Genomic DNA, 56794 nt, shown 5'->3' on the forward strand with positions numbered 1-56794 from the left:
GTGCGCTCATCGCCCCCACCGAGGTGCTCGCCGGCCAGCACCTCCGATCGATCGTCCGGATGCTCGGGCGAGACCTCGCCCCCGAGCTCATGCCGACCCTGCTTACGGGTCAGATGCCCGCCGCCGAGCGGCGCCGTGCCGCGCTGCGAGTGGCATCCGGACAAGCCCTGATCGTGGTCGGCACGCACGCGCTGCTCAGCGACAAGACGACCTTCGCCGATCTCGGCCTCGTCGTCGTCGACGAGCAGCACCGGTTCGGAGTCGAGCAGCGCGAGACGCTCCGCGCGAAGGGCTCCAGCCCGCACGCCCTCGTGCTCACCGCGACACCGATTCCCCGGACGGTGGCGATGACCGTTTTCGGCGACCTCGACGTGTCGACGATCCGCACCATGCCCGCGGGCCGCGCCGGCATCCAGACGTTCGTCGCGCCGCTCGCCGACCGGCCGGGGTGGTTCGGACGCGTGTGGGAGCGGGTCACCGAAGAGGTGGCCGCCGGGCATCAGGCGTTCGTCGTCTGTCCCGCGATCGACACCGAGGCGTCCGGGGCGGCCGCGGCCGACGACGATGCCGCGCCGCCGGTCGAGGGGGAGAGCGCACGCCCGCGCTGGGGGGTGGTGCAGGTGGTCGAGATGCTGTCCGGGCATCCGCTGTTCGCGGCGCTGCGCGTCGAGATGCTGCACGGCAAGATGAGCCCCGACGAGAAAGACACGGTGATGCGGGCCTTCGCCGCCGGCGAGATCGACGTGCTGGTCGCGACGACCGTCGTCGAGGTGGGCGTGGACGTGCCGAACGCGTCTGCCATGGTGATCCTGGATGCCGACCGGTTCGGGGTCTCACAGCTGCACCAGCTGCGCGGCCGCGTCGGCCGCGGCGAGGTCCCGGGGATCTGCCTGCTCGTCACGGAGTCGCCCGCGGGGACTCCGGCGCGGGCCCGCGTCGAGGCCGTCGCGGCCACCACCGACGGTTTCGAACTGGCCGAGGTCGACCTGCAGCTGCGCGGCGAGGGCGACGTGCTCGGCGACGCGCAGTCCGGCGCACGGTCGTCGCTGCGGCTCCTGCGGGTGATCAAGGATGCCGACATCCTCGCCGAGGCGCGCCAGGAGGCCGAGCGGATCCTCGCCGACGATCCGGCGCTCATCCGGCATCCCGCTCTCGGCGCCGCGATCGAGCGGCGGCTGGACGCCTCCGAGCGCGCCGCCCTCGCGAAGAACTAGCCGTCGCGCGGTGCGCGGGGTGCGGAGCCGCGCCGACTAGGGTGGTCACGTGAGCAACCGGATCGCCGTCGTTCCCGGATCCTTCGACCCGCCGACCCTCGGACACCTCGATGTGATCCGTCGCGCCGCCGCCCTCTACGACACCACCCACGTCGTGGTCGTGCACAACCCGGGCAAAGAGGCCATGCTGCCCATCGCGCAGCGGCTCTCGCTGCTCGAGCAGTCGATCGCCGAAGGCGAGGTGGGCGGCGAGGTCGTCGTCGCCTCGTGGAGCATGGGCCTGCTCGTCGACTACGCCAGCGACGTGGGGGCGGGCATCCTGGTCAAGGGCATCCGCTCGCAGGTGGATGTCGCCTACGAGACGCCGATGGCGATCGTGAACCGGCACCTCGCGGGCATCGAGACGGTGTTCCTGCTGCCGGACCCGGCGCACGCCCTGGTGTCGAGCTCGCTCGTGCGCCAGGTGGCGGCGCTCGGCGGCGACGTCTCGCCGTACGTGCCGCCGGCCGTCGCGCGGTTCCTGGATGCCACGACAGACCCCTCCGTCGGCACCATCCAGAACTGAGCGGCTCGCCCGAGACGACCGCCGACTCGGTGCCCGCGAAGGCGCCCGCGGCTAGACTCGTCGGGTGAGAACCACCCGCCCCGGCCCCTTCGCCCTGAACATCCGTGATCTCGTCGGACGCCCCGGTGAGATGCGCGAACTCGAATTCGACGTCGACCTGGCCGATCGCTGGGGAGAGGCGCTCGTCTCGGTGCCGGCCGACTCGCCGGTGGCGATCGACGTGCGTCTCGAGTCCGTCCACGAGGGGATCCTCGTGACCGGGACGGCCGCTGCCACCTACGAGGGCGAGTGCGGCCGGTGCCTCACACCGATCTCCGAGCGGGTCGAAGTCGAGTTCCAGGAGCTTTTCGCGTATCCTGGAGAGGAAGCGAATGACTTCGAGGTTCAAGACGACCACGTGGATCTTGAAACTCTTGTCCGGGACGCCATTGTTCTGTCGCTTCCGTTTCAGCCGGTTTGCCGGCCAGACTGCCCGGGATTGGACCCGATCACGGGCGAGCGTCTGGACGAGCGAGCCGTGCCGGAGCCGCAGGAACCCCTCGATCCACGATGGGCAGCTCTCGCGGATTTCCAGGCGGAGCCGGCTGCCGGTCCTGAGGACGAGCCGACACGATAGCGCCTCACCCCGAGCAGAGAACATCAGAACCGGACGCGTGCGTCCGGGTCGCACACGAAAGTAGAGAAGGCCATGGCAGGTAACCCCCCGAAGCGGAAGGTCTCCCGTTCGAACACCCGCTCGCGTCGCGCGCAGTGGAAGGCTGAGGTCCCCACCCTGGTGAAGACCGTCGAGAACGGCAAGACCGTCTACAGCCGTCCGCACCAGGCGAAGGTCGTCACCGACTCGCAGGGCACCGAGCTGTTCCTCGAGTACAAGGGCCGCAAGGTCGCCGACGCCTGAACGCCGTCGTGACTGACGAATCACAGCGCAGTCTTTCCGAGAAGCTCGGGGTCGACATCGACCCCGAGCTTCTCGCACTTGCGCTGACGCATCGCTCCTACGCGTATGAGCACGGCGGCCTCCCGCACAACGAGCGGCTCGAGTTCCTCGGCGACTCGGTGCTCGGCCAGGCGACCACCGTGCTGCTGTACACGCGGCATCCCGAGTACGACGAGGGGACCCTCGCCAAGCGGCGCGCCGGTGTGGTGTCGACGGTGGCGCTCGCGGAGGCGGCCCGGCGCATCGGCATCGGCGCATACCTGAAGCTCGGGCGCGGCGAAGAGCTGACCGGCGGTCGCGACAAGGATTCGATCCTCGCCGACACGACCGAGGCGCTCATCGGCGCGACATACCTGTCGGCGGGTCAGGATGCCGCGACCGGCCTGGTGCACCGCATCGTCGAGCCGATGCTCGCCGACCCGGCCCGCATCGACGCCGCCATCGATCCGAAGACGAGCCTGCAGGAGGTCGCCGCGCGCCTGCACCTGCCGGCGCCGCTGTACGCCGTGGATTCGACCGGACCCGATCACAACCGCACGTTCACCGCCACGGTGACGACGGGTGAGACCGTGGGCCACGGAACCGGGACGAGCAAGAAGCACGCCGAGATGGCGGCCGCGCTGGATGCCTGGCACGCGCTGTCCGGGCGCGGCTGAGCCCCTGAATGCCTGAGCTTCCCGAAGTCGAGGTCGTGCGCGCGGGGCTCGCGCCGGCGGTGACCGGTGCGCGGGTCGTGGCCGTCACGGTGCACGACGAGCGTGCGCTCACCCGGCATCCCGGCTCGTGCGCCGACTTCGAGGCCCGCCTGACGGGGCGCACGCTCGTCGGCGCCGCACGACGCGGCAAGTTCCTCTGGCTCCCGCTGGCGACGGAGTCGGGACCGGGGGAGTCGCTCATCGGCCACCTCGGGATGAGCGGGCAGATGCTGCTGCGCGAGTCCGGCGCGCCCGCGGAACGTCACGAGCGGATCCGTCTCGATATCGCGCATCCGCTCCACGGCGAGCTGGCCGTGGTCTTCAGCGATCAGCGGACGTTCGGGTCGCTCGCGATCGACACCGACGTGCCGACGCCCGATCACGCCCCCGGCGGATGGGGAACCGACGCGGCCGCCGTGCCGAGCCAGGTCGCGCACATCGCCCGCGATCCGCTCGATTCCGCCTTCGACGATGCCCGCTGGCGCGCTCTGATCGCGCGCAAGGACTCCGCCATCAAGCGGGTCCTGCTGGACCAGACCGTCGCGAGCGGCATCGGGAACATCTACGCGGACGAGTCACTGTGGGCGGCGCGGATCCATCCCGAGACTCCGGCGCGCGCGCTGTCGAAACGCGCGGCGACCCTCCTTCTGACCGAGGTGCGGCTGGTCCTCGAGAAGGCGCTCGTCGAGGGCGGGACGAGCTTCGACGCCCAGTACGTCAACGTGAACGGGCAGGCGGGCTACTTCGCCCATTCGCTGAATGCGTACGGGCGGACGGGGCTGCCGTGCGCGAGGTGCGGCCGCCCCATCCGCCGGGACCCCTTCATGAACCGGTCCAGCCACTTCTGCTCGTCCTGTCAGAGGATCCGGCGCCTCAGCTGAGCTCCTTCTTCCACGCGCCGTTGTAGAGCATGGGGGCGAAGCCGATGGCCTCGTTGATGTCGAGCATCGGCCGGTTCTCCTCCGCGTTCCAGGTGAGCACGCGGCGGGACTGCGGCGCGACCTCCCGCCACGAGAGGAGTCCGGCGCACTTGACGAGCATCCCGAGTCGGTGTCCGCGGTGCTCGCGCAGCACGAGGGTGTCCTCCTGCATGGTGGGGCGGCTCCGGTCGGTGCCGGCGACCAGCTCGTTGAACGCCGCCAGAGTGCCCGTCGCGACATGACGCGCGGCGGTGACCTGGGCCGCCCGCCCGGACTCGACGTATCGTGCGTCGTGGTCGCGCACTCGCGCGGCATCCCACGTCTCCTCGTCCACGTCGAGGTCCGCGGCGGGCGCGTCGGTCGACATACGCGACTTCAGCCAGGCGTAGTCGTCCACGAGCTCGTCCGGGGTGGGCAGCATCCACTGCACGATCTCGTAGTCCGCCGCCGCCTTCCGGGCTTCGCCGAGCAGATCCTCGATCCGGGCGAAGGCCGCGGGATCGAGGTTGAGAACGCTCTGGCGCTCGATCTGCTCGAGAGTGTGGCCGCGGCGCTCGAGGAAGCGTGCGGCGTGGTCGCGGGGGACCGTGCCGAACCCGGTGGGCGGTGCGAGTCGTTCGCCGTCGCCCTGAACGTGACTCGCCCAGGCCTGCATCACCGTGCGTCCTTCGGCGCGAACCCTCTGTTCCACCATCTCGTACGCGGCCGAGCCGATGCCCTGCCCCCAGACCGAGCGGACGAGTTCGATCCACCAGTAGGCGATGTGCGAGCCTTCCTCTTGAGGAAGCTCGATCCCGACGCGCCCGACGGCCCGGTCGCCCTGCCGGACGACCCACCAGGATCGCTTCGAATAGTCGGTGTGCTGGAATCCCGGCAGCAACTCGGCGGCATCGACGGTCTCATCGTCGGTGCCGTTGATCTCCTCGTAGATCGCGTTGCGTGCGCGCACCATGTCGATGAAGTCTGCAGCATCCGGCGCGTCGACGGATGCGGGGATGTGCAGTGGGGTCAGGGTGACGCCCGACGGCAGAGCCGTCGTCTCATGTGCGGTCATTGTCGCGGTCTCCTTCGATTCGTTTCTGCCAGGCTCCCTGGTCATGCCAGCTCCTTCTGCCACGCGCCGGCGTACGAGACCGGAACGAAGCCGAGCTTCTCGTTGATGTCGAGCATCGGGCGATTCTCTTCCGCGTTGAACGTCGACACGCGCGGGGACGTGGGCACCAGGTCGCGCCACCGCAGCAGATTGCCGCACTTGACGATCGTCCCGAGCCGGCGTCCGCGGTGCTCCGTCAGCACGAGGGTGCCGAACTGCGAGGTGACCGCCGTCCGGTCCGCGCCGATGGCGAGTTCGTTGTATGCGGCGACCGCGCCCGTCGGGACGTGCTCGACGACCGCGACGGAGACGAGCATCCCCTGTGCGGCAAGTCGCGCGTCGCGCCGCTCGATCCGGGCGGCGTCCCACTCCTGCTCCTCGATCTCCAGCGCGCCGGCCGGAGCGTCGGTGGGAAGGCGGGAGATCGCCCGGGCGAGCCCGGCGCGCCACTGGGGCGGGGTGGGGCTCGTCCACTCCCGGTAACGGTAGTCGGGGCCGGCGACGTCGACCGCGGCATCGAACGTCGCGCGCAGGACGCTCGGATCGGCGCGCAGATCGAAGGAGCTGTTGCGCTCGACCTGACCGAGCCGGAACCCGGCGGCCTCCATGAAGCGGGTCTGCGGGTCGGCCGCCGGAATGGCGCCCCACCCGCTCGGCGGACGGAGGACTTCGCCGCCGTCTGCCGGTCGGTGCAGCGTCCAGTTCTGCACGGTGGTGCGTCCGAGGCGCCGCGCGGTGCTCTCGAGCACGGCCAGGAGGGCGTCCTCCGCACCGCCGCCGCGGTGGGCGGGGTCCACGAGCACCTCGAGGTCGGCCGTGTGGCCGGGCTGGGAGGAATGGCGCACGAGTCCGGCACCGACCGGGTGCCCGTCCGCGTTCACGAGGAACGGGACGTTCACCCAGTCGGCGTCGCGCCAGAATCCCAGCGTCTGGGTCGCGGTCTCATCGAGAGCGTGGTGTCCGATGTCGTGCGCGACCACCGCGTTGGCGATCCGCACCCATTCGTGCAGGCCGGCGGAGTCCGCGGACTCCGCCGTGGCCGGCACGTCAACGGGGATCACGGTGAACGCGATGGGTCCGAGGTCGGTGGTCATCGGATTCCTCCTGGGGTCGGGGTCGGTTCAGCTGCGCAGGAATGCGCGGTGCAGCTCGTCGTGCGTGCGCGCCTGGGCAGCTCGCGCCTCGGCGACGCGCCGCCGGTGGGCGTCGCGGTCGAGTGCGGTGCTCGCGCGCCGGGCGCCGCTGAGCAGCAGCCACAGTGCGAGACGCAGATGCGCGCGCTCGGCGAGCGAGAGCCGCTCGTCGTGTGCGACGGCGGTGAGCCGACCGGTGTCGGGCAGGGACAAGGTGTCGTCGTGCTCCCGGACGGGAGCAGCGGACTCGATGGTATGCATCATGTGCTTTCGAGCAGAGTGCCGGCGGGCGCGCCGCGAAGACGTGGCGAAGCCGGCGGTGGAGATCGATCGGCCCGGGCGATCAGAAGACGCGGGCGGTCACTCGACGGCGTGCAGAAGTGGTGCCGGAGTGATGCGGAGGGCAGCGGTCAGGACGCGGCGATTCCGCCGCGCACGACGCCCGAACGGAGTCGGAACGCCACGATCGATGGTGTCTTGGTAATCATCGGTGGGCCTCCTCTCGACGCTCAGGTGATGCCGTGCGCATCAACGGTTCCCGAAGCTAGCGCGGGTTTTGCGCCGATGTCAAGCAGATTTTGCGCGACACGCCGAAATCGGCCGGAATTCCTGTTCCGTGTGGACCCTCGAGCGTGTCGGGATGCCGCGCGGCGTCGAGAACCGGGGGAGGGTGTCCGGTAGCGTGGGGTGGTCCAGCAAGCTGCCGCGGCGCGAGGGAGGCGGCATCCATGCATCTGAAGAGCCTGACGCTCAAGGGCTTCAAATCGTTCGCGCAGCCGACGACCTTCGCCCTCGAGCCGGGCGTCACGTGCATCGTGGGGCCGAACGGGTCGGGCAAGTCGAACGTCGTGGACGCGCTCGCCTGGGTCATGGGGGAGCAGGGCGCCAAGACGCTCCGCGGCGGCAAGATGGAAGACGTCATCTTCGCCGGGACCGCCACGCGCGGGCCGCTCGGTCGGGCCGAGGTGCAGCTGACCATCGACAACACCGACGGTGCGCTGCCCATCGAGTACGCCGAGGTGACCATCTCGCGCACCCTGTTCCGCAACGGGACGAGCGAGTACGCGATCAACGGGCAGAACTGCCGCCTGCTGGATGTGCAGGAGCTGCTCAGCGACTCCGGCCTCGGCCGTGAGATGCACGTGATCGTCGGACAGGGCCGGCTGGACACGGTGCTGCAGGCGACTCCGGAGGACCGTCGCGGCTTCATCGAGGAGGCCGCCGGTATCCTCAAGCACCGGCGTCGCAAAGAGAAGACGGTGCGCAAGCTCGAGGCGATGGAGGCCAACCTCACGCGCCTGAGCGATCTCGCCGGCGAGCTGCGGCGACAGCTGAAGCCCCTCGGGCGCCAGGCGGAGATCGCGCGGCAGGCGGCGTCGATCGCCGCCGTCGTGCGGGACGCCCGCGCGCGGCTCTATGCCGACGACGTCGTGCAGCTGCGCGCAGAGCTGGCCGCGTTCGCGCAGAACGAGCAGGAGCGCCACGCGGAACGGCTCGTCCTGCAGGACCAGGCCGACACCCTGCACCGGCGGATCGCGCAGCTCGAGGAGGATCAGCGTTCGGAGGCGGTGGATGCCGCCCGCCAGACTGCCTTCGATCTCGGGCGCGTGCAGGAGCGCCTGCGCGGTCTGTACACGCTGGCCGGACAACGGCTGTCGCTGCTCGCCGCGGACGACGAGTCCCTCGCTCCGGCCCAGACCGTCACGATCGAGCAGATCGACCAGGCCCGGGCGGGTGTCGTCGAGCTGTCCTCGGGTGTGTCCGCCGCGCAGGATGCCGCGCACGCCGCCGGGCTGCAGGTGACGCGGGCGCGCACGGAGCTGGATGCGCTGGACGCGGACATCGCGGCGCAGAGCGCCTTGGTGTCCGAGCACGACATGCGCCTGACCGCACTGCGCGGCTCCGCAGAGGCGGCTGCGTCGACGCTGGCGGCGATCCGCACGGGCGTCGCGCGGCAGCAGAGCGCCCTCGAAGCCGCGGAGCAGCGGCGCACCCAGGCGGAGGAGCAGCTCGCCGGCCTCGCCCCCGAACTCGTCCCCGAGCAGGCCTCCGCCGAGTACAGCGCCGCCTACGAGCGGGCGCAGCGCACCGCGACCGAGACCGAGAACAAGGCGGCGGCCACGCGCGAGCGCCTTCACGGAACGGAACGGGAGATCGAGGCGCTGACCGCGCAGGCGGCGGCACTCGGGCGGGCGCTCGAGATCCGCAACGCCGCCGGCGACCTCATCGCCCGCGGCGGACGCGGCATCCGCGGTGTCGTCGGCGATGCGATCCAGGTGCAGCCGGGTTACGAGACGGCGATCGCCGCCGCATTGGGCGCCCTCGCCGAGGGCGTGCTCGTGGATGCCGTCGCGGACGGGTTCGCCGCGGCCGCCGAGGTCACCGGGGCGGACCTCGGCATCGTCGACATCGTGATCGCCGAGCCGGAGGGCGCGCCGGCCGAGGTGCCGTCCGCACCGGGATTCGTGGCCGCACAGGACATCGTCACCGCCCCACCCGGCGTGCTGGGGCTCCTCGCCCGCGTCGTGATCGCCGACGACCTCGAGGCCGCGCGCCGCGTCGGCGTCGGGTCGGCGCTCACCGTCGTCACCCGGAACGGGGAAGTCGTCACCGCCTACTCGCTGCGTGCGGGAACGGGCGCGTCCCGCTCCCGGCTGGAGCTCGCCGCCGAGCGTGACGCGGCGACCGATCGCCTTGCGGAGATCACCGTGGTGGCCGATGCCCTGCGGGAGGCGCTGCAGGAGTCGACGGGAGCACTGGAGTCCGCCCGCCGCGAGACCAAGTCGTCACTCGAGCGACTCCGCGCGCACGACGCGGCGCTGGCTGCGCACGCCGAGCAGGTCAACCGCGCCACGGTGCGCGCGGAGGCGGCCGCCGCCGAGTGCGAGCGGCTCACGGCGACGCTCCGGCAGATGCAGTCCTCCGTTGCGGATGCCGAGGCCGATGCGGCCCGCGCCCAGGAGCAGCTCGACACGGCGCTGGCCTCGCCGCGCCCGATCCTGGACGCCTCGGCGCGAGACGGGGTTCTCGCGGCTCTCGAGGAGGCCCGCGAGGCGGAGATGCGGGCCAGGCTGGATGTCGAGACGCTGCGCGAACGCGTTCGTGCCGAGGAAGCGCGCGTCGTCGCCCTGGAGCGCCAGCGGGAGCGCGAACAGGCCGCCGCCGTCGCCGCTGCCCGGCGCGCGGCGCTCCGCGAGGCGCAGCGCGAGGTCGCGCAGAGCGTGGCGTCACGGCTCCCCGCGCTGCTGGATTCCGTCGACCGCTCGGTGAGCGAGGCGCGCGTCGAGCTCGCCGCGGCCGAAGCCACGCGTTCGGCGGTGTCGGCCGAACTGGACGAGGTGCGCCGGCACGACGCCGCCGTGCGCTCGCGCATCGACGCCCTCACCGAACGCGTGCATGGGCTGGAGCTGCAGATCCACGAGAAGCGGCTGCAGCTGACCAGCCTGCTCGAGCGCGTGCAGTCCGAGCTGGGGCTGTCGGCGGACATCCTTGTGGACGAGTACGGTCCGGAGAACCCGGTGCCCGCTGAGGACGACGGCGAACCCGTCCCGTACGACCGGGCCGCACAGCGGCGGCGGCTGCAGGATGCGGAGCGCAAGCTCGGCCGGCTCGGCAAGGTCAATCCGCTCGCCCTCGAGGAGTACGCGGCACTCGAGCAGCGGCATCGGTTCCTGACCGAGCAGCTCGACGACCTCACCCGGACGCGTGCCGACCTGATGACGATCATCGCGGAGCTGGACGAGCGCATGGTGTCGATCTTCGTGGCCGCCTTCGAGGACACCCGCACGGCGTTCGGCGAGGTGTTCCCGATCCTCTTCCCGGGCGGAACCGGCAGCATCTCGCTGACGAATCCGGACGATCCGCTCACGACCGGCATCGAGGTCGCGGTGCGCCCGGTCGGCAAGAAGATCGAGCGGCTCTCCCTGCTCTCCGGCGGCGAGCGTTCCCTCGCGGCCGTGGCGCTGCTCACGGCCATCTTCAAGGCGCGCCCGAGCCCGTTCTACATCCTCGACGAGGTGGAGGCCGCGCTCGACGACGCCAACCTCGGGCGGCTGCTCGGGGTGTTCGAGCAGCTGCGGGAGTCCAGCCAGCTCCTGGTCATCACGCACCAGAAGCGCACGATGGAGATCGCCGACGCGCTGTACGGGGTGTCGATGCGGCAGGACGGCGTGTCGGCGGTCGTCGGCCAGCGCGTGGCCCCGGCCCGCTCGGAGAAGACTCCCGCGCCCGCCCCGTAGGCTGGATGCATGGCTGAACGCTCCTGGTCACTCGGTCGCGCGCTGCGCGGCCTGTTCGTCAAGCCCACCATCGACGAGACGACGTGGGAGGATCTCGAAACGGCGCTGATCACCGCCGATTTCGGGCCCGACATCACCGAGCGCATCGTCGACGAGCTGCGCGCCAAGGTGGAGCGGTACGGCACGACCGACCCGGCCGACCTGCAGCGCATGCTCAAGGAGACCCTCGAGGAGCGCTTCGCCAAGTTCGACACGACGCTGAAGCTCACCGAGCGGCCGGCTGTCGTGCTCGTGGTCGGGGTGAACGGCGTCGGCAAGACGACCACGATCGGCAAGTTCGCCAAGTTCCTCCGCGGGTACCAGCGCTCCGTGGTGGTCGGGGCGGCCGACACCTTCCGCGCCGCGGCGGTCGAGCAGCTCGCGACGTGGGCGCAGCGCTCCGGCGTCGCGATCGTGCGTCCCGAGCGCGAGGGGCAGGATCCTGCGTCGGTCGCGTTCCAGACCATCGACTACGCGAAGCAGCACGGCACCGAGATCGTCGTCGTCGACACCGCCGGCCGCCTGCACACCAAGGGCGGGCTCATGGACGAGCTCACGAAGATCCGGCGTGTCATCGAGAAGCAGGCTCCGATCAGCGAGGTTCTGCTCGTCCTGGATGCCACGACCGGCCAGAACGGGGTCATGCAGGCCGAGGCGTTCCTCGAGCATGCGGGGGTCACCGGGCTCGTGATCACCAAGCTCGACGGCTCGGCCAAGGGCGGGTTCGTCCTCGCCGTGCAGGAGCGCACCGGCATCCCCGTCAAGCTCCTCGGACAGGGCGAGGGCATCGACGATCTCACCGGCTTCACGCCGCACGTGTTCGCGGCATCCCTCGTGGAATGAGTGTGCCGGTCGGTCCGTCGCGCTACCCAAACCCCGCCGAGGGTGGTTGCATAGAGGCATGGCGATCGAGCACGAGTACTTCGGACTGATCGAGACCGACAACGGCTCGATCAGCTGGAGCGACGTCGTCGAACTGGGCGACCAGAACGTCACCATCGACCTCAGCGCGCCGTTCGAGGCCGACGTCGAACCGGCGGCTCTCGACGCTGCCGCCATGCTCGTGCGGGCACTCGAGGGCATGGACATCGCGGCGCGCAACGCGATGGTGTCCGAGCTCGACAGCCGCACCAGCGAGGTGACCGAGTACATCCTGCAGCAGGAGGATCGCCTGGGCGACGAGCTCGAGGACTTCCTCGTCGACATCTCCGGCGACACCCCGATCGATGTCATCCGCTCGCTTCAGCTGGTGAGCCTCACCGTGCTGCTCGATGAATTCGACGGCGACGAGCCCTTCGCCGTGCTCGAGTACATCATCGACGCGGATGCCCCCGAAGAGGCGCTCCTGGTCAACTTCGGGTCGGACGGCACGATCCAGTCGATCGCCAGCGCCGACCGCTGACGGGTCGACCGGCAGACGCCGCACATCGTCGGGCGGACGTCCACCGGCGTCGGGGGGTCAGACCGCCTGTGCGAAGGTGAGGCCCTCGGTGGCGATGTCCTTGGCGAGGTGCGCGAGGTCGTCGGGGATGTCGCGGCCCTTGGCGAGCATCGACTGCGCCCACAGGCGTCCGGCGCGGTACGAGGAGCGAACGAGCGGCCCGGCGAGAACGCCGAGGAACCCGATGCGCTCGGCCTCCGCCTTGAACTCGACGAACTCGTCGGGCTTGACCCAGCGCGCCACGGGCAGATGCCGCGGCGAGGGCCGCAGGTACTGCGTGATCGTGATGATGTCCGTGCCCGCGTCGTGGAGGTCCTGGAGGGCCTGGACGACCTCCTCGGGCTCCTCGCCCATGCCGAGGATCAGGTTCGACTTGGTGATGAGCCCGGCATCCCGCGCCTGCGTCAGCACATCGAGCGAGCGCTCGTAGCGGAACGCCGGACGGATGCGCTTGAAGATGCGCGGCACCGTCTCCACGTTGTGCGCGAAGACCTCCGGGCGCGCGTCGAACACCTCCTGCAGCAGGGTCGGGTCACCGTTGAAGTCGGTGGCGAGCAGCTCGACGCCGGTGCCCGGGTTCTGCGCGTGGATCTGGCGGACCGTCTCGGCATTCAGCCAGGAGCCGCCGTCGGGGAGGTCGTCGCGGGCGACGCACGTGACCGTCGCGTAGCGCAGCTGCATCCGCGTGACGCTCTCCGCGACGCGCCTCGGCTCGTCGGTGTCGTAGTCCGCGGGCTTTCCGGTGTCGATCTGGCAGAAGTCGCAGCGCCGCGTGCACTGGGAGCCGCCGATGAGGAACGTGGCCTCCCGGTCTTCCCAGCACTCGTAGATGTTCGGGCAGCCCGCCTCCTGACAGACCGTGTGCAGGCCCTCGTCCTTCACGAGCGAGTGCAGGGCAGTGTACTCCGGGCCCATCTTCGCCTTGGTCTTGATCCACTCCGGCTTGCGCTCGATGGGGGTCTGCGCGTTGCGGACCTCCAGGCGCAGCAGCTTGCGTCCGTCCGGTGCTGCGGTGCTCACGCGGCCACCTCCGCGTACTCGCGCTGGAACACGTCGACGATCGTGCCGAGGACGTCGCGCGGCGCCACATCGCGCCCGACCACCTCACTCACCGTGGTGACGCCGGCATCGGTGATCCCGCAGGGGATGATGCCGCCGAAGGCGGCCAGGGAGTTGTCGCAGTTGACCGCGAACCCGTGCATCGTCACGCCCTTCTCGACGCGGACCCCGATGGCGGCGACCTTGTCTTCGGAGAGCGGGCGGCGCACCCACACGCCGCTGCGGCCTTCGACCTGGTAGCCGTCGACCCCGTGCACGCGCAGCGCCTCGATGAGCAGACGCTCGATGCGGCGCACGTGCGCGACGACGTCGATGGGCTCGTGGAGACGGACGATCGGGTAGCCGACCAGCTGGCCCGGACCGTGCCAGGTGATGCGCCCTCCCCGGTCGACGTCGATGACCGGCGTGCCGTCGGTGGGCCGGTCTTCCGGTTGGGTGCGCTTGCCGGCGGTGTACACGGCCTCGTGCTCGAGCACGATCATCGTGTCGGGGCGGGTGCCGGCGACCACGTCGGCGTGCACGCTGCGCTGCAGCGCCCAGCCGTCGAGGTACGGCACGTACTGCGGGCCGAGGCCCGCGTCCAGGATCTCGAGCACGCTGCTCCTTCGCTCGTGGCGTTTTGATGGATCGTGTCCAACAATACGACACAGACGCGCACGCGTCACGATGCACCGGGCCATAGGCTTGAGGCATGGGGAGCGAATCGCGAGCAGGCAGGCCTCGGGCATCATCGCGGGAGACCCTCGCGGAGGCGGCGTGCGAACTCTTCCTGGAGCGCGGATACGCCGCGACCTCCGTCGGTGACATCGCCGCGCGCGTCGGCGTGAGTCGCTCGAGCTTCTTCAACTACTTCGCGTCGAAGGCCGACATCCTCTGGTCAGGACTCGACGAGCGGATCGCCGCCGCGGCATCCACGCTGGACTCCGCGGCAGACGTGGCGCGCGTCCCCGCGGCACTCGCGGCCTCGTTCGCCGGTTTCGCGCCGGACAGCCTGGCACTGGCCATCGTCAACGCGGAGGCGATGGGCATCGCCGACGAACTCACCCGGGAGGCCTCGATGCGCCGGGCGAGGATCGCCGACGCGGTCGCCCGGCGCCTCGAGCGCGACGGCCTCGAGCGGATGCGCGCCCAGATCTGCGCGGCGGCGTATGCGGCCGCGGTGATGTCCGCGATCTGGGAGTGGGCGCACGGCGGCGCGGGCCGCACCCCGCTGCCGCCGACCCTGGAGCGCGCGCTGGCGATGGTGCCGGAGACCGTGTCGGATGCCCGGGTGTCGCAGCTGCGGGTCGTCGTGGCCGCCGAAGACCTCGACGGTGCCGTCGCCTTCTATCGCGACGCCCTCGGGCTCGTCGAGCAGGAGTCCTACGACGGCGACGGCGATGCGCGGGTCGTGATCCTCGGCGCGGGGAGGGCGACCCTCGAGCTCGCCAATCCCGCCCAGGTGCGCTTCATCGACCGTGTGGAGACCGACGGCGTGACCAGTCCGCACATCCGGCTCGCGTTCGAGGTGGACGACACCGCCGCCGACAGCGCCCGCCTGGTGGACGCCGGCGCGGAGCTGCTCGCGACCGCTCGGGAGACCCCGTGGCGATCGATGAACGCGCGGCTCGCCGGGCCCGCCGACGTCCAGCTGACGCTCTTCCAGGAGCTCGGCACGCGCCCCGCCGGCGAGGGTGCCGCACGCTGAGAGCGCACGCCACGACGACACGGCCGGGGGACGGCATCCGCTCCCGTAAACTTGGATGATCATGGCTACTTTCGGCACGCTCTCCGACAGGCTCACCGAGACCTTCCGCAATCTCCGCACCAAGGGCAAGCTCACGCCCGCCGACGTGGACGGCACCGTCCGCGAGATCCGGCGCGCGCTGCTCGACGCGGATGTCGCGCTGCCCGTCGTCAAGGAGTTCACCGCCAAGGTGCGCGAGCGCGCGCTCAGCGACGAGGTCAACAAGGCGCTGAACCCCGCCCAGCAGGTGGTGCAGATCGTCAACGAGGAGCTCATCGCGATCCTGGGCGGCCAGCAGCGCCGCCTGCAGTTCGCGAAGAACCCGCCGACGGTGATCATGCTCGCGGGCCTGCAGGGCTCGGGCAAGACGACCTTCGCCGGCAAGCTCGCCAAGATGCTCGAGTCGGACGGCCACACGCCGATGCTCGTCGCCGCCGACCTGCAGCGCCCCAACGCCGTGAACCAGCTCCAGGTGGTCGCCGAACGTGCCGGTGCCGCCATCTACGCCCCCGAGCCCGGCAACGGCGTCGGCGACCCCGTCAAGGTGGCGCGCGACGGCGTCGAAGCCGCGCGCCGGCAGCAGTACGACACCGTCATCATCGACACCGCCGGACGCCTCGGCGTCGACGCCGAGCTGATGAAGCAGGCCGCCGACATCCGCCGTGCCGTCGATCCCGACGAGGTCCTCTTCGTCATCGACGCGATGATCGGCCAGGACGCCGTCAACACGGCCAAGGCCTTCCAGGAGGGTGTGGACTTCACCGGCGTCGTGCTGTCCAAGCTCGACGGCGACGCACGCGGCGGCGCCGCGCTCTCGGTCGCCTCGATCACCGGCCGCCCCATCATCTTCGCCTCCACGGGTGAGAACCTCGACGACCTCGAGCCCTTCCACCCCGACCGGATGGCCTCGCGCATCCTCGACCTCGGTGACATCCTCACTCTCATCGAGCAGGCGCAGCAGGCCTTCGACGAGGCCGAGGCGCTCAAGGTCGCCGAGAAGCTCGCGACCGAGACCTTCACGCTCGAAGACTTCCTGGACCAGATGCAGCAGTTCAAGAAGATGGGGTCGATGAAGAAGATGCTGTCGATGCTGCCCGGAACGGGGCAGATGAAGCAGCAGATCGACAACTTCGACGAGCGCGAGATCGACCGCACCGAGGCGATCATCCGGTCCATGACCCCCTCCGAGCGACGCAACCCCAAGATCCTCAACGGGTCGCGCCGGCTGCGCATCGCGCGCGGCTGCGGCATGACGGTGACCGACGTCAACCAGCTCGTGCAGCGCTTCGACCAGGCCGCGAAAATGATGAAGACGGTCGCGCGCGGCGGCGTCCCGAACATTCCGGGAATGGGCCCGGTCGGCGGCAAGCCGGGCGCGTCGAGCAAGCGCGGCAAGCAGCAGAAGGCCAAGGGGTCCCGGTCGGGCAACCCGGCCAAGCGCGCCGCCGAGAACGCCGGCGCGGTCGCCGAGGCTCCGGCCGTTCAGGGGTCCGGCTTCGGGCTGGGCGGCGGCAAGCCGGGCGGTCAGCCGAGCGAGGCCGATCTCGCCGCCGTGCAGAAGCTCCTCGGCGGCCGCTGAGTCCTCTGGCGGCGGGCCGGCGACCGGACGTCAGAGGGCGAAGCCGGCCGCGTCGCAGGCCGCCTCGACGTCGCCGAGCAGCACCCTCTGACCGGTCGCGGTGGGATGCTCGTCGTCGCTCTGCACAAGGTCGCTGTGTCCTGCGAGGGGCTGACCGATGTCGATGTAGGTGCCGCCCACGCCCTGGACAGCCTGCTTGACCGCGGCCGAGCTGTACGCGATCTCGGCGGGTGCCGCGGACGGCTGGTTCCAGAGCGTGTTGATGCCCAGGATGCGCGCGTGCGGGAACTCGTGGTGCAATTCGTCCACCGTGGCCGTGGTCGCCGCGACGAGCGCCGACTCGCTCTGCGCATGATCGTTGTCGGATCCCTGGACGACCACGATGTCGGGATGCTCGTGGAGGGCGGCCGGGATGAGGCCCGCGAAGTCGGTGCCGCAATCGCCGACGGCGACGAATCCGCCCCCGTCGCAGCTGACGTTGTAGACCGTCTCGTCCCGGTCGTCGGCCAGCAGCGTCGGCCAGTCCTGGCCGGACTGCAGGCCGTGCCCGTTCATGATCGAGTCGCCCAGCGCGGCGATGACCTGGCGTCCGGGGGGAGCGACGTGGCCCCGGTTCGCGCTGGGCGAGGCGGTCCTCGGAGCCGTGGTCCGCGACTCCGCGGCCGCCATCGTCGAGCATCCTGCCAGTGCCAGCGCGAGTCCCGTGACGGTCACGGCGACGGCGGGCAGCAGACGGGGGAGGGGGCGCATCCGTTCCACCGTACGCAGGAGGCGCCACCGCCGCCGCACGGGGCGTGGCGCCCTCTGCGAATGCATACGCGATGTTCAGCGGACGGTGAGACGGATGCAGAGAGAACCGATCAGATGGGCACGCCGGCGGCGTCGCACGCCTTCTTGACCTCCTCCATCAGCACCTGCTGGCCCGCGGCGTTCGGATGTTCACTGTCGCTCTGGAGCAGCTCAGGGTGTCCCTGCAGCGGCTGGCCGATGTCGATGTAGGTGCCGCCGACCGCCTTCACCGCGTTCTCGACGGCGGCCGAGCTGTAGGCGATCTCGGCCGGCGCGGGCGTCGGCTGGTTCCACAGCGTGTTGATGCCCACGATCTGCGCGTGCGGCAGGACGCGGTGCAGCTCGGCGACCATCGCGTTGGTCGCCGACGTCAGCGCGGCCTCGGTCTGCTTCTGGTCGTTGTCGGAACCCTGCACCAGCACGATGTCGGGATGCTGCGTCACACCGTCGGGGATCAGCCCGGCGAAGCTCGTGCCGCACGATCCCACCGCCACGAATCCGCCGCCGTCGCATCCGAGGTTGTACACCGTGTCATCCCGGTCGGCCGCGAGCAGACTCGGCCAGTCCTGGCTGTTCTCCAGGCCGTAGCCGTTCATGATCGAGTCGCCGATGCCGACCACGACGGGTTTGCCGGGGGCGTCGAAGTCCGTCGACGAGGGCGACGCGGCGGGGGTACCGCCCGCCGAGGATGAAGCCGGGGACGCCTGGCTCGGCGCCGATGCGGTGGGCGAGCTCGCGCCCGGCGATCCCGTCGTGCACCCGGCCAGCGCGGCGATCGCGGCGGCGATGACGAGGGGGACGAGCGTGCGCCGAACCAGCATGAGGTCACGTTAGGAGGCCCGCAGGGTCCGCGGCACGTCGCCCCGGCTGACCGGGCGCATCCACAAGGGATGCTCAGCGACCGTCGAGCCGGGCCAGGTGCTCGTGCAGCGTCGGTCCGTCGCGGAACTCGCCGATCAGGTGCCGCACGACCTGGCGGAGGTCGCCCGCGTACTCGTCGGCCACGCGCAACTGACGCTCCGAGCTCGATCCCTCGGTGAGGATGGTGTGCAGGCCGCTGAGCTCGCGGGAGCAGCCGAGGTCGTTCGCGACCGGTTCGAGCCGCTCGACGGTCTCGGCGATGTGCGCCCGGACCGCGCGCTGCGAGCCGGCGGAGTCGCCGATGACCTCGGCATCGAGGCCGTACCGGGCCGCCCGCCACTTGTTCTCCCGCACGAACCACGGCTGCAGCGTGGGAAGGGAGCGACCGGCATCCAGCTCCCGCGAGAAGTGCTCCACGAGCACCTGCACGAGAGCAGCGACGGCGGCCAGTTCCGGGAGGGTCGACATCCCGTCGCAGGCGCGCACCTCGATCGTTCCCCACCGCGGGGCGGGGCGGATGTCCCAGCGCACCTCCGTGGCGTCGGCGATCACGCCGGTGGCGGTCATGTCGTCGAGGTAGCCCTCGAACGCGGGCCAGTCCGTGAGCGGCCACGGCAGCCCGGCTGTCGGCAGCTGCTGGAAGACGAGCGCCCGATTGGAGGCGTATCCGGTGCGCTCGCCCGCCCAGAACGGACTCGACGCGGACAGCGCCTGCAGGTGCGGCAGGTACACGCTCAGCGCCCCGACGATCGGCATCACCTTCGAGACGTCCTCGACGCCGACGTGGATGTGGATGCCCCAGATCATCATGTTGCGGCCCCACCACTGGGTGCGATCGATCAGGGTGTGGTACCGCGTCTTGTCGGTGACCTCCTGGTCGTACCACTGCGCGAACGGGTGACTGCCGGCGCACAGCAGCTCGATGCCGCGCGGATCGGTCACGCGGCGCACGGCGGCGATCGCGTCGGCGATGTCGTGCACGGCGTCGGCCACCGACGCCCCGACCCCGCTCGTGACCTCGACGGTGTTGGTGAGCAGCTCGCCGGTCACCGTGTAGCGGGCGGGAGCGGCATCCGCCATCGCCGCGAGCACCTCGGGGGCGCGCGGGACCAGGTCGCCGGTGGCGCCGTCGGCCAGCATCAGCTCCCACTCCAGGCCCACGGTGGAGCGGGCGGAGGTCGCGAAAGGTTCCGTCATGAGGGTCTCCTCGATTCCGGACTGCGCGGGCTTGCGTTGTCGGCTCATCATGGCATGGTGTGCGTCCCTCGTCGGTGAGCGCGTCAGGGGGCGACACATCCGCGCCGCGGATGCCGACTCCGCGCGCGCCGCGTGACGTGTCGGTTCGCGGCATCCCGCATGATCTGGCAGAATTGATGGTCGGACCGGTGCCCGACCCTCTATCCGGCATCGTCCGCCCCTTCGAGCTTCCGCCGGGTGTGCACCCCACGCTCCAGGCGATGTTCCTCCTTTTCACACACATTCAGGAGAATCGTGGCTGTCAAGATCCGTCTCAAGCGTCTCGGCAAGATCCGTGCACCGTACTACCGCATCGTCGTGGCCGACTCGCGCACCAAGCGCGACGGCCGTGTCATCGAGGAGATCGGCAAGTACCACCCGACCGAGAACCCGTCGTTCATCGAGGTCGACTCGGACCGCGCCCAGTACTGGCTCTCCGTCGGCGCGCAGCCGACCGAGCAGGTGCTCGCCATCCTCAAGCTGACCGGCGACTGGGGCAAGTTCAAGGGCGACGCCAACGCCGTCTCGACCGTTCAGGTCGCCGAGGGCAAGGCCGAGTTCCAGGCCGACGCCGCCAAGAAGTCGGTCGTCAAGCCCAAGGCCGAGAAGAAGGCCGAGGAGCCCGCCGCCGAGGCTCCCGAGGCCGCCGAGGCCGACGCTTCGGCAGACGCCGAGTAATCGCCGTGCTGGCTGCCGCGCTCGAGCACGTCGTCAAGGGGATCGTCGATCACCCGGACGACGTCCGCATCGACTCGTCCACGTCGTCCCGCGGGGACGTGCTGGAAGTGCACGTCCACCCCGACGACCGCGGACGCGTCATCGGGCGCGGCGGCCGCACAGCGAAGGCCCTGCGCACCCTCATCGGTGCGCTGGCCGAAGGCCGCCGGGTCCGCGTCGACGTCGCGGACGACTGATGGCCGAAGTCAAAGTCCCTCGCCGTGATGCACAGCCGCCGAGGGCGCAGCTTCGCGTGGGGCGCCTGGTCAAGGCGCACGGCCTCAAGGGCGCGCTGAAGCTCGAGCTCTACACCGACGACCCGGACGGGCGCTTCGTCCCGGGCGCCTCGTTCACGCTTCAGGTGCCGGAGTCGTCCCCGTGGCACAGCCAGACGATCACGGTTCGCGAGTTCCGGTGGATGAACTCCCACCCGGTCGTGTTCTTCGAGGGCGTCGACGACCGCACCGCTGCCGAGTCGCTCGTCAAGGCGATCCTGTGGGTGGATGAGGACGCCGCGGCATCCGAACCCGAAGACGACGCGTGGTACGACCACCAGCTCACCGGCCTCGACGTCGTGCGCGACGGTGCCGTCGTCGGCACGGTCACCCGCGTCGACCACCTGCCCGCGCAGGACCTGCTGATCGTGCGCAGCGGCGACCGCGACGTGCTGGTGCCGTTCGTCAAAGCGATCGTGCCCGAGGTCGACATCGCGGCCGGCCGCATCATCGTGACGCCGCCTGCCGGGCTCTTCGAAGACCTTCCGGCCGACGACTCCGAAGCTCCCGAAGAGGTCTCCGCCGAGGGCGACGATCCCTCCGAGGACTGACGTGCGCATCGACGTCCTGACGATCTTCCCGTCCTTCTTCGACGTCCTCGAGGTGTCGCTGCTCGGAAAGGCGCGCTCCGCGGGACTCCTCGACGTCCGCGTCCACGATCTGCGCGAGTGGACGCACGATCGTCACCGCACCGTCGACGACACCCCGTACGGCGGCGGTGCCGGCATGGTCATGAAGCCCGAGCCGTGGGGAGAGGCGCTGGATGCCGTCACCCAAGATTCCGAGCGCCCCGTGATCGTGTTCCCGTCGCCCGCAGGGGAGGTGTTCTCCCAGCGCACCGCCCGCGACCTCGTCGAGACGGACCACCTCGTGTTCGGCTGCGGCCGCTACGAGGGGATCGACGAGCGCGTGTTCGCCTACGCGGCCACCCTCGGGGAAGTCCGCCTCATGAGCCTCGGCGACTACGTCCTCAACGGGGGAGAAGTGGCGGCCATGGCGATGATCGAAGCGGTCGGCCGCCTCGTGCCGGGCGTGGTCGGCAATCCCGAGAGCCTCGTCGAGGAATCCCACGAAGACGGCCTGCTGGAGTACCCCTCGTACACGAAGCCGTCGTCGTGGCGCGGGTACGACGTCCCTCCGATCCTGCTCAGCGGAAACCACGGGGCAATCGCCGCGTGGCGTCGCGAGCAGCAGGTGCAGCGCACGATCGAACGGCGCCCCGACCTGCTGCCCGGGAACGACTGAGCGCACCCGGGGTGCGTCAGTCGACGCCCAGGAACGACCGGTCCGTCAGGACGATGGGGCCGTCGGCGGTGACGGCCACGGTGTGCTCGGAGTGCGCTCCGCGCGAGCCGTCGACGCTGCGCAGGGTCCAGCCGTCGGGGTCGGTCACGAGACGGTCGGTCGTCGCGAGCAGCCAGGGCTCGAGCGCCACGACCAGTCCCGCCCGCAGGGGGTACCCGCGGCCCGCCTTGCCGTCGTTGGGGACGTGCGGATCGCCGTGCATGATGCGTCCGACGCCGTGGCCGCCGAAGTCGGTGTTGATCGAGTAGCCCGCGCCGTGCGAGACGTCCGCGATCGCCGCCGAGATGTCGCCGATGCGGTTGCCGACCGTCGCGGCGGCGATGGCGGCATCCAGAGCGCGCTCGGTGGTCTCGATCAGCCTCAGGTCTTCGTCGCGCGGGGTGCCGACCACGAAGGACACCGCCGAGTCGGCGACCCAGCCGTCGACGGAGACGGCGAAGTCCAGCGACACGAGGTCGCCGTCGCGCAGGTCGTAGTCGAAGGGCAGGCCGTGCAGCACGGCGTCGTTGACGGACGTGCAGATCACCTTGCCGAAGGGGCTCGCCCCGAACGACGGGTGGTAGTCGATGTAGCAGGACTCGGCACCGGCTCGCCGGATGAGGTCGTGGGCGCGCTGATCGATGGCGAGGAGGTTCGTGCCCACCCTCGTCTCGTCCCGCAGGGTCGCGAGTGTCTCCGCCACGAAACGCCCGGCGGGGCGCATGGCTTCGATCTCGGCAGGGGTGCGCAGCTCGATCATCGGTTTCCTCTCGGCGAGTCGTCTCATTCTCTCGCTGTTCCTATCCTCGCCGATCCGGGTGCGCGCGTCTGTGAGGATGCCGCGGGCTCCCGGCGGTCCGGTCCGCCGGACCCGGACCGCGCGTACCATCAGAGGCATGTGGCTGCGACGTGCGTTCTACGGCTGGCTGTTCCCGGCCGCGTTCATCCTGCCGCTCTGGCTGTTCATCGGATGGGGCGTGTTCAGCGCCGGCGGGTGGGCCTTTCTCTGGGTCGTGCTGATCGCCATCCCCTCGGTGTTCATCGGGCAGCTGATCCTCACCCTCATGGTGCGCGCCCGACCTTCGGCGCGCTCGGCCCGCGCGGTCTCGTGGTGGGACGTGCTCGGCTTCACGGTCTGGCACTGCCTGACGATCTCCCTCGCGTTCTTCGCGGCATCGTGGTGGCTGCCCGTGATGATCCTGACGGTCTGCGTGGGCCTCGGGATGTTCTGGCTCGAGATCTGGCAGCTGATGCGCGAAGCGGTGCGGATCATGCCCGGTTCCAGCGCCGGAGGCGCGGCTTCGACCGGCCGGCGCGGCGACGTGTTCGTCATCACCGAGACGGACTCCTCCCAGCGTTGAGCCCGTTTTGGCCGGCACCGGCATCCGTGGCAGAATAGGAGTTCGTGCCCTGATGTGCTCTGCCTCAGGGGAGCTGCCATCGACCTCGGTCTGAAACATGGCAACGGGGCGCTCCTTTCTTGACATCCCTTGACGTGGTCGACCTGTTGCGGCCGCAGGAAGAGAAGATCATGCAGATCCTCGACGCCGTCGACGCAGCATCGCTGCGTTCCGACATCCCCGCTTTCGGCCCCGGCGACACCGTCAAGGTGCACGTCAACATCACCGAAGGCAACCGCTCCCGCATCCAGGTCTTCCAGGGCGTCGTCATCGGCCGCTCCGGCGACGGTGTGCGCGAGACCTTCACCGTCCGCAAGGTCAGCTTCCAGGTGGGCGTCGAGCGCACCTTCCCGGTGCACAGCCCGGTGATCGACCACATCGAGGTCGTCACCCGCGGTGATGTGCGTCGCGCGAAGCTGTACTACCTGCGCAACCTGCGCGGCAAGAAGGCGAAGATCAAGGAGAAGCGCGACAACTGACGCGCTCTCACTTCGACGCCCCGTGGCACTCTGCCCGGGGCGTCGTTGTGTCTGCACACATCCGAAGTGTGCGACGCTGGACTGTGCGCGCGGGGACGCACATGCGGGAGGAGACCGATGACCACGGAGCACGCCGAGACGCAGGCGTCTGCGGACGGAGAGAAGCGCAAGGGGCGCGGCGGGTTGCTGTTCCTCCGCGACGTCGCGGTGATCATCGTCATCGCGATCGTCGCCTCGTTCCTCCTCAAGACGTTCATCGTCCGCTCCTTCTACATCCCCTCGGCTTCGATGGAGGACACCCTCCAGATCGACGACCGGATCCTGGTCGACGAGATCACCCCGCGGTTCACCGGGTATCACCGAGGCGACGTCATCGTCTTCAGCGATCCCGGCGGGTGGCTTCCCGCGCAGCCGGCCGAGGCCGAGAAGCCCTGGCTGGCACGGACCGTCGACACGGTGCTGACGTTCGTCGGCCTGTCCACGGCCGACAGCGACGACCATCTCGTCAAGCGCATCATCGGGCTTCCCGGCGATCATGTGAAGTGTTGCAACGCTCTCGGCCAGATCACCGTGAACGGGACCCCGCTCGACGAGTCCGCCTATGTCAAGCTGCAGCCCGGCGAGACGACCCCGCAGCCGGTTCCTTTCGACGTCGTCGTGCCGAAGGACTCGCTCTGGGTGCTCGGCGACAACCGCGACGAGTCGAGGGACTCGCGTTACAACCAGAACGATCCCGGCAAGGGCTACGTGCCCATGACCGACGTCGTCGGCCGGGCGTTCCTGATCACGTGGCCCTTCAACCGGTTCGGCCTGATCAGCTCGCACCCGACCGTGTTCGCCGGTGTGCCCGAACCGAGCGGGTCGACGCCGACCACGACAACGACGCCGAGTCCATGACCGTCGTCGAGCCACGGCTCACACTCGAGCGGCGGCTGCTGCGCGAGCGGCCGATCCTCGTCGCGTGCGACGAGGTGGGGCGGGGAGCACTGGCCGGACCCGTCGCGGTCGGGGCGGTGGCGGTGGATGCGGCACGTGCCCGGAAGCGGGTTCCGGCCGGACTGCGGGATTCGAAGCTCGTCCCCGAGGCCCGACGGCCCGAGGTGGCGGCGCGAGCTGCCGACTGGGTGTGCGCCTCCGGCGTCGGGTGGGCGACATCCGAGGAGATCGATCGGATCGGCATCATCCGCGCCCTCGGCCTCGCCGCTCATCGGGCGATCGCCCAGCTGTCGGCAGCGGGATGCGACCTGAGCGACGCCCTGGTGCTGCTGGACGGCAACCACGACTACATCACTCCCGTTCAAGCGACGCCGTGGCCCGTCCGCCCGATCATCAAGGGCGATCGGGATTGCGCGAGCGCGAGTGCCGCATCGGTCATCGCCAAGGTGGCGCGAGATGATCTCATGCGCGGCCTCGACGGCGAGTTCCCGGTCTACGGCTGGTCGCGCAACAAGGGATATGCGAGCCTCGACCATCGTGCCGCGATCCGCGAGCACGGGCTCAGCCGTCACCACCGCTCATCGTGGGCCATCGCGGACGCGCCGACACTGTTCTGACGGCCGCACCGTAGGATGGAAGGACCATGGATGACGACTCCTTCGACGACTACGACCGAGACCTGGAGCTGGCGCTGTTCCGCGAGTACCGGGACGTTGTGTCTCAGTTCGGGTACGTGATCGAGACCGAGCGTCGCTTCTATCTCGCCAACGAGGTCAACGTGGTGCGCCGGGACACCGAGCACGACTTCTACTTCGAGATCACGATGAACGATGTCTGGGTGTGGGACATCTATCGTGCCGACCGCTTCGTGAAGTCCGTGCGCGTGCTCACGTTCAAGGACGTCAACGTCGAAGAGCTCTCCCGCCACGACCTGCACCTTCCGGAAGAGCTCTCGCTCGACAACTGATCTCCGCGGCGTCTCTTGCCGGTCGCGGATTCACGCGGATGCGGGCTGTCCACAGGGCGGTGTCGGCGCCTCTCCGGGACGGATGCTCCACAGGTGGGTCCTCCCGCGCAGCGATCGGGTGGCGTGCGCTGAGAACCTGCCTGCATGGCAGCGAAAGACGACCTGGGCAGAGCGGGCGAGGCCCGCGCAGCAGACCATCTCACCGGGAACGGCTATCGCGTCGTCGATCGCAACTGGCGGTGCTCGGAGGGCGAGCTGGATCTCGTGGTCGTGCGCGACCGCGAACTCGTCGCGGTCGAGGTCAAGACCCGGCGCGGCGACGGCTTCGGCGATCCGCTCGAGGCCGTCGACGAGCGCAAGCGGCATCGCCTCTGGAGACTCGCGCAGCGATGGCGGCGGGAACATCCTGACGCGGCCGCGGACCGGCGACTGCGTGTGGACGTGATCGGCATCACGGGTCCCGACCCGCACTGCGGGCGCCTGGTGCACGTCGAGGACATCCGGTGAGCGTGGCCCGCACGTGGGCGGTTGCCCTCGTCGGCCTCGAAGGAACCCTCGTCGAGGTCGAAGCCGACCTCAGCAAACAGCTTCCGGACTTCCGGATCATCGGACTGGCGGACAAGGCCCTGGGGGAAGCGGTCCAGCGCGTGCACAACGCCTGCGAGAACACCGGCGTGCCGCTGTCGAAGCGTCGGCTGACCGTCAACCTGTCGCCCGCGAGCCTGCCCAAACAGGGATCCGGGTTCGACCTCGCCGTCGCCGTCGCCGCCCTCGCCGCCGAGGGCGGCATGAACACCGATTCCGTGGCCGAGACCGTCCACATCGGCGAGCTCGGACTCGACGGCCGGCTGCGCCCGGTCACCGGGGTGCTGCCGGCCGTCGTCGCTGCGCATCGGGCCGGGCGCGCCCGTGTCGTGGTGCCGCACGCCAATCGGGCGGAGGCGCAACTGGTCACCGGGATGGAGGTACACGGCGCGGTCAGTCTGGCGGAAGTCCTTCGTCTCCACGGCGCCGAGGTCGAGGTTCCGGACATCGATCCGGTGGCGACGGCCGCAGCCGACGAGTTCATCCCGTCCCACCTGGATCTGTCCGACGTGATCGGCCAGCGTGAGGCGGTCGACGCGCTCGTCGCCGCGGCCGCAGGCGGCCACCACCTGCTGATGAGCGGGCCGCCGGGCGCGGGCAAGACCATGATCGCCGAGCGGCTGCCCGGCATCCTCCCGGACCTCGACGACGACGCCGCGTTGCGCGTCGCGTCCGTCCGCTCGCTCTCGGGGTCGGTGGTCACCACCCTCACCCGGACGCCGCCTTTCGAGGCACCGCACCACAGCGCCAGCGTCGCGGCCCTGGTCGGCGGCGGGTCCCGCCACGCCCGCCCCGGCGCGATCGCGCGGGCGAGCGACGGCGTGCTGTTCCTCGACGAGGCGACCGAGTTCGCGACCAGCACGCTCGATGCGCTCCGGCAACCGCTCGAGAGCGGCCGCATCGCGATCCATCGCGCGGGATTCACCGCCGCGTACCCCGCACGGTTCCAGCTCGTCCTCGCCTCCAATCCCTGCCCGTGCGGCAACTACGGCGTGCGGGGAGCGACCTGCGTGTGCCCGCCGATCGCCATCCGGCGCTACCTCGGCCGGCTGAGCGGGCCGCTGCTGGATCGCATCGACATGGAGCTCTCGGTCCGGCGCGTGTCCGTGACGAGGTCCACGTCGGATGCGCCGTCCGTCACGACGGCGTCGGCGCGGGACCAGGTCGGGGAGGCGCGTGCGCGTGCACTCCATCGGCTCCGCGACACGCCCTGGCGGCTGAACTCCGAGGCAGGCGGGGAGTGGCTGCGTGAAGGGCCGGTTGCGCCGTCCGCGCTCGTGAGTCGCCCGCTCACGAGCGCCCTGCACCGAGGCACCCTGACGATGCGCGGCTATGACCGCATCCTCCGCGTGGCGTGGTCGCTGGCCGACCTCGCCGGCCGCGATCGGCTCTCCGGGGACGATGTCGGGCGTGCGCTGTATCTCAAACGAGGATTCGCGCAATGACCGCCCCGTTCGCCGATGAGCGCAGCCTGATGTCCGCGATCGCGGCGCTCGGGCGGGATGTCGGAGCTCCCCACCGCGCCCGCGACGATCTCGCTCGCGTCGTCTGGGCCGGACTGGTCGAGCCGGGCGATGGGATCGCCGGGATGCTGATCGACACGCTCGGTGCGCAGGAGGCGCTTCGGGTCGCTCAGTGCGCGCGCCCGGGCGCTGCGCCACCGCCGGCGATCGACCTGTCGCCACGAGACTGGGCGGACGCCCTGGCGCGCTGGCGGCCGCGGCTGGCGTCGGCGTCGGATCCGGGGAACGCGCTGCGCGTCGCGGCGGCGCGGAGCATCCGGCTGGTCATGCCCGGCGACGCCGACTGGCCGGCGCCCCTCGACGACCTCGGCCACCACCGTCCCGTGTGCCTGTGGGTGCGGGGCGACTCGCGGCGACTCGGAGGCGACGGGAATCCGGCCGTCGCGATCGTCGGCGCTCGCGCGGCGACCGGGTACGGAGAGCACGTCGCGGGGGAGCTCGCCGCGGACCTGGCCGGGCGCGGTCTGACCGTCGTATCCGGCGGAGCCTACGGAATCGACGGGACGGCCCACCGGGCCGCGCTCGCGGTCGGAGGAACGACGATCGCCGTCATGGCGGGCGGGGTCGACCGGGCCTACCCGGCCGGGCACACGGCTCTGTTCGATGAGATCGCCGCCACGGGAGTGGTGATCAGCGAGGTCCCCTGCGGCGGATCACCGACAAAGTGGCGGTTCCTGAGTCGCAATCGCCTGATCGCCGCGCTGACCGGGGCGACGGTCGTCGTCGAGGCAGGGGTCCGCAGCGGGTCCCTGAACACCGCGAACCACGCGGCGACCCTCGGACGCCCGATCGGCGCGGTGCCCGGGCCGATCACCAGCCCCTCGTCGGCCGGCTGCCACCGCCTGCTGCGCGAGTACGATGCGCGATGCATCACCGATGCGCGGGACATCGTGGAGCTGTTGGACCCCGGAACGCTTTTCGACATGGGCGACGGGGCGAGTGCGGATTCCGCCGGTGTCCGGCCGCGCACGGACGACTTGATGCGCGTTCGCGACGCACTCAGTACGCGATCGCGGCGCGATGTCGACGACGTCGCCCGACGGTCGGGCATGTCGCTCGCGGAGGTGGAGACGAGACTGGGCCTGCTGCTCATCGCGGGGGAGGTCGACCGCGGTCCGGACGGGTGGCTGCTGGGGGCGACGGGCACGGGGTGACCGGCGTGGCGGCGCGCCGGGGGAGGGCGTCCGCGGCCTGCGGCATCCTGGAAGCATGCGGATCGGAGAGGCCTCGGACGGATACGCGGCGTACCTCTCCGCGGTGCGGCGACTGTCGCCGGCGACGGTGCGGGCCTACCGCAGCGATCTCGCGGATCTGGAGGCATGCGCCGGCGACGTCGAACTGGGCGATGTCACCCTCGAGACGCTTCGCGACTGGCTGTGGCAGGACCTGCAGCGCGGCATATCGCGTGCAACCGCCGCGCGGCGGACGGCGGCGGTCCGCGGGTTCTTCGGATGGGCGGCCGACACCGGGCTGACCACGAGCGATCCGAGCCTGCGATTGGTCGCGCCCAAACGAGGGCGCACTCTCCCGACCGTCGCCAGTGCCGATGCCGTCGCCGGCATGCTCGAGGACCTCGCGGGGCGCGCCGCCGACGGCGATCCGCTTCTGCTGCGCGACCTCGCGATCCTCGAGCTGCTCTATGCGGCGGCATTGCGCGTCTCGGAGCTGTGCGGCCTGGACGTCGAGGACATCGATCGCGAGCGACGAACGCTCCGCGTGACCGGAAAGGGCGCGAAAGAACGGGTCGTGCCGTTCGGCGGCGCCGCCGCGCGCGCTCTGGATGCCTACCTCGTCCGCGCGCGGCCTGCCCTGGACAACGGCACGACATCGGGCAGGGCCGTCTTCCTCGGTCCTCGCGGCGGCCGGCTCGGACCCCGGACGGTCTACGCGGTCGTGAGCCGGGAGCTGTCCGCGGTGGTCTCGGCGGAGACTGTCGGGCCGCACGCACTGCGCCACTCGGCGGCGACGCACCTCCTCGAAGGCGGCGCCGACCTGCGCGCCGTGCAGGAGATGCTCGGGCACGCGAGTCTCGGCACGACCCAGATCTACACGCATGTCTCGGGCGACCGCCTGCTCGCCGCGTATCGCCTGGCGCACCCGCGCGCGTGACGAGCGCGGCCCTCACGCGCAGCAGGGGAGCAGGATCGCGTGGGGGATGCCGCCCAGAAGCAGCATCGGATTGATGTACTCCCCGTTTCGACGCGCGCCGAGGTGCACCGTGTCGGGGTCCGCATGTCCGCCGACCGCCACCGTGCCCACCCGCTCGCCGCCCCGGACGACATCGCCTGCGGCGGCGTCCGAGGCGACGGGCTCGAGTGTCGAGACGATTCCGTCGCCGTGATCGATCGTGAGCACCGGTCGCCCGGCGACGCGCCCGGAGAAGGCGACGATCCCGGCGGCGGGCGCTGCGACGCCGGAGCCGATCGGGGCGGCGATGTCGATGCCGCGGTGGCCCGGACCGTACCGTGTCGCCGGCGCGGCGTAGGCGACGATGACGCGGTGCGAGGCCGTCGGCCACACCCACACGGCGCGCTCGGACGCGTCGGACGCAGCCGTTGCCGCGCCACCGGTGGCGGGCTCCGCGGCAGCGGCGGGGGACAGGAGCAGGAGGAGCACTGCAGCCCCGAGACGAAGCGGTCGCCGGCGCGGCTTCAGGAGGTCCATCTCTCGAGCATCTGCGCCCGGATCGCGCGCTGCTCGGCGTGTCCGCAGGGCTGGGGAAAGACGGCCGCGGACGCCTCCGATCGCGCACCTGTGGACAGACCGTCAACTGGTACACTGAAAAGGCATCTCGCGTGTCGGGATGACTCCGCGTGCCCGTGGCCTGCCGCTCCTGAGCGGCGCTGCAGGCGGCATCCACTCCCACCGGTCCCGCTTTCCGAAGCGGGCGGGAGCATGTCGGGCACCAGGCTCGTCGCACACCAGTGCGACGAAATCAACCGCAACGGGCGCCCAGCGCCCCAGAACAGGAGCACGACCATGGCCGTCGTCACCATCCGCCAGCTGCTCGACAGCGGCGTCCACTTCGGACACCAGACCCGCCGGTGGAACCCGAAAGTCAAGCGCTTCATCCTCACCGAGCGCTCCGGCATCCACATCATCGACCTGCAGCAGTCGCTCGCGTACATCGACAAGGCGTACGAGTTCGTCAAGGAGACCGTCGCCCACGGCGGCACCGTCCTCTTCGTCGGCACCAAGAAGCAGGCGCAGGAAGTCCTCGCCGAGCAGGCCACGCGCGTCGGCCAGCCGTACGTGAACCAGCGCTGGCTCGGTGGCCTCCTCACCAACTTCAGCACCGTCAGCAAGCGTCTGGCCCGCATGAAGGAGCTCGAGGAGCTCGACTACGAGAACCCGGCTGCGAGCGGCTTCACCAAGAAGGAGCTCCTCCTCAAGAAGCGCGAGCTCGACAAGCTGCACAAGTCGCTGGGCGGTATCCGCAACCTCCAGAAGACCCCGTCGGCCCTGTGGGTCGTCGACGCGAAGCGCGAGCACCTCGCCATCGACGAGGCCAAGAAGCTCGGCATCCCCGTGATCGGCATCCTCGACACGAACGCCGACCCGGACGACTTCCAGTACCCGATCCCCGGCAACGACGACGCGATCCGCTCGGTGTCGCTGCTGACGCGCATCATCGCCGACGCAGCGGCCGAGGGTCTGCAGCAGAAGCACAACCCGGAGGCCGGCGAGGCAGAGCCCCTGGCCGAGTGGGAGCGCGAGCTGCTCGAGCAGGGTGCCGCCGAGGCTCAGGCCGACGCGACCGAGCTCGCCACCGAGGCCGTCGTCGCCGAGGCCGCTGCCGAGGAGCTGGCCGCTGAGGCCGTCGTCGCCGAGGCCGCTGCCGAGGAGCTGGCCGCTGAGGCCGTCGTCGCCGAGGCCGCCGCCGAGGAGCTCACCGCCGAGGCCGAGGCCGACCAGGCCTGAGGCATTGAACGTCGTCGCGGCGGGGTCGTCTGAGGACGGTCCCGCCGCGGCATCCATGAGAACTTCCACAAACAGCAAGGAGCCACGACCCATGGCAAACTTCACGATCGCCGACATCAAGACGCTGCGCGAGCAGCTGGGCACCGGCATGGTCGACACCAAGAAGGCGCTCGAGGAAGCCGACGGCGACCTCGAGAAGGCCGTTGAGATCCTGCGCCTGAAGGGCGCGAAGGGCAACGCCAAGCGCGCCGACCGTTCCACGAGCGAGGGCCTCGTCGCCGCTCGCGAGGGCGACGGCCGCGTGACGCTCATCGAGCTCAACACCGAGACCGACTTCGTCGCCAAGAACGAGCGCTTCATCGCGCTGGCCGACAAGGTCGCCGACGCCGCTGCCGCGGTCGGCGCGGACTCCGCCGAGGCCGCCCTCGCCGCTCCGGCCGGTGACCAGACCGTCGCCGAGCTCATCTCGGACGAGGCCGCGATCATCGGCGAGAAGGTCGAACTGCGCCGCGTGCGCACGGTGACCGGTGAGAACTTCCAGGTCTACCTGCACAAGACCAGCAAGGACCTTCCCCCGCAGGTCGGCGTCGTCGTCGCCTACACGGGTGACGACGCCGAGACGGCTCGCAGCATCGCGCAGCACATCTCCTTCGCGAACCCCAGCTACCTCTCCCGCGACGAGGTCCCCGAGGCCGACGTCGAGAAGGAGCGCGAGATCGTCACCGAGATCTCCCGCAACGAGGGCAAGCCGGAGGCTGCTCTTCCGAAGATCGTCGAGGGTCGCGTGAACGCGTTCTTCAAGCAGGTCGCCCTGCTCGACCAGGACTACGCGAAGGACAACAAGCTGTCCGTCGCGCAGGTGGCGAAGGACGCCGGCATCACGGTGACCGGCTTCGCCCGCTTCAAGGTCGGCGCGTAAGCATCACGAGGGGCCCGCATCGTTTCGATGCGGGCCCTTCGCATGCCCGGTTCGATATCGATAGGTTTGCTTAGGCTCTGGGCGCGGCCCGGCAAGGAGGAACAGTGATCAGTGAGGCAACCGGACGCCGACGCGTCCTGCTCAAGCTCTCGGGAGAGGCGTTCGGCGGCGGCACGCTCGGCGTGAACCCCGACGTCGTCAGCCAGATCGCCCGGGAGATCGCCGCGGCGGTGGATCGCGTCGAGGTGGCCGTGGTCGTCGGCGGCGGCAACTTCTTCCGTGGCGCGGAACTCAGCCAGCGCGGGATGGATCGCGGCCGCGCGGACTACATGGGGATGCTCGGCACCGTCATGAACGCGCTCGCCCTGCAGGACTTCCTCGAGCAGGCCGGCGCGGCCACCCGGGTGCAGTCGGCCATCTCCATGACCCAGGTCGCCGAGCCGTACATCCCGCTGCGCGCGGAGCGCCACATGGAGAAGGGCCGCGTCGTGATCTTCGGCGCCGGCGCCGGCCTCCCGTACTTCTCGACCGACACGGTCGCCGCTCAGCGCGCACTCGAGATCGGCGCCGACGAGGTGCTCGTCGCCAAGAACGGCGTGGACGGCGTCTACACGGCCGATCCCAAGAAGGATGCCTCGGCGACGAGGATCGACCGCATCACCTACCTGGACGCCCTCCAGCGCGGCCTGAAGGTGGTCGACTCGACGGCGTTCAGCCTCTGCATGGACAACCGGATGAGCATGCGCGTGTTCGGCATGGAGCCCGCGGGCAACGTCACCCGCGCGCTCCTGGGCGACGAGATCGGCACCCTCGTCACGGCGTGACGGGCGTCCGCGTCCGAAGTCGGATGCCGCCTGCCAGCTAGAATGACACTCACGTTCCAGAAGAAGGAGAAACCGTGATCGCGGAAGTCTTGGCCGATGCCGGAGCACGCATGGACCGCGCCGTCGAGGCGGCGAAGGAGGACTTCGCGACTGTTCGCACGGGCCGTGCCAACCCTCAGATGTTCCAGAAGATCCTGGTCGACTACTACGGCACCCCGACGCCCCTGGCGCAGCTCGCCTCGCTGAACAACCCCGAGGCGCGCACGATCGTCATCAACCCCTACGACAAGGGTGCTCTCAAGGACATCGAGCAGGCGATCCGCGACCAGCCGAACCTCGGGGCCAACCCGACCAACGACGGCAGCCTCGTGCGCGTGACTCTTCCCGAGCTGACCGAGGAGCGCCGCAAGGAGTACGTGAAGCTCGTCCGGTCCAAGGGCGAGGATGCGAAGGTCCACGTGCGCGGTATCCGACGCAAGGCGAACGACGACCTCGACGCCCTCAAGAGCGAGGTCGGCGAAGACGACCTGAAGCGCGCCGAGAAGGACCTCGATGCCCTGACGCGGACGCACGTCGATCAGATCGACGAGTCGCTCAAGCGCAAAGAGGCCGAGCTGCTCGAGGTCTGAGCGCTTCGATGTCCGGGGTCACTGGGGGTGACGGGCCTGATCGGGATGAACACGATGAGGCCGATCAGACGCATCCGGAAGATCTGAGCGCATCGCTGCAGGCCCATCTCCGCTCGGCGCGGGCGGACTTCGACGAGGCCAATGAGCGCATCAAGGAGCGCACCGGTCGCGACCTGATCGTGGCGATCCTCATCGGCCTCGCGATCGGCGCGGTGCTGCTGGCATCCCTGCTCGTCTTCAAACCCGTCTTCATCCTTTTCGCCCTCGCGGCCGTCGTCCTGGCCGTGTGGGAGTTCTCCCGTGCGCTCCAGGGCGCCGGTCACCGCGTCGACATCATCCCGCAGGTCGTGTGCGCTGCGGCGCTCGTCGTGACGGGCTGGTTCTACGGCGGCACCTGGATCCTCTGGGTGTCCGTCCTCGCCGCGGTCCTCGTCGTGATCGCCTGGCGGCTCATCGCGCAGCTGGCCACCTCCGACGGCCGGGTGCGCTCGGCGGTGCTCGACGATGCCGTGCTCGCCGGCTTCATCCAGCTGTACATCGCCCTGCCGGGGTCCCTCTGCGTGGTTCTCCTGGACCAGGCGCGCGGGGAATGGTGGGTGCTCGCGTTCGTGATCGTCGCCGTCGTGGCCGACACCGGGGCGTACGCCTCCGGCCTCATGTTCGGCAAGCACCCGATGGCGCCGCGGATCAGCCCCAAGAAGACCTGGGAGGGATTCGCCGGTGCGGTCATCGCCGCTCTCGCCGCCGGAGTGCTGCTCGCGCTGTTCATGCTCGGGATCCCGTGGTGGGCCGGGCTGATCTTCGGCGCCGTGATCCTCGGAACAGCCACGTGCGGCGACCTCGGCGAGTCGATGATCAAGCGCGCCCTCGGCATCAAGGACATGAGCTCCTGGCTGCCCGGGCACGGGGGCGTGCTCGACCGGCTCGACTCCATCATCTTCTCCGCCCCCGCCGCCCTTGCCCTCTTTTACCTGATGAGCCCGATGGTGACTGCATGACCATGACCGCCGAGAAACCCACCCCCACCGGAGCGACGCCCGGCTTCCCGCTGACCACCGGACGCACAAAGGGATACCAGCGCAAGGCCGTCGACGCCTTCCTCGCCCGCGCGCGGGCCTCCTTCGAAGGACGCGGCGACGGACCCCGGATCACCGCGGCCGACGTCCGCACGGTCTCGTTCCCGCTCGTCAAGCACGGGTACGTGATCGCCTCCGTCGATGCGGCCCTCGGCCGGGTGGAGGATGCCTTCGCGGGCCGAGCCCGGGGCGATGCGATCTCCACCGGCACCGGCAACATCTGGGTGGCTCAGTCCCGCGCGAGCGCGCAGACCATCCTCGATCGCGTGAGCCTTCCCCGCGGTGGTCGGTTCCGCCGGGTCGTGTGGCCCAAGCGCGGATACCGGATCGACGAGGTCGATGTGGTCGTCGACAAGCTCGCGGCCTACTTCGCCGACGGGAGACCCGTCACCGTCGAACAGGTCCGCTCGGTCGCGTTCCGCCGGCAGCGGCGCGGGTACAACGAAGCCCAGGTCGACGACATGCTCGACACCGCCGTCGACGTCATCCTCGCACTGGGCTGATCCCCTCGGCATGCCGGATGGCATCCGCGGCCCCCGACCGATAGGGTTTACCGTATTGTGACTTCCCCCAACGAGATGCTTCCCGAGACATCCCGGCGGGCGAGGCGACTGGCCGCGCAGAATGCGGTCGTGCAGCCGCGCACCCCGGTGCCGACACCCCGTCCCGTGGCGACGCGCCCTGCGCCCGCTCGCCATCCCAAACCGTCTGCGCGCTGGTCGCGGCGTCAGGGCGTCGTGACGGCATTCGCCGGATTCGCCGTGGTCGCCCTCGGTGCCGCCTACATCGGTCCGCTCGGCGCGTCATTGGCGACGCGCGCGAACGCCGAGACCAATCCGCCGGCCACCATCTACTCGCTCACCCGTGCCGATGCGCAGTCGCTCGACACGGAGTCCGCCGGTGCGCAGCCCGCCCTCGAACGCGACAAGTACTCGGTGAAGGTGATCCCGAAGCCGGTCGCCGTGGTGGCTCCGACGACGAACACCTCGCTGGCCGCCCAGGTCACGTCGACGTTCGTGGCTCCGTCTCCGGGCAGCGCGCAGGCCGCGGCGTACACGCTCGTCAAGGCGCGCGGCTGGAACGACGCGCAGTTCCAGTGCCTCGTAGCGCTGTGGAACCGCGAGTCCGGCTGGCGGGTCAACGCCGCCAACCCGAGCGGCGCCTACGGCATCCCGCAGGCGCTCCCCGGCAGCAAGATGGCCGCCTACGGGTCCGACTGGGCGACGAACCCGGCGACGCAGATCAAGTGGGGACTCTCCTACATCTCGGGCAGCTACGGCACCCCGTGCGGCGCCTGGGCGCACTCGAACGCGACCGGCTGGTACTGAGCCGATGCCGCGGGCACGACGCCCTCGGCCCCGGCGGGACGACGATTCGCTGGAACGGTTGATCCTGGGCTGGAAGCGCACCGAGGTGCGCGGCGGAGTCGAGTGGAACATCCAGCCGGTGTCGGCCTCCCGTTCGGAGAAGGCCTATACGTGCCCGGGATGCGGGCGGCAGATCCCGCCTGGCACCGCCCACCTGGTCGCGTGGCGTGCCGACGGGATCATGGGGGATGCCGCGGATCTCGCGGCGCGACGGCACTGGCACACGGCCTGTTGGAAGGTGAGCTGATGGAGATCCGTGGCGCTGTGACGCTGCCGGCCCGGCGCGAGGACATCGAACTGACGACCGCGGACGGGCTGCGTCTGGTGGGAGAGCTTGCGATCCCCGCGGACCGCGAACCCGTCGCGACGCTGGTGACGCTTCATCCGCTTCCGACCGCCGGGGGGTTCATGGACTCCCACATCCTGCGCAAAGCGGCCGCACGCCTGCCCGCCCTGGCCGACCTGGCGGTGCTCCGATTCAACACGCGCGGCACCTCGTCGCCGCGCGGGACCAGCGAAGGCGCGTTCGACGGCGGCGCCGCCGAACGCCTCGACGTGGCCGCGGCGATGGAGTTCGTCACCGCACGAGGTCTTCCGCGACCGTGGCTGCTGGGCTGGTCGTTCGGGACCGAACTGGCACTCAAGTACGGGCCGGAGCATCCGATCGAGGGCGCGGTGCTGCTCTCGCCGCCGCTGCATCGCGCGACCACGGACGAGGTCGCCGCCTGGCACGACGACCCGCGTCGCCTCGTCGTGCTCGTTCCCGAGTTCGACGACTATCTGCGTCCGGCCGAGGCCTTCGAGCGCTTCTCGGTCGTGCCGGAGGCCACCGTCATCGACGTCGACGGCGGCAAGCACCTCTGGGTGGGGGAGAACCAGACCCGCCGGGTGCTGACCGAGATCGTCGCGGTCGTGAATCCTGCGGCTCTCCCGTTGCCGACGGAGTGGCACCAGTAGGCGTCAGCGCTCGTTCTGGCGCGGGATGACCACCTGCCGGTAGATGATGAGCACGCTGGCGGCGACCGGGATCGCGATGAGTGCGCCCAGCAGTCCGAGCAGCGACCCGCCGGCGAGGGCGGCGACGACGACGACGCCACCGGGGACGGAGACGGCGCGGTTCATGATGCGCGGCGACAGGACGTATGCCTCGACCTGCATGTAGATCAGGTAGTAGATGGCGGCGATCAGCGCCGTCGTCGGTGAGCCGAGTCCTGGGATGAGGCACACGAGAACGATGATCGTCGAGCCGGTGAGCGTGCCCACGAGGGGGATCAGGGAGAAGAAGAAGGCGATGACGGCCAGGACGGCGGGGAACGGCGCGTTGATGACGGACAGGAAGATCGCGCTCAGCACGCCGTTGATCACGCCGAGGGTGACCTGACCCATGACGTAGTAGCCGACCGAGTCGGTGATCTGCTCGGCCAGGTCGATGAACCGCGCGCGCTTGGAGGCCGGCACCAGCTGGTACACGGCGCCCTTGAGCGACGGCACGGATGCGGTGAAGTAGATGGTGAGGATGAGCACGATGAACGTGCCCGTCAGCGCGGCGAGCACCTTCGCGCCGACGGTGATGACGCCCTGGCCGATCGAGCCGCTGATGGTGCCGACGTTCTTGGTCAGCCAGTCCTGGACGTAGCTCGACACGGCGTCGACGTTCAGAGCGGGGAAGGTGTGGTGCAGCCAGTTCTTCACGTCGTCGATCGCGGTGTTGCTGTTGACCAGGTTTGACACCTGCGTGATCAGCTGGGCCACCTGCCCGCCGATGATCGGCACGACGGTCAGCACGATGCCGGTCATGACCGCGACGACGGCCAGAAGCGTGATCACGACGGCGGCCCAGCGGGGGAGCCGTCGACGCACCAGGAAGTCGACCACCGGCTCGAGGCCGAGGGCGAGGAAGAGGGCGGTCCCGACGTAGAGCAGGATCGTGGACAGGGTCTGGATGCTGCCGATGAGCAGGAGCCCGAGACCGACGCCGAGGGTCGCCACGAGCGCGACCCGGAACGGGTTCTGCACCTTCATGGTGACTCCTTCCGGCCGTGCGAGCGTGTCCCGTCAGGATACTGACATCCGCCCGAATGCCCGCACCCGGCGCGCTCTGCGACCTCTCTCAGGTCGATTTCGCTAGGGTGGAGGGTCGATGCTGTGGCAGGCGCATGCCCGATGCGCCCGTCCGGAAGGGTTAGTTTCGTGCGTTTCGTGTGGGCCATCGCTGCGTTCGTGCTCGCGGCCTTGATGATCGCGGCCGGTATCGCGCAGCGGACGGTGTTCCAAGGGCCGACGTCGCTGACGACGACCGTGCACACGACGGGGGATGCCCCCTTCACCGTGATCGACGGCGCGGTGCTGGGGCATCATCCGGGGTCGCAGACGGTGCGTGCGGCAGCTCACGGGCAGGTCTTCCTCTCGTACGGGCGTGCCGACGATGTCAAGGCCTGGCTGGCAGGCGCCACCTACAACCGGGTGTCGCTCGACGGTGGCAACGTCGTCACGACGGTCATCGGGCCGGACGGCAAAGCCGTCGGCTCGGCGTCCTCTTCGCCGTCGCCGTCGCTGTCACCGTCGCCCACGACGACCGCGACTCCGGGGCCGGGTTCCGATTCGGCCTCGACCGCCCCGATGGTCGGCGCGCACGATCCCGTCGGCTCCGACCTGTGGCTGGAGGAGTTCCAGCAGAAGGACCTGCTCGTCGAGCCGCTCCAGCTTCCGTCCGGGATGAGCGTGCTGATCGCGACCGACGGCACCAAGCCCGCACCCGCCGCGATCTCGGTGACGTGGCCGTTGTCGTCGTCGACTCCGTGGGCCGGCCCGCTCATCGTGCTCGGCGGCATCCTGATGCTCGTCGGCGTCTTCCTGTACATCCTTGCGATCCGGCACGTTCGCCGGTCGCGCGGTCCGCGCCGCAAGAGTCCGCCGCCGCTTCCGACGGCCGCCGCGGACGAGCCCGAAGATCTCGCGGTCGCCCAGGCGGACAAGGGCGTGATCTCGTCCGGATCCGCCGAGTCGACGCGCAGGTCGCGCCGGGCGTTCATCGCCGTCCCGCTGGCGTTCAGCGCGCTCCTGTTCGCCGGATGCACTCCCGACGCGTGGCCGCACATGGGCGGATCCGCGTCGCCGACGCCGTCGGCGACCGTCGCGGCGGCCGACCAGCAGACGCCCGCCGTGACCGAGCCGCAGGCCGAGCAGATCCTGGCGCGCATCTCGAAGACCGTCCACACCGCCGACGCGAAGATGGATGCCAACACGGCCGCGACCCGGCTCGACGGTGCACCCCTCGCCGAGCGCGAGGCCAACTACACGATCCGGCAGAACGCGAAGGGCATCTCCGCCCTCGCGCCGATCCCGACGACCGGTCTCGCCAAGGGCGTCGTGCTGCCGCAGGCCTATGACGGCTGGCCGCGCACCGTGATGCTGATCGCCGCCGGCACCGGAGGCAACGCCCCGTCGACCATCATGATGATGAGTCAGGCCGACCCGTGGAGCAACTACAAGCTGGCCTACACGGCACAGCTGCAGCCCGCGACGCAGATTCCCGATCTCGCGCCGTCCTACGTCGGCGCTTCGGCGGTTCCGCCGGACTCGTCGTTCCTCGTGACACCCCCGAACCAACTCGCCTCGGCATACGCCGACGTGCTGAACAACGGGGACAAGAGCCAGTACGCGGGGCTGTTCGACAAGGCCACCGACACCTTCCTCGAGCAGACCAAGAAGGCTCACGCCGCCCAGCTGGCCGCCTTCAACAAGTCCGCGAAGAAGGGCGGACAGACCGGAAGCATGACCTTCCTGGCCTCGGCAGGCTCGAGCGACCCGTCGGCGTTGGCGACGCTCGACAGCGGTGCCATCGTGGCAGTGCAGGTGAACGACTCCACGATCACCAAGCCCACCTCGTCCGGCGCCGTGATCTTCGCAAGCCCCGAGGCCAAGGCGCTGACCGGCACGAAGCAGTCCAGCACCGGCTACACCACGACCTACAGCGACGAGCTCTTCTTCTACGTGCCGGGCCAGGGCGGCGCGAACACGAAGATCCAGATGCTCGGCTATGCCTCCGACATCCTCTCGGCGAAGGTGAACAAGAAATGAGCGATCCGAACCTCGGTGCGTCGCTGCGCGGCGCCGTCGACCTCTCTTCCCTGCGCGGTCGCCCCGCCGCGCCCGCGGCCCCGGCCGCGGCCGGAGCCCCCGGGGCGGGCGGGCTCGTCATCGACGTCACAGACGCGACCTTCGGCGAGGTGCTCGAGTTGTCGCGCACCGTGCCCGTCGTGGTCGACCTGTGGGCGGACTGGTGCGAGCCGTGCAAGCAGCTCACGCCCGTGCTCGAGAAGGTGGTCACCGAGCTCGCCGGGCGTCTGCTGCTCGCGCGGGTCGATGTGGATGCCAATCCCCAGCTGGCCGCCGGTTTCCAGGCCCAGTCGATCCCGATGGTGGTCGCGCTCGTCGCCGGACAGCCGGTGCCGCTGTTCAACGGCGCCGTGCCCGAGCAGCAGGTGCGCGAGGTGTTCGCGCAGCTCCTCCAGCTCGCAGCCCAGAACGGCGTGACCGGCCAGCTGCCCGTCGGCGAGGGCGCAGCAGCATCGGCGGACGAGGAGCCTCCGCTTCCTCCGTTGCACGCCGAGGCGTACGACGCGATCGAGGCGGGCGACTACGCCCGCGCGATCACGGCGTACGAGAAGGCGCTGGCGGAGAACCCGCGGGATGCCGATGCCCGTGCCGGCCTCGGCCAGGTGCAGCTGCTGCAGCGGGTGCAGGGCGTCTCGCTCGACGAGGCGCGGCGTGCAGCCGCAGCGGACCCGACCGATGTCGAGGCGGCGCTGCTGGTCGCCGACCTCGATCTGTCCGGAGGCCACGTCGACGACGCTTTCGGCAGGCTCCTCGACCTGTTCGCCGAACTTCCCGCCGACGCCCGCCCAGCCGTGCGCGAGCGGCTCGTCGAGCTGTTCGGACTCGTCGGCGACGACGACCCGCGCGTCGTCCGCGCCCGAGGACGGCTCGCAAGCCTGCTCTTCTGAGGCAGCGCCCTGATCGACGAAGGCCCCGGCGAGATCGCCGGGGCCTTCGTCGCAGCGGTCAGCGCGTGCGCACGGCGCCGTCGCCCTGGGGTGCGTTGACGTGCCGCACCGCGTCGTGCTGCAGCCACAGCACTCCGAGAGGGGGCAGCACCATGGTCGCGTGCCCGTCGGGGGCGGCGTTGACCACGCCCAGGTTGCCGACTCCCGAGCCGCCGTACTCGGTGGCATCCGAATTGAGGATCTCGTGCCAGGTGCCGCCCTCGGGCAGCATCAGCTCGTACCGGTCGACGGGGTTCCCCGAGAAGTTGCAGATCACCGCGACCGCGTTGCCCTGGAGGTCGCGTCGCGCGAACGCGATCACGTTCGGATTCCACGTGGGTTCGCCGAGACGGGTGAACGCGGCGCTGTCGGCATCCCGGCTCCACAGGGGGGACTGCCCGCGGTAGACGGTGTTCAGCGTCGCCACGAAGCTCTGCAGCTGGGCGTGCGACGGCTGGTCGGTGAGCCACCACTCCAGGCCGCGCGACTCCGACCACTCGGACAGCTGGCCGAACTCCTGCCCCATGAACAGCAGCTGCTTTCCGGGGTGGCCCCACATGTACGCGAGGAATGCGCGCATGTTGGCGAGCTTCTGCCAGTGGTCGCCGGGCATGCGGGCGATGAGGCTGCCCTTGCCGTGCACCACCTCGTCGTGGCTGATGGGGAGCACGTAGTTCTCGCTGAACGCGTAGACGAACGAGAAGGAGAGCTCGCCCTCGTGGTGGGCGCGGTACAGCGGGTCACGGCCGATGTAGACGAGCGAGTCGTTCATCCAGCCCATGTTCCACTTGAATCCGAATCCGAGGCCGGCATGGTCGGTCGGCGCGGTCACCCCGGGGAAGCTCGTCGACTCCTCGGCGATGATCGTGACTCCGGGGTGCAGCCGGTACGCGGTCGCGTTGACCTCCTGCAGGAATCCGATCGCCTCGAGGTTCTCCCGCCCGCCGTAGACGTTCGGAGCCCACTCGCCCTCGTTGCGCGAGTAGTCGAGATAGAGCATGGAAGCCACGGCGTCGACGCGCAGACCGTCGACGTGGAACTCGTCGATCCAGTACAGCGCGTTAGCGACGAGGAAGTTGCGCACCTCGTGCCGGCCGTAGTCGAAGATGAGGGTTCCCCAGTCCTTGTGCTCACCGCGGCGCGGATCCGCATGTTCGTACAGCGGAGTGCCGTCGAATCGCGCGAGGGCGAAGGCGTCGCGCGGGAAGTGCCCGGGGACCCAGTCCATGATCACGCCGAGGCCCGCCTGGTGCAGCCGGTCGATGAGGTAGCGGAGGTCGTCGGGAGAACCGTGGCGGGCATCCGGCGCGTAGTACCCGGTCACCTGGTAGCCCCACGACCCGCCGAACGGGTGCGTGGCCAGCGGCATGAACTCGACGTGCGTGAACCCCTGCGCGCTGACGTACTCGGTCAGCTGGTCGGCGGCATCCCGGTAGGAAAGACCCGGTCGCCACGAACCGAAATGCAGCTCGTAGATCGACATCGCCTCGCGGTGCGGCGCCGACTGCGCGCGACGTGCGATCCATTCCCCATCGTCCCACTTGTACTTCGAGGCGGTGACGACCGATGCCGTGGCCGGCGGCGTCTCGGCCTGTCGCGCCATCGGGTCGGCCTTGAGGATCCAGTGGCCGTCCGTCGTGAGGAGCTCGTACTTGTAGGTGGTGCCGACTCCGACGCCGGGGATGAAGATCTCCCAGACCCCGCTCGAGCCGAGGGAGCGCATCGCGTGCCCCCGGCCGTCCCAGCCGTTGAAGTCGCCGACGACCCGCACCGCGCGCGCATTCGGCGCCCACACCGCGAAGGCGGTGCCGTCCACGAAGTCATCGGCGCCGGCGTGGGAGCCCAGTGTCCGCCACAGCTGTTCGTGCCGGCCCTCCCTGATCAGATGGAGGTCCAGCTCGCCGACGGTCGGAACATGCCGGTACGGGTCGTCGGCGACGTAGTCGGGGGCGTCCTCGTACGTCGCGGTGACCGTGTAGGCGGTCGCGTCTCCCTGGTACTCGCCCTCCCAGATGCCGTAGGCGAGGTGTTCGAGGGTGACCGAGCGGCCGTTCTCGAACGTCGCGGTCACGGTCGCGGCCAGGGGCCGCCGCACCCGGATGACACCCGAGTCGGTGCCGTCCGGATGGATGCCGAGCACATCGTGCGGTGCGTAGTACGAGCCACTGGAGACCTGGTTCAGGATGTCGTCGGCGATGGTCATTTCGTCTCCTTCACGTGCAGGATGTGGACCGGCTCGGCGAACGCGTCGAGCCTGACGAAGTTGTGGTCGGTCCAGCTCCAGCGGGCACCGGTGACGAGGTCCTCGACCTCGAACGCGTCTCCGGGCTCGACCCCCCAGACGCGGGTGTCCAGGTGCACCATCGTCTCGCGCACCGAGTGCGGATCGACGTTGGCGACCACGATGATCGTGTCCGACCTGCCGGTCGGCGAGAGTGCAGCGTCGAGGTGCTTCGAATACACCAGGATCGCGTCGTCATCGCTCCAGTGCGCCCGGAAGTTGCGCAGCTGATGGAGCGCGGGGTGAGCGGCGCGGATGGCGTTGAGGCGGCGGAGATAGGGCGCGAGCGAGTCGCCGGATGCCTCGGCGGCCTCCCAATCGCGCAGCTTGTACTCGTACTTCTCGTTGTCGATGTTCTCTTCGGAGCCCGGCCGGGCGACGTTCTCGTAGAGCTCGAATCCGGCGTAGACGCCGTACGTCGGCGCGGCCGTCGCGGCGAGGGCGGCGCGGATCCGGTATGCCGGGCGCCCGCCGAACTGGAGATACTCGGTGAGGATGTCCGGGGTGTTCACGAACAGATTCGGCCGCAGATAGTCGGCTGTCTCGGTCGCGAGCGAGGTGAGGAACTCGACGAGCTCGTTCTTCGTGTTCCGCCAGGTGAAGTACGTGTAGCTCTGCTGGAAGCCGGCGCGGGCGAGGCCCCGCAGCGGCGCCGGCCGGGTGAACGCCTCGGCGAGGAACACGATGTCGGGGTCCTCGCGTCGCACCTCGCGGATCAGCCACTCCCAGAACTGCAGCGGCTTGGTGTGCGGGTTGTCGACGCGGAAGATCCGCACCCCCTGGGCGATCCAGTGCCGCACGATGCGCAGCGCTTCGGCGCGGAACCCCGCGGGGTCGTTGTCGAAGTTGATGGGGTAGATGTCCTGGTACTTCTTCGGGGGATTCTCCGCGAACGCGATCGTGCCGTCGGGAAGGGTGGTGAACCACTCCGGGTGCGCGGCCACCCAGGGGTGGTCCGGAGCCGCCTGCAGCGCGAGGTCGAGCGCCACTTCGATGCCCCGTTCGTTGGCGGCGGCGACGAAGGCGCGGAAGTCCTCCAGGGTGCCGAGGTCGGGATGCACGGTGTCGTGACCGCCCTCGGCCGCGCCGATCGCCCACGGCGAGCCGGGATCGCCCGGCTGCGGGTCGAGGGTGTTGTTGCGGCCCTTGCGGTTGATCCGGCCGATGGGATGGATCGGGGGCAGGTACAGCACCTGGAATCCCATGCCGGCCACGCCGTCGAGACGACCGATCGCGGTGCGGAACGTGCCCGAGCGGATGGTGCCGTCTTCGAGGCGCACGGCGCCTTCGGAGCGGGGGAAGAACTCGTACCACGCCGCGTCGCCGGCCTCCGTGCGCTCGACCTGCAGGGTGTACTCGTCACCCACCGTCATGAGCGAGGTGAGCGGGCGCAGCCGGAACTCGTCCGCCAGCGACCGGTCGCGGACGATGCGCAGAGCGGTGTCGTCGGGCAGGCCGGCATCCCGCAGCCGCTTGGCGACCGTCCGCAGCCCGGCGCGTTCGGCGTCGGGCCGGTCCTTCTCGCCGGCCGCGCGTTCGACGAGCACGGCGCCGATCTCGCGCATGAGCGCCGTGTCCACGCCCGCGGCGATCTTCAGGTCGGCCGCGTGCTGCCAGGTCGCGAAGTCGTCGGCGAACGCCTCGAACCGGAAGGTCCAATCGCCCTGCTCGAGCAGGACGACGTCGACGCGCCACGTGTCCAGTCCGTTCTTCAGCGCCGTGAGCCGGTGCAGGGACTCGTCACCGGTGGGCGAGATCAGCCGCAGCTGCACGCCGATCAGATCGTGACCCTCGCGGAACGCCGTCACGGTGAAGGGCACCGCCTCCCCGACGTACGCCTTGGGCGCGAAGTCCCCCGCGTCGGGGGTGGGATCCAGCAGGGGGATCCGGGGCGTGAGCGTGTCGCGCTGCCGCTGCCACGATGAAGCCGGCCGCACCGGGACGGCGGCGGCGCTGCGCCAGGCGGGGTCCGTCCTTTCGACGGCTGCCTTCGGGCCGCGTTCGTCTTGTGCGCTCGACGGAGGCGTTGCCGGGTCCGGGCGCTTGGCGGGGTTCTTCGTCACGCGTGCCACGTGTTGAACCTATCGCCAGCGGCAGACGATTCCCAGCGATCGAGCGCGCGGTGGACCTAATGTGTCGGATCCTGGACGCGGAACAGCCGCATCGACGTGGGTCCCATGGCCAAGACCTCGTCGGGCGGTACGGGCGTGTCGCGCTCGCGGGGGGTCTCATCGGCGCTGGACCACAGCTCGACCAGCCCCGGTGCCCCCGGAAGCGCCGGAAGGACGACATCCACCGGCTCTTCGCGCCCGTGCACGAGGAGCAGCACGGTGTTGGGCGCCTCGAACTCCGGCGTGGAGGAGGCCAGGTACTGCAGCGTGCGATGGCCCGGATCGTCCCAGCTGTGCCAGGGCATGGGTTGTCCGGCGGCGTCGAACCACTCCATGGCGGAGGCGGACGGAACCCGCGCGCCGAGCCGCGCGAACCGGCGCGGGCGCAGGGCCGGGTTCTCCCGGCGCAGGCGCAGGAGGTGACGGACGTGTGCCGCGAGGTCCTGCTGCCAGTCCGCGTGCTCCCAGTCGAGCCAGGTGAGGTCCGAATCGTGGCAATAGGCATTGTTGTTGCCGTGCTGGGTCCGGCCGAACTCGTCGCCGGCGGTGATCATCGGGGTCCCTGCGGACAGCAGCAGAGTGCCGAGCAGATTCCGCATCGCGCGGCGGCGGTCGGCGAGGATGCGCGGGTCGTTCGTGGGACCCTCGGCGCCGTGGTTGAACGACCTGTTCGTGTCGGTCCCGTCGCGGCCGTGCTCGCCGTTGGCCTCGTTGTGCTTGGTGTCGTACGCCACCAGGTCGTGCAGGGTGAAGCCGTCGTGCGCGGTCACGAAGTTGACCGACGCGAGGGGACCGCGCTCGTCGCTGAAGGTGTTCGATGAACCGGCCAGGCTCGTGGCGAGGCCGCCGATGCCGCCCGCTGCACCGCCGGTGCGCCGCGCATGTTCGATGTCCGAGAGCCAGAACGTACGCACCCGGTCGCGGTAGCGGTCGTTCCACTCGTGCCAGCCGGGGGCGAACCCGCCGGTCTGCCAGCCGCCCATCCCGACGTCCCACGGCTCCGCGATGAGCTTCACGTCCTGCAGTTCCGGGTCGTCGGCGATGGCGCGCAGCAGCGGATGGTCGGCGGTGAAGGAGTGCGCGGCATCCCGCCCGAGCGCGCTGGCGAGATCGAAGCGGAATCCGTCGACCTGGCACTCCCGGGCCCAGTAGCGCAGTGAGTCGAGGATCAGGCGCGCCGCGGCGTCCGTCGACGTGTCCACCGTGTTCCCGCAGCCGGTCACGTCGATGTAAGTGCCGTCGTCGGTCTGCCGGTAGTAGCCGCGGTCGGCAAGACCCCGCAGACTCGTCGCAGGCTCTGTCCGGCCGCCCTCCGACGTGTGGTTGTAGACCACGTCGAGCAGCACCTCGATGCCCGCCTCGTGCAGCGCGCGCACCATGCCCTTGAACTCGCGCAGCACCGCACTCGCACCGCCGCGGCGCGAGGCGGCGGTGGCGTACGGCGCATGCGGGCTGAAGAAGGCGAGGGTGTTGTAGCCCCAGTAGTTCGCGAGGGAGAGCCCGGCAAGGCGCGGCTCGGACGCGAAGGCGTGCACGGGGAGCAGTTCGATGCTGGTGACGCCCAACGTCTTCAGATGGTCGATGATCGCCGGATGGGCGAGGCCGGCGTACGTGCCGTGCAGTGCGGGCGGGACCAGCGGATGACGCTTGGTGAGTCCGCGGACGTGTGCCTCGTACACGACGGTCCGGTCATCGGGGATGCCCGGCTTGCCGACGCCGCCCCAGTCGAAGGACTCGTCCACGACCACCCCGCGCCACGCGGTGGGACCGACCCGCTCGACCCCGCGGGCGTAGGGATCGAGAAGGTGCGTGTCGGCGTCGAAGGCGTGCCGGGCGCCGCGGGGGCCGGCGACCCGCACGGCGTATCGGGCATCCACTCGGAGGGCCGGCGTCGAGGCTTCCCACACTCCCGCCGCGTCCGCGGTCATCGGCACGGTGACGGCGGCCCAGTCGGGGTCGTCCTCGTCGAAGACGACGAGCTCGGCCGAGGTCGCGTCGGGCGCCCAGACCCGCAGTGTTCCTCCGTCGTCGTCCAGCCGCACGCCGAGGCCGTCGAAATGTGCCGCGAGCAGCCCGTCGACAGGCTTCGCTGTCACCTGCACGAAAACCATGCGGACTACGATAACGACCCGTGACCGCCTACCTGGACCACGCCGCCTCCTCGCCGCTGCGGCCCGAGGCGCGCGCGGCCTGGATCGAGGCATCCGAGATCCTCGGCAATCCGTCGTCGATCCATCATGCCGGGCAGGCGGCCCGACGCATCCTGGAGGACTCGCGGGAGCGGCTCGCCGGCACGCTCGGGTGCGATCCGATCGAGATCGTCCTCACGTCGGGTGGCACCGAGTCGGTGAACCTCGGCATCACCGGGCTCTGGCGCGCGGCCGGCGCGGGGGCGGCGATCGTGACGCCGCTGGGCGAGCACCACGCGACGATGGACACGATCGCGTGGCTGGAAGCGCACGAGGGGGCCCGCGTCCGCGCGGTCGCCCTGGATCGGCTCGGCCGGATCGAGCTCGCATCCTGGTCCGACGCCCTGGCGGCACCGGCGGTGGCGACCGCCCTGGTTGCGAACAACGAGATCGGCACGGTGCAGCCGGCCGACGCACTGGCCGGTGCGGCCGCGGATGCCGGCGTCCCGCTTCATCTCGATGCGGTGGGCGCGTTCGGGCACCTGCCGCTGTCGTTCCGCGAACTCCGCGGCGGAGCGCACGGTGCGACGGGCCTGTGCGCGCTGAGCGTGTCCGCCCACAAGCTCGGCGGCCCGATCGGCGTGGGCGCACTCGTCGTCGCGCGACAGGCGCACCTCGCACCCCTGCTGCACGGCGGAGGGCAGCAGCGCGGACTGCGCTCGGGCACGCAGGATGCCGCGGGCGCCGCCGCGTTCGCGGTCGCCGCCGAACTCGCCGTGGCCGAGCGCTCCGCGGAGGCCGAGCGCCTGGCGGGACTGAGCCGTCGCCTGCTCGACGGCGTGCGCGCGGCGATTCCCGACGCCGCACTTCTCGGCGACCCCGTCGACCGCCTTCCGGGCAACGTGCATCTCCTGTTCCCCGGGGCCGGGGGCGAGCAGCTGCTGTTCCTCCTGGACCGGGCGGGCATCGCCGTGTCGACGGGATCGGCGTGCCAGGCCGGCGTCCCCGAGCCGTCGCACGTGGTGCTCGCGCTCGGGCGGACCGAGGCCGAGGCCCGCCAGGTGCTGCGGATCACGCTGGGACGAACCACCACGGCGGCGGACGTCGATGCCCTGCTGGCAGCGCTTCCCGACGCCGTCACGCGCGCCCGCGGCCGCTGAGTGTCCACCCGCGAACGGCCACATCCAGCCCGCGCGCACCTTGGCGCTCGTAGACTGGGGCGATGCGTGTTCTGGCGGCCATGAGCGGGGGAGTGGACTCCGCCGTCGCGGCTGCGCGCGCGGTGGATGCCGGGCACGACGTCGTCGGCGTGCACCTGGCCCTCTCGCGTGCCGGCGGCACGCTCCGCACCGGCAGCCGCGGATGCTGCACGATCGAAGACGCGATGGATGCCCGCCGCGCCGCCGACCGGCTCGGCATCCCCTTCTACGTGTGGGACTTCTCGGAGCGCTTCCGCGACGACGTGATCGCCGACTTCGTCGCCGAGTACCAGGCCGGCCGAACTCCCAATCCGTGCATGCGCTGCAACGAGAAGATCAAGTTCGCGGCGCTCCTCGAACGCGCTCTCGAGCTCGGGTTCGACGCCGTTTGCACCGGGCACTACGCGACGCTCGTCGAGACCGACCACGGTCGTGAGCTGCACCGCGCCTCGGATGCGGCGAAAGACCAGTCGTACGTGCTCGGCGTGCTCGATGCGGAGCAGCTCGCCCACACGTACTTCCCGCTCGGATCGACGCCGTCCAAAGCCCTGGTGCGCGCGGAGGCCGCCGAGCGCGGTCTCACGGTCGCCCAGAAGCCGGACAGCTACGACATCTGCTTCATCCCGGACGGCGACACGCGCGGCTGGCTGGCGGACAAGGTCGGGGCCGAGGCGGGCCAGATCGTGGATGCCTCGGGCGCCGTCGTGGGCGCGCATGACGGGGCGCACGCGTTCACCGTGGGGCAGCGCCGCGGGCTGAAGCTCGGAGTCCCCGCAGCCGACGGCAAGCCGCGGTTCGTCCTGGAGGTCCGTCCGGTATCCAACACGGTGGTGGTCGGACCCAAGGAGGCCCTGGCGATCGCCGAGATCGCCGGCGACCGCTACTCCTGGGCCGGGCGCGCGCCGCAGAGCGAGGACTTCGACTGCGAGGTGCAGATCCGGGCGCATGCGGACCCGGTCCCCGCGCGTGCGCAACTGCGTGACGGTGAGGTCGTCGTGCGTCCGCAGGAGCCGTTCGAAGGGGTCGCGCCGGGCCAGACCGCCGTCCTGTACGACGGCACGCGCGTGGTCGGCCAGTTCACGATCGCGCGGACGGTCTCTGCGGTTCCGGCCGCCGTCTGACGCCTTCCCTCCCGATGTCGGCGGTCGCTCCTAGACTGTCGGAGTGACTGACGCAGGCGACGAGACCACGATCGATTTCGAGACCGCCCGCGCAGAGGCATCCGCCCTGCGCGAGGTGATCGAGCAGTACCGCGTGGCCTACTACTCCGAGGGTGCGAGCCTCGTCAGCGACGCCCAGTACGACGAGAAGATCCACGCGCTCGAGGCTCTCGAACGGGCCTTCCCCGAGCTCGTCTCGGCCGACAGCCCCACGCAGCAGGTCGGCGCCGGCATCGTGTCCGTCGGATTCCCGCCGCACGAGCATGCCGAGCGCATGCTGAGCCTCGACAACGTCTTCTCGATCGACGAGCTCCGCGACTGGGCGCACAAGACCCGCGAAGCCGCCGGTCGGCCGGTGCGGTGGCTGAGCGAGCTCAAGATCGACGGCCTCGCGATCAGCCTGGCGTATCGCGACGGCGTGCTCGAGACCGCGACCACGCGCGGCGACGGGCGCGTCGGCGAAGACATCACAGAGAACGTCGGGTGGATTCCGGCGATCCCGCAGCGGCTGTCCGGGTCGGGCTGGCCGGAGTTCTTCGAGGTGCGCGGCGAGGTGTTCCTGCGCGGCGCCGACTTCGAGGCGCTGAACGAACGCCAGCACGCCCTCCAGGCGGCGTGGGCGGCCGAGCAGGTCGCCAAGGGGCGGGATGCCGAATCCCTCCCGACGCGGTATCCCGAGTTCGCGAACGCACGCAACACGGCCGCCGGCAGTCTCCGTCAGCGCGCCGAGAACAAGACTCCCGAACAGCTGGAGCTGATGCGGGATCGCCTCGGCCGTCTCGCGCTGTATCTGCACGGGATCGGTGCCTGGCAGCATCCGGGCGCGGTCGACCAGTCGGAGATCTACGGACTTCTCGCGGGATGGGGCCTGCCGGTGTCCCCGCACACGAAGGTCTTCGGCACGATCGATGAGGTCGTCGACTACATCGCCGCGCGCGGAGAGCACCGGCACGACATCGAGCACGAGATCGACGGGATCGTGGTCAAGGTCGACGAGCTCGCCGTGCACGACGCGCTCGGCGCGACCAGTCGCGCCCCGCGCTGGGCGATCGCGTACAAGTACCCGCCCGAGGAGGTCTACACGACGCTCCTCGACATCGTCGTCGGGGTCGGCCGCACCGGTCGCGCCACGCCGTACGCGGTCATGGAGCCGATCCGCGTGGCCGGGTCCACGGTCCGTCAGGCGACGCTGCACAATCAGCAGGTCGTCAAGGCGAAGGGCGTGATGATCGGCGACACGGTGGTCCTGCGCAAGGCGGGCGACGTGATCCCGGAGATCCTCGGCGCCGTGCTGGAGCGCCGCGACGGCACGCAGCGCGAGTGGCACATGCCCGAGGTCTGCCCCGAATGCGGGTCGACCCTGCGACCCATGAAAGAAGCCGACATCGACCTGCGCTGCCCGAACGCGCGCGCCTGCCCCGCCCAGGTGCGCGGGCGGGTGGAGCACATCGGGTCCCGCGGGGCGCTCGACATCGAAGCGCTCGGCGAGGTCACGGCCGCCGCCCTCACCCAGCCGGCCGAACCGCTCTCCGCCGTGCTGCCGACGGAGGCGGGTCTGTTCGAGCTCACTCTCGAGCAGCTGGTGCCGATCGAGGTCGTCGTGCGCGACGCCGAGACGGGGCTGCCGAAGGAAGACGACGCCGGCGAGGTCAAGAAGCGCGCGCCGTTCCGCCGCAATGCGACCGCGGCCGAGAAACGCGAGGGCGTGACCGCCCGCCAGCCCTCGAGCACGGCAGTCAAGCTCCTGGCCGAGCTCGAGAAGGCGAAGACCAAAGAACTGTGGCGTCTGCTGGTGTCGCTGAACATCCGCCACGTCGGTCCGGTCGCGGCACGCGCGCTGGCGCAGTGGTTCGGCTCCCTCGACGCGATCCGGGCCGCCTCGCGCGACGAGCTTGCGCAGGTGGAAGGCGTCGGAGCCATCATCGCCGACTCTCTCCTGGAGTGGTTCGAGGTCGATTGGCACCGTGAGATCGTCGATCGGTGGACCGCTGCCGGGGTTCAGTGGGCGACCCCGGGGCATCCGGGGCCCGGAGCGGCCGTCGTCACCGGCGGCGTGCTCGACGGCCTCACGGTGGTCGCCACCGGGTCGCTCGAGGGCTACACGCGCGAAGGTGCTCAGGAGGCGATCATCCAGGCCGGGGGCAAGGCGGCATCCAGCGTCTCGAAGAAGACGGACTTCGTCGCGGCCGGTCCCGGCGCGGGGTCGAAGCTCGCCAAGGCCGAAGAGCTCGGCATCCGGGTTCTGGATGCCGCCCAATTCAAGATCCTCGTCGAGCAGGGGCCGGGCGCCCTCGGCTGACGTCGACCTCGATGGCCGAGGCTCGATGTCGGAGGTATGTTCTATTCTCGGAATCCCACCGACGAAGGGATTCGCAATGTCATTCACCGAGCAGCCGTCGATGCAAGCCTGGCTCGACCAGGAGGACGCGCACACCGCGCAGACGATCCGAGAGCACGGGACATACATCCAGTACGTCTTCGGCGACTCGGGTCGCAAGCACACGTCGTTCGCCTACACGGTCGGGCTCTTCGGAATCGGGCATCCGGAGCTGCTGATCGTGGGCGCGGGCCCGGAGACCTCCGGTGCCGTGCTCAATGACGTCTCCGACAGCATTCGCGCGGGCAGCCAGCTGATCCCCGGGCAGATGATCACCTTCGAGAAGTGGCCGCACCGGGTCATCGCCGAAGAGGTGCCGAACCCCGGAGAGATCGCCTTCGCCGCGAATCGCTTCTATCAGCGTCCCGACGAGTACTCGGTCCCCCTGCTGCAGTTGACGTACGACGATCGCAACGGCACCTTCCCCTGGGAGCCCGGCTACGCGGTGCCGGGCTGGATCCAGCCACGCCCGGGCGAATTGCGGGCGTGACGCGTGCACCCGGGTGCGGGGGACCGCACCCGGGTGAACGCGGCGTGACGGACGTGCTGCGCGGCCGAACCGACATGAGGTCGAAACGACCGCCCGCCTAGAATGGGGGAGTGTCTGAAATCACTCCCGATCTTGTGCGCCATCTCGGCGTTCTGGCGCGGATCCAGCTGAGCGACGACGAGGTCACGCGCCTCACCGGTCAGCTCGACGTGATCGTCGACAACATCGCCAAGGTGTCGCAGGTCGCGACCCCCGACGTTGTTGCGACGAGTCATCCGATCCCGCTGTCGAACGTCTTCCGTCCCGACGAGGTGGGCGAGACGCTCACCCGCGAGCAGGCGTTGCAGAACGCGCCGGATGCCGCCGACGGCCGGTTCCGTGTGACCGCCATCCTGGGAGAAGAGCAGTGACCGACATCATCCGCCTCTCGGCCGCCGAGCTGGCCGCGAAGCTCACGTCGGGCGAGGTGTCCAGCGTCGAGGCGACCCGTGCCCACCTCGACCGCATCGCCGACGTGGACACCGACGTGCGGGCCTTCCTGCACGTCAGCGACCGGGCGATCGACACGGCCGAGGAGATCGACCGTCGCCGCGCCGCGGGCGAGCCCCTGGGCGAGCTCGCCGGTGTGCCGCTGGCCGTCAAGGACGTCCTCGTGACCACCGACATGCCGTCCACGAGCGGTTCGAAGATCCTCGAGGGCTACATGTCGCCGTTCGACGCGACGGTCGTCGCCCGCGCGCGCGCCGCGGGGCTCGTCCCGCTCGGCAAGACGAACATGGACGAATTCGCCATGGGGTCCTCCACCGAGCACTCCGCGTACGGACCCACCCACAATCCGTGGGATCTCGAGCGCATCCCCGGCGGCTCGGGCGGCGGTTCGGCCGCGGCGGTGGCGGCGTTCGAGGCGCCCCTGGCTCTCGGGTCCGACACCGGCGGATCCATCCGTCAGCCCGCGCACGTCACCGGCACCGTGGGCGTCAAGCCCACCTACGGCGGCGTGAGCCGGTACGGCGCGATCGCGCTGGCCTCGTCGCTGGATCAGGTCGGACCGGTCACCCGCACGGTGCTCGACTCCGGGCTGCTGCACGACGTGATCGGCGGACACGACCACCGCGACTCCACGTCGCTGACCGACGTCTGGCCTTCGTTCGCCGCCGCTGCCCGTGAGGGCGCGAACGGCGAGGTGCTCAAGGGCCTCAAGGTCGGCGTCATCACCGAGCTGCCCGACAGCGGGTTCCAGCCCGGGGTCGCGGCGTCGTTCCACGCGTCGCTCGATCTCATGCAGGCCCACGGCGCCGAGATCGTCGAGATCAGCGCGCCGCACTTCGAGTACGGCGTGGCTGCGTACTACCTGATCCTGCCGGCGGAGGCATCCAGCAACCTCGCCAAGTTCGACTCCGTGCGCTTCGGCCTGCGGGTCAATCGCGGCGGCACCGTCGAGGACGTCATGGCCGCGACCCGCGACGCCGGGTTCGGCGAAGAGGTCAAGCGCCGCATCATCCTCGGCACCTACGCGCTGTCGGCCGGCTACTACGACGCGTACTACGGCAGCGCACAGAAGGTGCGCACGCTCATCCAGCAGGACTTCGCCTCCGCGTTCGCGCAGGTCGACGTCATCGCGACGCCGTCCGCGCCGACCACCGCCTTCAAGCTGGGCGAGAAGATCGACGATCCGCTGCAGATGTACCTCAACGACCTCACGACGATCCCGGCGAACCTCGCCGGCGTCCCGGGCATCTCGATCCCGTCGGGTCTCGCCGCCGAAGACGGCCTGCCCGTGGGCATCCAGTTCCTCGCGCCCGCGCGCGAAGACGCCCGCCTGTACCGCGTCGGCGCCGCACTCGAAGCGCTGCTCGTGGACAGCTGGGGAGGCCCCCTGCTCGACCGCGCCCCGGCCCTGGGAGGAGCCCGCTGATGGCCAAGGACAAGCTGATGGACTTCGACAAGGCACTCGAGCTCTTCGAGCCCGTGCTCGGTTTCGAGGTGCACGTCGAGCTGAACACCGCGACGAAGATGTTCTCCGCGGCGCCGAACCCCGCCAACGAGGCCAACCACGGCGCCGAGCCGAACACGCTCATCGCCCCGGTCGACCTTGGCCTTCCGGGATCCCTGCCGGTTGTCAACGAGGAGGCCGTGCGGTCGTCGATCCGGCTCGGGCTGGCCCTCGGCTGCTCGATCGCCGAGTCGTGCCGGTTCGCGCGGAAGAACTACTTCTACCCCGACCTCGGCAAGAACTACCAGATCTCGCAGTACGACGAGCCGATCGCCTTCGAGGGCTCGGTCGAGATCGAACTCGAGGACGGCACGCTGGTGACCGTGCCGATCGAGCGCGCGCACATGGAGGAGGACGCCGGCAAGCTCACGCACATGGGCGGGGCGACCGGCCGCATCCAGGGTGCGGAGTACTCGCTGGTCGACTACAACCGTGCGGGCGTTCCGCTGGTCGAGATCGTCACGAAGCCGATCTTCGGCGCGGAGCACCGGGCGCCCGAGATCGCGAAGGCGTACGTCTCTGCGATCCGCGACATCGTGAAGGCCCTCGGCATCTCCGAGGCCCGCCTGGAGCGCGGCAACCTCCGCTGCGACGCCAACGTGTCGCTGCGCCCGCGCGGTCAGGTGAAGCTCGGCACGCGCACCGAGACGAAGAACGTCAACTCGATGCGGTCCGTGGAGCGCGCCGTACGCTACGAGATCCAGCGGCAGGCCGCGATTCTCGCCGAGGGCGGCTCGATCACTCAGGAGACCCGGCACTGGCACGAAGACACCGGCACCACCTCGCCGGGCCGACCCAAGTCGGATGCCGACGACTACCGGTACTTCCCCGAGCCCGATCTGCTCCCGGTGCTGCCGCCGCGCGACCTGGTCGAGGAGCTGCGTGCCGCCCTTCCGGAGCAGCCGGTCGCCCGACGCCGCCGCCTGAAGACCGAGTGGGGCTTCACCGACCTCGAGTTCCAGGACGTCCGCAACGGCGGACTGGTCGAGGTCGTGGAGGCGACCATCGTCGCCGGTGCGACGCCGGCTGCAGCACGCAAGTGGTGGACGGGGGAGATCACCCGCATCGCGAATCTGCGCGAACAGGATGCCGTCGATCTCGTCACCCCGCAGGGCGTGGCCGCGCTGCAGCAGCTGGTCGATGCCGGAACCCTGACGGACAAGCTCGCACGCCAGGTGCTCGAGGGCATGGTCGCCGGCGAGGGGACGCCACAGGAGATCGTGGACGCACGCGGGCTTGCCGTCGTGTCCGATGACGGTGCCCTCATCGCCGCGATCGACGAGGCACTGGCATCCCAGCCCGACGTCCTGGAGAAGATCCGCGACGGCAAGGTGCAGGCCGCGGGCGCGGTGATCGGAGCTGTTATGAAGGCGATGAAGGGCCAGGCGGATGCCGCCCGCGTGCGCGAGCTCGTGCTCGAGCGTGCGGGGTCGTCCTGATCCGGGAGAGTCCCGTGCGTCCGCCCCGGGCGAGAAAGCTCTGAACGCGACCCTCCGACGTCAATGTCGGAGGGTCGCGTCACAATAGGACTATGGGTCGTGCCGACGGGACAGGTCGCCTGGTCTCGCAGCCGGGCGCCGAC

At 70.2% G+C, this 56794-nt stretch carries 57 protein-coding genes (2 of these 57 only partly in view); 43 read left to right on the plus strand and 14 right to left on the minus strand.

The genetic code is table 11. From position 1 onward, the window contains the following. The 6 genes from LK09_RS12085 to mutM all read left to right on the plus strand — a co-directional run. Positions 1–1214, plus strand: the 3' portion of a protein-coding gene (locus LK09_RS12085; protein ID WP_039399533.1) for an ATP-dependent DNA helicase RecG. 949 nt of this gene lie to the left of the window's left edge; the window shows 1214 of its 2163 coding nt (coding positions 950–2163); its start codon lies off the left edge, out of view; its stop codon occupies positions 1212–1214. 49 nt (positions 1215–1263) lie between these two features. After that, complete coding sequence (gene coaD / locus LK09_RS12090; RefSeq protein WP_039399534.1) at positions 1264–1779, plus strand: pantetheine-phosphate adenylyltransferase; 516 nt, start codon at positions 1264–1266, stop codon at positions 1777–1779. A 130-nt stretch (positions 1780–1909) separates the two neighbouring features. Then, positions 1910–2395, plus strand: a complete 486-nt coding sequence (locus tag LK09_RS12095) for a YceD family protein (protein ID WP_052226706.1) — start codon at positions 1910–1912, stop codon at positions 2393–2395. A 72-nt stretch (positions 2396–2467) separates the two neighbouring features. Continuing rightward, a complete protein-coding gene (gene rpmF / locus LK09_RS12100) occupies positions 2468–2677 on the plus strand; it encodes a 50S ribosomal protein L32 (protein WP_039399540.1) in 210 nt (69 codons plus the stop codon). After that, on the plus strand, positions 2674–3372 hold the full coding sequence (rnc, locus tag LK09_RS12105; protein WP_039399541.1) for a ribonuclease III: 699 nt from the start codon (positions 2674–2676) through the stop codon (positions 3370–3372). Before rpmF ends, rnc begins: the two co-directional genes overlap by 4 nt. Positions 3373–3380: 8 nt before the next feature. Beyond that, positions 3381–4292 (plus strand): bifunctional DNA-formamidopyrimidine glycosylase/DNA-(apurinic or apyrimidinic site) lyase, encoded by a 912-nt coding sequence (mutM, locus tag LK09_RS12110; RefSeq protein ID WP_039399542.1) that lies wholly within the window; start codon positions 3381–3383, stop codon positions 4290–4292. Here the strand turns inward: mutM and LK09_RS12115 are convergent. From LK09_RS12115 to LK09_RS12125, 3 genes are read right to left on the minus strand one after another with little or no spacing between them, the layout of a single operon-like run. Further along, entirely contained in the window at positions 4285–5385 is a 1101-nt protein-coding gene (locus LK09_RS12115) for a GNAT family N-acetyltransferase (RefSeq protein ID WP_039399543.1), read from the minus strand. The two genes, mutM and LK09_RS12115, sit on opposite strands and share 8 nt — an antisense overlap. A 41-nt stretch (positions 5386–5426) precedes the next feature. After that, positions 5427–6518, minus strand: a complete 1092-nt coding sequence (locus LK09_RS12120; RefSeq protein WP_039399545.1) for a GNAT family N-acetyltransferase — start codon at positions 6516–6518, stop codon at positions 5427–5429. Between the two features lie 27 nt (positions 6519–6545). Continuing rightward, entirely contained in the window at positions 6546–6821 is a 276-nt protein-coding gene (locus LK09_RS12125) for a hypothetical protein (protein WP_039399546.1), read from the minus strand. 464 nt (positions 6822–7285) lie between these two features. On the opposite strand from LK09_RS12125, the gene smc reads away from it, so the two are divergent. Genes smc through LK09_RS12140 form a run of 3 tightly spaced genes read left to right on the plus strand, consistent with a single transcriptional unit; the run spans position 7286 to position 12236 of the window. Next, a complete protein-coding gene (gene smc, locus LK09_RS12130) occupies positions 7286–10795 on the plus strand; it encodes a chromosome segregation protein SMC (protein WP_039399547.1) in 3510 nt (1169 codons plus the stop codon). Positions 10796–10804: 9 nt separating this feature from the next. Next, a complete protein-coding gene (gene ftsY, locus LK09_RS12135) occupies positions 10805–11677 on the plus strand; it encodes a signal recognition particle-docking protein FtsY (RefSeq protein ID WP_039399548.1) in 873 nt (290 codons plus the stop codon). A 58-nt stretch (positions 11678–11735) separates the two neighbouring features. Then, complete coding sequence (locus LK09_RS12140) at positions 11736–12236, plus strand: DUF2004 domain-containing protein (protein WP_039399549.1); 501 nt, start codon at positions 11736–11738, stop codon at positions 12234–12236. Positions 12237–12293: 57 nt separating this feature from the next. Here LK09_RS12140 and lipA read toward each other — a convergent pair whose 3' ends face one another. Then, complete coding sequence (gene lipA / locus LK09_RS12145; RefSeq protein ID WP_082008219.1) at positions 12294–13295, minus strand: lipoyl synthase; 1002 nt, start codon at positions 13293–13295, stop codon at positions 12294–12296. Beyond that, on the minus strand, positions 13292–13930 hold the full coding sequence (gene lipB, locus LK09_RS12150) for a lipoyl(octanoyl) transferase LipB (protein ID WP_039399550.1): 639 nt from the start codon (positions 13928–13930) through the stop codon (positions 13292–13294). Before lipB ends, lipA begins: the two co-directional genes overlap by 4 nt. Positions 13931–14025: 95 nt before the next feature. On the opposite strand from lipB, the gene LK09_RS12155 reads away from it, so the two are divergent. Beyond that, positions 14026–15021, plus strand: coding sequence for a TetR family transcriptional regulator (locus tag LK09_RS12155; protein ID WP_039399551.1), 996 nt, complete (start codon positions 14026–14028; stop codon positions 15019–15021). Between the two features lie 61 nt (positions 15022–15082). Next, positions 15083–16639, plus strand: a complete 1557-nt coding sequence (ffh, locus tag LK09_RS12160) for a signal recognition particle protein (protein ID WP_039399552.1) — start codon at positions 15083–15085, stop codon at positions 16637–16639. A gap of 30 nt (positions 16640–16669) precedes the next feature. On the opposite strand, the gene LK09_RS12165 is transcribed toward ffh, so the two are convergent. The 3 genes from LK09_RS12165 to LK09_RS12175 form a co-directional block, all read right to left on the minus strand. Beyond that, positions 16670–17389: an SGNH/GDSL hydrolase family protein gene (locus tag LK09_RS12165; RefSeq protein ID WP_052226707.1), complete on the minus strand. Its 720-nt coding sequence runs from the start codon at positions 17387–17389 to the stop codon at positions 16670–16672. A gap of 110 nt (positions 17390–17499) precedes the next feature. Further along, on the minus strand, positions 17500–18249 hold the full coding sequence (locus tag LK09_RS12170) for an SGNH/GDSL hydrolase family protein (protein WP_039399553.1): 750 nt from the start codon (positions 18247–18249) through the stop codon (positions 17500–17502). 73 nt (positions 18250–18322) lie between these two features. Then, positions 18323–19486, minus strand: a complete 1164-nt coding sequence (locus LK09_RS12175; RefSeq protein ID WP_039399803.1) for a glutamate--cysteine ligase — start codon at positions 19484–19486, stop codon at positions 18323–18325. A gap of 294 nt (positions 19487–19780) precedes the next feature. On the opposite strand from LK09_RS12175, the gene rpsP reads away from it, so the two are divergent. From rpsP to trmD, 4 genes are read left to right on the plus strand one after another with little or no spacing between them, the layout of a single operon-like run. Then, positions 19781–20203 carry a 30S ribosomal protein S16 gene (gene rpsP, locus LK09_RS12180; RefSeq protein WP_039399561.1) on the plus strand — a complete coding sequence of 141 codons (423 nt, stop codon included), beginning with the start codon at positions 19781–19783 and terminating at the stop codon, positions 20201–20203. 5 nt (positions 20204–20208) lie between these two features. Continuing rightward, positions 20209–20439: an RNA-binding protein gene (locus tag LK09_RS12185; protein ID WP_039399562.1), complete on the plus strand. Its 231-nt coding sequence runs from the start codon at positions 20209–20211 to the stop codon at positions 20437–20439. Next, complete coding sequence (rimM, locus tag LK09_RS12190) at positions 20439–21068, plus strand: ribosome maturation factor RimM (protein WP_039399563.1); 630 nt, start codon at positions 20439–20441, stop codon at positions 21066–21068. The genes LK09_RS12185 and rimM overlap by 1 nt, the downstream gene beginning before the upstream one ends. A gap of 1 nt (position 21069) precedes the next feature. Further along, a complete protein-coding gene (trmD, locus tag LK09_RS12195) occupies positions 21070–21762 on the plus strand; it encodes a tRNA (guanosine(37)-N1)-methyltransferase TrmD (RefSeq protein ID WP_039399564.1) in 693 nt (230 codons plus the stop codon). A gap of 16 nt (positions 21763–21778) precedes the next feature. On the opposite strand, the gene map is transcribed toward trmD, so the two are convergent. Continuing rightward, positions 21779–22561: a type I methionyl aminopeptidase gene (gene map / locus LK09_RS12200; protein WP_039399565.1), complete on the minus strand. Its 783-nt coding sequence runs from the start codon at positions 22559–22561 to the stop codon at positions 21779–21781. A gap of 136 nt (positions 22562–22697) precedes the next feature. Here map and LK09_RS12205 point away from each other — a divergent pair, with 136 nt between their 5' ends. From LK09_RS12205 to LK09_RS12245, 9 genes are all read left to right on the plus strand, one after another. Then, positions 22698–23162, plus strand: a complete 465-nt coding sequence (locus LK09_RS12205) for an MFS transporter permease (RefSeq protein WP_197061041.1) — start codon at positions 22698–22700, stop codon at positions 23160–23162. Positions 23163–23332: 170 nt separating this feature from the next. Continuing rightward, positions 23333–23680 (plus strand): 50S ribosomal protein L19, encoded by a 348-nt coding sequence (gene rplS, locus LK09_RS12210; RefSeq protein ID WP_039399809.1) that lies wholly within the window; start codon positions 23333–23335, stop codon positions 23678–23680. A gap of 117 nt (positions 23681–23797) precedes the next feature. Further along, positions 23798–24577, plus strand: a complete 780-nt coding sequence (lepB, locus tag LK09_RS12215) for a signal peptidase I (protein WP_039399566.1) — start codon at positions 23798–23800, stop codon at positions 24575–24577. Next, on the plus strand, positions 24574–25233 hold the full coding sequence (locus LK09_RS12220; RefSeq protein ID WP_039399567.1) for a ribonuclease HII: 660 nt from the start codon (positions 24574–24576) through the stop codon (positions 25231–25233). The genes lepB and LK09_RS12220 overlap by 4 nt, the downstream gene beginning before the upstream one ends. A 26-nt stretch (positions 25234–25259) precedes the next feature. Next, complete coding sequence (locus LK09_RS12225) at positions 25260–25583, plus strand: DUF2469 family protein (protein ID WP_039399569.1); 324 nt, start codon at positions 25260–25262, stop codon at positions 25581–25583. 144 nt (positions 25584–25727) lie between these two features. Then, entirely contained in the window at positions 25728–26090 is a 363-nt protein-coding gene (locus LK09_RS12230) for a YraN family protein (RefSeq protein WP_039399571.1), read from the plus strand. Continuing rightward, positions 26087–27613 (plus strand): YifB family Mg chelatase-like AAA ATPase, encoded by a 1527-nt coding sequence (locus tag LK09_RS12235; protein WP_039399573.1) that lies wholly within the window; start codon positions 26087–26089, stop codon positions 27611–27613. Before LK09_RS12230 ends, LK09_RS12235 begins: the two co-directional genes overlap by 4 nt. Next, on the plus strand, positions 27610–28845 hold the full coding sequence (gene dprA / locus LK09_RS12240) for a DNA-processing protein DprA (protein ID WP_039399579.1): 1236 nt from the start codon (positions 27610–27612) through the stop codon (positions 28843–28845). The genes LK09_RS12235 and dprA overlap by 4 nt, the downstream gene beginning before the upstream one ends. Positions 28846–28900: 55 nt before the next feature. Further along, positions 28901–29800, plus strand: coding sequence for a tyrosine recombinase XerC (locus tag LK09_RS12245; protein ID WP_039399586.1), 900 nt, complete (start codon positions 28901–28903; stop codon positions 29798–29800). A 12-nt stretch (positions 29801–29812) separates the two neighbouring features. Here the strand turns inward: LK09_RS12245 and LK09_RS12250 are convergent, their stop codons facing one another. Beyond that, positions 29813–30355 carry a murein hydrolase activator EnvC family protein gene (locus LK09_RS12250; protein ID WP_052226708.1) on the minus strand — a complete coding sequence of 181 codons (543 nt, stop codon included), beginning with the start codon at positions 30353–30355 and terminating at the stop codon, positions 29813–29815. A gap of 315 nt (positions 30356–30670) precedes the next feature. Here LK09_RS12250 and rpsB point away from each other — a divergent pair, with 315 nt between their 5' ends. The 9 genes from rpsB to LK09_RS12295 all read left to right on the plus strand — a co-directional run bounded on the left by rpsB (position 30671) and on the right by LK09_RS12295 (position 37384). Beyond that, a complete protein-coding gene (rpsB, locus tag LK09_RS12255) occupies positions 30671–31612 on the plus strand; it encodes a 30S ribosomal protein S2 (protein ID WP_039399587.1) in 942 nt (313 codons plus the stop codon). 91 nt (positions 31613–31703) lie between these two features. Further along, positions 31704–32531, plus strand: a complete 828-nt coding sequence (gene tsf, locus LK09_RS12260; protein ID WP_039399590.1) for a translation elongation factor Ts — start codon at positions 31704–31706, stop codon at positions 32529–32531. A 104-nt stretch (positions 32532–32635) separates the two neighbouring features. Continuing rightward, entirely contained in the window at positions 32636–33355 is a 720-nt protein-coding gene (gene pyrH, locus LK09_RS12265) for a UMP kinase (protein ID WP_039399592.1), read from the plus strand. A gap of 74 nt (positions 33356–33429) precedes the next feature. Continuing rightward, positions 33430–33984 (plus strand): ribosome recycling factor, encoded by a 555-nt coding sequence (gene frr, locus LK09_RS12270; RefSeq protein ID WP_039399594.1) that lies wholly within the window; start codon positions 33430–33432, stop codon positions 33982–33984. Positions 33985–33992: 8 nt separating this feature from the next. Further along, positions 33993–34982: a phosphatidate cytidylyltransferase gene (locus LK09_RS12275; RefSeq protein WP_082008221.1), complete on the plus strand. Its 990-nt coding sequence runs from the start codon at positions 33993–33995 to the stop codon at positions 34980–34982. After that, on the plus strand, positions 34979–35563 hold the full coding sequence (locus LK09_RS12280; protein WP_331454270.1) for a DivIVA domain-containing protein: 585 nt from the start codon (positions 34979–34981) through the stop codon (positions 35561–35563). Before LK09_RS12275 ends, LK09_RS12280 begins: the two co-directional genes overlap by 4 nt. A gap of 57 nt (positions 35564–35620) precedes the next feature. Continuing rightward, positions 35621–36388 carry an aggregation-promoting factor C-terminal-like domain-containing protein gene (locus LK09_RS12285; protein WP_231563026.1) on the plus strand — a complete coding sequence of 256 codons (768 nt, stop codon included), beginning with the start codon at positions 35621–35623 and terminating at the stop codon, positions 36386–36388. 4 nt (positions 36389–36392) lie between these two features. After that, positions 36393–36674, plus strand: a complete 282-nt coding sequence (locus tag LK09_RS12290) for a hypothetical protein (RefSeq protein ID WP_039399600.1) — start codon at positions 36393–36395, stop codon at positions 36672–36674. Further along, positions 36674–37384: an alpha/beta hydrolase gene (locus LK09_RS12295; protein ID WP_039399602.1), complete on the plus strand. Its 711-nt coding sequence runs from the start codon at positions 36674–36676 to the stop codon at positions 37382–37384. The genes LK09_RS12290 and LK09_RS12295 overlap by 1 nt, the downstream gene beginning before the upstream one ends. Before the next feature lie 3 nt (positions 37385–37387). Here the strand turns inward: LK09_RS12295 and LK09_RS12300 are convergent, their stop codons facing one another. Further along, positions 37388–38449: an AI-2E family transporter gene (locus LK09_RS12300; RefSeq protein WP_039399604.1), complete on the minus strand. Its 1062-nt coding sequence runs from the start codon at positions 38447–38449 to the stop codon at positions 37388–37390. A gap of 168 nt (positions 38450–38617) precedes the next feature. On the opposite strand from LK09_RS12300, the gene LK09_RS12305 reads away from it, so the two are divergent. Together LK09_RS12305 and LK09_RS12310 are read left to right on the plus strand one after the other, a co-directional pair. Further along, positions 38618–40507, plus strand: a complete 1890-nt coding sequence (locus tag LK09_RS12305; RefSeq protein WP_039399610.1) for a hypothetical protein — start codon at positions 38618–38620, stop codon at positions 40505–40507. Beyond that, positions 40504–41433, plus strand: coding sequence for a tetratricopeptide repeat protein (locus LK09_RS12310; protein ID WP_039399612.1), 930 nt, complete (start codon positions 40504–40506; stop codon positions 41431–41433). Before LK09_RS12305 ends, LK09_RS12310 begins: the two co-directional genes overlap by 4 nt. Positions 41434–41491: 58 nt before the next feature. On the opposite strand, the gene glgB is transcribed toward LK09_RS12310, so the two are convergent. The 3 genes from glgB to glgX all read right to left on the minus strand — a co-directional run bounded on the left by glgB (position 41492) and on the right by glgX (position 47975). Beyond that, a complete protein-coding gene (gene glgB / locus LK09_RS12315) occupies positions 41492–43675 on the minus strand; it encodes a 1,4-alpha-glucan branching protein GlgB (RefSeq protein ID WP_039399614.1) in 2184 nt (727 codons plus the stop codon). Beyond that, positions 43672–45639, minus strand: coding sequence for an alpha-1,4-glucan--maltose-1-phosphate maltosyltransferase (locus LK09_RS12320; protein WP_082008232.1), 1968 nt, complete (start codon positions 45637–45639; stop codon positions 43672–43674). Before LK09_RS12320 ends, glgB begins: the two co-directional genes overlap by 4 nt. Before the next feature lie 242 nt (positions 45640–45881). Further along, positions 45882–47975, minus strand: a complete 2094-nt coding sequence (gene glgX, locus LK09_RS12325; RefSeq protein ID WP_052226709.1) for a glycogen debranching protein GlgX — start codon at positions 47973–47975, stop codon at positions 45882–45884. A gap of 20 nt (positions 47976–47995) precedes the next feature. Here glgX and LK09_RS12330 point away from each other — a divergent pair, with 20 nt between their 5' ends. From LK09_RS12330 to dinB, 8 genes are all read left to right on the plus strand, one after another. After that, entirely contained in the window at positions 47996–49153 is a 1158-nt protein-coding gene (locus tag LK09_RS12330; RefSeq protein WP_039399616.1) for a cysteine desulfurase family protein, read from the plus strand. A 62-nt stretch (positions 49154–49215) separates the two neighbouring features. After that, a complete protein-coding gene (gene mnmA, locus LK09_RS12335) occupies positions 49216–50313 on the plus strand; it encodes a tRNA 2-thiouridine(34) synthase MnmA (protein WP_082008223.1) in 1098 nt (365 codons plus the stop codon). A gap of 43 nt (positions 50314–50356) precedes the next feature. After that, positions 50357–52651 carry an NAD-dependent DNA ligase LigA gene (gene ligA / locus LK09_RS12340; RefSeq protein WP_052226710.1) on the plus strand — a complete coding sequence of 765 codons (2295 nt, stop codon included), beginning with the start codon at positions 50357–50359 and terminating at the stop codon, positions 52649–52651. A gap of 76 nt (positions 52652–52727) precedes the next feature. Further along, positions 52728–53219 (plus strand): DUF4262 domain-containing protein, encoded by a 492-nt coding sequence (locus LK09_RS12345; protein WP_197061042.1) that lies wholly within the window; start codon positions 52728–52730, stop codon positions 53217–53219. A gap of 110 nt (positions 53220–53329) precedes the next feature. Then, on the plus strand, positions 53330–53629 hold the full coding sequence (gatC, locus tag LK09_RS12350) for an Asp-tRNA(Asn)/Glu-tRNA(Gln) amidotransferase subunit GatC (RefSeq protein ID WP_039399622.1): 300 nt from the start codon (positions 53330–53332) through the stop codon (positions 53627–53629). After that, positions 53626–55134, plus strand: coding sequence for an Asp-tRNA(Asn)/Glu-tRNA(Gln) amidotransferase subunit GatA (gene gatA, locus LK09_RS12355; protein WP_039399624.1), 1509 nt, complete (start codon positions 53626–53628; stop codon positions 55132–55134). The genes gatC and gatA overlap by 4 nt, the downstream gene beginning before the upstream one ends. Then, positions 55134–56651 carry an Asp-tRNA(Asn)/Glu-tRNA(Gln) amidotransferase subunit GatB gene (gatB, locus tag LK09_RS12360; protein ID WP_039399626.1) on the plus strand — a complete coding sequence of 506 codons (1518 nt, stop codon included), beginning with the start codon at positions 55134–55136 and terminating at the stop codon, positions 56649–56651. The genes gatA and gatB overlap by 1 nt, the downstream gene beginning before the upstream one ends. 92 nt (positions 56652–56743) lie before the next feature. Further along, positions 56744–56794, plus strand: the 5' portion of a protein-coding gene (dinB, locus tag LK09_RS12365; protein WP_039399628.1) for a DNA polymerase IV. It continues 1209 nt past the right edge of the window; only the first 51 of its 1260 coding nucleotides appear in the window; it begins with the start codon at positions 56744–56746; its stop codon lies off the right edge, out of view.

The organism is Microbacterium mangrovi, from assembly GCF_000802305.1.
Lineage (GTDB): Bacteria > Actinomycetota > Actinomycetes > Actinomycetales > Microbacteriaceae > Microbacterium > Microbacterium mangrovi.

Coding starts and splice junctions, on each gene's coding strand:
- rpmF (WP_039399540.1), top strand. CDS start 2,468: ATGGCAGGTAACCCCCCGAAGCGGAAGGTCTCCCGTTCGAACACCCGC.
- lepB (WP_039399566.1), top strand. CDS start 23,798: ATGACCACGGAGCACGCCGAGACGCAGGCGTCTGCGGACGGAGAGAAG.
- glgX (WP_052226709.1), bottom strand. CDS start 47,975: ATGGTTTTCGTGCAGGTGACAGCGAAGCCTGTCGACGGGCTGCTCGCG.
- tsf (WP_039399590.1), top strand. CDS start 31,704: ATGGCAAACTTCACGATCGCCGACATCAAGACGCTGCGCGAGCAGCTG.
- LK09_RS12140 (WP_039399549.1), top strand. CDS start 11,736: ATGGCGATCGAGCACGAGTACTTCGGACTGATCGAGACCGACAACGGC.
- gatB (WP_039399626.1), top strand. CDS start 55,134: ATGGCCAAGGACAAGCTGATGGACTTCGACAAGGCACTCGAGCTCTTC.
- mnmA (WP_082008223.1), top strand. CDS start 49,216: ATGCGTGTTCTGGCGGCCATGAGCGGGGGAGTGGACTCCGCCGTCGCG.
- LK09_RS12245 (WP_039399586.1), top strand. CDS start 28,901: ATGCGGATCGGAGAGGCCTCGGACGGATACGCGGCGTACCTCTCCGCG.
- LK09_RS12280 (WP_331454270.1), top strand. CDS start 34,979: ATGACCATGACCGCCGAGAAACCCACCCCCACCGGAGCGACGCCCGGC.
- LK09_RS12300 (WP_039399604.1), bottom strand. CDS start 38,449: ATGAAGGTGCAGAACCCGTTCCGGGTCGCGCTCGTGGCGACCCTCGGC.
- LK09_RS12310 (WP_039399612.1), top strand. CDS start 40,504: ATGAGCGATCCGAACCTCGGTGCGTCGCTGCGCGGCGCCGTCGACCTC.
- LK09_RS12155 (WP_039399551.1), top strand. CDS start 14,026: ATGGGGAGCGAATCGCGAGCAGGCAGGCCTCGGGCATCATCGCGGGAG.
- LK09_RS12165 (WP_052226707.1), bottom strand. CDS start 17,389: ATGCGCCCCCTCCCCCGTCTGCTGCCCGCCGTCGCCGTGACCGTCACG.
- dprA (WP_039399579.1), top strand. CDS start 27,610: ATGACCGCCCCGTTCGCCGATGAGCGCAGCCTGATGTCCGCGATCGCG.
- LK09_RS12170 (WP_039399553.1), bottom strand. CDS start 18,249: ATGCTGGTTCGGCGCACGCTCGTCCCCCTCGTCATCGCCGCCGCGATC.
- rpsB (WP_039399587.1), top strand. CDS start 30,671: ATGGCCGTCGTCACCATCCGCCAGCTGCTCGACAGCGGCGTCCACTTC.
- LK09_RS12225 (WP_039399569.1), top strand. CDS start 25,260: ATGGATGACGACTCCTTCGACGACTACGACCGAGACCTGGAGCTGGCG.
- LK09_RS12220 (WP_039399567.1), top strand. CDS start 24,574: ATGACCGTCGTCGAGCCACGGCTCACACTCGAGCGGCGGCTGCTGCGC.
- ftsY (WP_039399548.1), top strand. CDS start 10,805: ATGGCTGAACGCTCCTGGTCACTCGGTCGCGCGCTGCGCGGCCTGTTC.
- rplS (WP_039399809.1), top strand. CDS start 23,333: ATGCAGATCCTCGACGCCGTCGACGCAGCATCGCTGCGTTCCGACATC.
- LK09_RS12295 (WP_039399602.1), top strand. CDS start 36,674: ATGGAGATCCGTGGCGCTGTGACGCTGCCGGCCCGGCGCGAGGACATC.
- LK09_RS12275 (WP_082008221.1), top strand. CDS start 33,993: ATGTCCGGGGTCACTGGGGGTGACGGGCCTGATCGGGATGAACACGAT.
- LK09_RS12345 (WP_197061042.1), top strand. CDS start 52,728: ATGTCATTCACCGAGCAGCCGTCGATGCAAGCCTGGCTCGACCAGGAG.
- LK09_RS12095 (WP_052226706.1), top strand. CDS start 1,910: ATGCGCGAACTCGAATTCGACGTCGACCTGGCCGATCGCTGGGGAGAG.
- LK09_RS12290 (WP_039399600.1), top strand. CDS start 36,393: ATGCCGCGGGCACGACGCCCTCGGCCCCGGCGGGACGACGATTCGCTG.
- smc (WP_039399547.1), top strand. CDS start 7,286: ATGCATCTGAAGAGCCTGACGCTCAAGGGCTTCAAATCGTTCGCGCAG.
- LK09_RS12230 (WP_039399571.1), top strand. CDS start 25,728: ATGGCAGCGAAAGACGACCTGGGCAGAGCGGGCGAGGCCCGCGCAGCA.
- LK09_RS12120 (WP_039399545.1), bottom strand. CDS start 6,518: ATGACCACCGACCTCGGACCCATCGCGTTCACCGTGATCCCCGTTGAC.
- rimM (WP_039399563.1), top strand. CDS start 20,439: ATGGCCGAAGTCAAAGTCCCTCGCCGTGATGCACAGCCGCCGAGGGCG.
- LK09_RS12205 (WP_197061041.1), top strand. CDS start 22,698: ATGTGGCTGCGACGTGCGTTCTACGGCTGGCTGTTCCCGGCCGCGTTC.
- LK09_RS12125 (WP_039399546.1), bottom strand. CDS start 6,821: ATGATGCATACCATCGAGTCCGCTGCTCCCGTCCGGGAGCACGACGAC.
- ffh (WP_039399552.1), top strand. CDS start 15,083: ATGGCTACTTTCGGCACGCTCTCCGACAGGCTCACCGAGACCTTCCGC.
- glgB (WP_039399614.1), bottom strand. CDS start 43,675: ATGACCATCGCCGACGACATCCTGAACCAGGTCTCCAGTGGCTCGTAC.
- LK09_RS12115 (WP_039399543.1), bottom strand. CDS start 5,385: ATGACCGCACATGAGACGACGGCTCTGCCGTCGGGCGTCACCCTGACC.
- LK09_RS12250 (WP_052226708.1), bottom strand. CDS start 30,355: ATGGACCTCCTGAAGCCGCGCCGGCGACCGCTTCGTCTCGGGGCTGCA.
- mutM (WP_039399542.1), top strand. CDS start 3,381: ATGCCTGAGCTTCCCGAAGTCGAGGTCGTGCGCGCGGGGCTCGCGCCG.
- map (WP_039399565.1), bottom strand. CDS start 22,561: ATGATCGAGCTGCGCACCCCTGCCGAGATCGAAGCCATGCGCCCCGCC.
- LK09_RS12175 (WP_039399803.1), bottom strand. CDS start 19,486: ATGACGGAACCTTTCGCGACCTCCGCCCGCTCCACCGTGGGCCTGGAG.